The following is a 54,348-nucleotide window of genomic DNA, read 5'->3' as shown; positions in this document are numbered from 1 at the left end:
GAACATGAGCGTGACGAGCCGGTACAAGGACGCCTGGGAAGGTTTCTGGCGGGAGGCTCCGCACGAGCCGGGCGCGGTCTTCTGGGACGCGGAGCCCGCCCTCACCGTGGGGCTCCACCTCTCCCTCTTGGAGCCGTACATGACAGAGCCCGCGCTGCCCGTGGTCGACCTCGGCTGCGGAAACGGCACCCAGACCCTCTTCCTCGCCGACCGCTTTCCCCGGGTGGCGGGCGTCGACCTGGCGGCGGCCGCGATCGAGCACGCCGAGCACCACGATCCGGCCGGCCGGATCCGGTTCCAGCAGCTCGACGCGTCGGACGAGCCGGCCGTCCGGCGGCTGCACGCCGAACTCGGCGACGCGCAGGTCTATATGCGCGGCGTACTGCACCAGTGCGAGCCGGCCGACCGGCAACCGGTGGCCGAGGCCGTCGCCCGGCTGGTGGGGGAGCGGGGAAGGGCGTTCGTGGTGGAGCCGTCGGAGGCGGCGCGGGAGGTGCTGATGGGGCTGGTGCAGGGACCGGACGGGCCGCCGCCCAAGATGCGGCCGGTGTTCGCGCACGGCATCGCGCCGCTCGGGATGCGGGACGCCGAGGCGGCCGGGCACTTCCGGGCGGCGGGTCTCGCGGTGCTGGCGAGCGGCGAGCTGCCGCTGATGACGACGGAGTACGGGAGGGACGGGACACGCATCGAACTGCCGTCGAAGTGGCTGGTCGTCGGCCGTTCGGAGTGACGCCGCAGGTTCACGGGCCGGTCCTGGCGCGCTGAGCCGGGTGGCGCCGGTGCCGGGGTCCTACGCTGAGCCCGGCCCCGGTGCGGGGCGCCGGTGGACCAGAAGGAGCAACGATGCCGGAGCAGGGCCGGGAGCCGGCCGACGGGCAGCGCGAGCACTGGCAGCGCACGTACGCCGACCGTCCGCTGATGTACGGCGAGGCCCCTTCCGCCGCCGCTGTCCATGCCGCCGCGGTGTTCTGCGTGGCGGGCGCGAAGGACGTACTGGAACTCGGGGCGGGGCACGGGCGCGACGCCCTGTACTTCGCCGGCTGCGGCTTCACCGTCCGGGCCACGGACTTCAGCCAAGCCGGACTCGGCCAACTCGCGGAGCAGGCCGAGAGGTGGGGCTTCGGCTCTTCGGTGAGCGTCATGGTCCACGATGTACGCAACCCGCTGCCGCTGCCGGACCGCTCGGTGGACGCCGTCTTCGCCCACATGCTGATGTGCATGGCGCTGTCGACAGCGGAGGTCCGTGAGCTGGTGGGCGAGGTACGGCGGGTACTGCGGCCCGGCGGCACCTTCGTCTACACCGTCCGCCACACCGGCGACGCCCACTACGGGGCGGGCACCGTCCACGGCGACGACATCTTCGAGCAGGGCGGCTTCGCGGTGCACTTCTTCGACCGGGGGCTGGTCGACGCGCTGGCCGAGGGGTGGGAGCTCCGTGAGGTGCACGCCTTCGAGGAGGGCGACCTGCCGCGCCGCCTGTGGCGGATCACCCAGACGCTGCCGGGTGCGGGAGGGCGGCGAGCGGTGAGCGGTGGACGATAAGCTGCCCGGAGTTTCAGCCGATGGGGGGCGGACGCACGTGTTGGACGGAATACTGCCGGGCTCGGTCGTGACCGTGGAGGTCTCCGGGAACGACGTGCCCTGGGACGCCGTGCTGTTCCCCGAGGAGCAGGCATTCGTCGAGAAAGCGGTGGAGAAGCGGCGCCGGGAGTTCACCGTCGTACGGAGCTGCGCCCGGCGGGCGATGGAGAAGCTCGGCGTCCCGCCGCAGGCCGTCCTGCCGGGTGAGCGCGGAGCTCCGCTCTGGCCCGCCGGAGTGATCGGCAGCATGACGCACTGTGACGGTTACTGTGCCGCGGCGCTGGCGCGCGCCGGAGAACTCGAGGTGCTCGGCATCGACGCGGAGCCGCATCTGCCGCTGCCGGCGGGTGTCGAGGAAACGGTCGCGCTGCCGGTCGAGCGGGAGCGGCTGCGGCGGCTGGCCTCGGACGACCCCACCGTGTGCTGGGACCGGCTGCTGTTCAGCGCCAAGGAGTCCGTCTACAAGGCATGGTTTCCGGCGGCCAGGAAGTGGCTGGACTTCAGCGAGGCGGAGATCGAATTCTTCCCCGGCGACGGGGCCACGGGCGATTTCCGGGCCGTACTGCTCGTTCCGGGCCCTGTGCTCGCGGGCCGCCGGATCCGCTCGTTCGAGGGCCGCTGGGCCGTGCGCCAGGGCCTGGTGATCACCGCCGTGAGCGCGGCGCACGGCTGACGGGACCTGGCGCAACAGGGGAACGGGATGTGGTTGTGGCCCGGGCGTTCGTGGGCGCGTAACGTGACGCGGCATGAGCATGGACGTCAGGGCACGCGATGAGGGGACAGCGGATTCATGAAGATCCTCATCAGCGCCGACATGGAGGGCGCCACCGGTGTCACCTGGCCGGCCGATGTGCTGCCGGGCACCCCGCAGTGGGAGCGCTGCCGGTCCCTGTTCACCTCGGACGTGAACGCGGCCGTCCTCGGCTTCTTCGACGGGGGCGCCGACGAGGTGCTGATCAACGAGGCGCACTGGTCCATGCGCAACCTGTTCCTGGAGCAGCTCGACGAGCGTGCGGAAATGCTCACGGGCCGGCACAAATCGCTCAGCATGGTCGAAGGCGTGCAGCACGGGGACGTGGACGGCATCGCGTTCGTCGGCTACCACACGGGCGCCGGCACCGAGGGCGTCCTCGCGCACACCTACCTCGCCAACTCCATCACGGGGGTGTGGGTCAACGGCGAGCGCGCCAGCGAGGGCCTGCTCAACTCCCACGTCGTCGCGGAGTACGGGGTTCCGGTGGTGCTCGTCACCGGCGACGACCTGACCTGCGAGGACGCCAAGGGGTACGCGCCCGAGGCCCGCAAGGTCGCGGTCAAGGACTACGTGTCCCGGTACGCGGCGGTCTGCCGCACCCCGGCCCGTACCGCCGCGGACATCAGGGCCGCCGCCAAGGAGGCGACCGCTCTGGCCGTACGCCACGAGCCGGTGCGCGGCGGATCGTTCACCGTGGAGCTGGAATTCGACGCGGAGCACCTTTCAGGGGTCGCCACCGTGGTACCGGGGGTGGAGGCGACCGGAGAGCGGCGTGTCGCGTACACCAGCGGAACGATGTATGAGGGCATTCGTACTTTCAAGGCCGTCACGACGATCGTCTCGGCCGCGGTGGAGGAGCAGTATGGCTGACAGACAGCCGGTCAACGGGGGAACGGCCATCGGGGGAACGATCGACGCGCTCGCGCTCGACGAGGTCGTGACCTTCACGTCCGATCTCATCCGGATCGACACCACCAACCGCGGCGGCGGCGACTGCCGCGAGCGCCCGGCCGCCGAGTACGTCGCCGAGCGGCTCGCCGACGCGGGCCTGGAGCCCGTGCTGCTCGAACGCACCCCCGGACGGACCAACGTCGTCGCCAGGATCGCCGGCACCGACCCGTCCGCCGACGCGCTCCTCGTCCACGGTCACCTCGACGTCGTACCCGCCGAGCCCGCCGACTGGAGCGTGCACCCCTTCTCCGGGGAGGTCCGCGACGGAGTGGTCTGGGGCCGTGGCGCGGTCGACATGAAGAACATGGACGCGATGATCCTCGCGGTCGTACGGGCCTGGGCGCGCACCGGCACCAGGCCCCGCCGCGACATCGTGCTCGCCTTCACCGCCGACGAGGAGGCCAGCGCGGTCGACGGATCGGGCTTCCTCGCCGCAGACCATCCGGAGCTCTTCGAGGGCTGTACGGAAGGAATCAGCGAATCCGGCGCCTACACCTTCCACGCGGGCCCGGGCCTGGAGATCTACCCGATCGCCGCCGGCGAACGCGGCACCGGCTGGCTCAAGCTCACCGGCATCGGCACGGCGGGCCACGGCTCCAAGGTCAACCGGGACAACGCGGTGAGCAGGCTGGCCGCCGCCATCGCCCGGATCGGCGCGTACGAATGGCCGGTGCGGCTCACCCCGACCGTCCGGGCCAGCCTCACCGAGCTCGCCGCCCTGCACCACCTCGACGCACCGGACTTCGACGCGCCCGACTTCGACGTGGACGCCCTCCTCAACAAGCTGGGCCCCGCCGCCGCACTGGTCGAGGCGACCGTACGCGGCAGCGCCAACCCGACCATGCTGGACGCCGGTTACAAGGTCAACGTCATTCCGGGGCGGGCCACCGCCTATGTCGACGGGCGGTTCCTGCCCGGCGGCGAGGAGGAGTTCCGGCAGACCCTGGACCTGCTCACCGGCGACCAGGTGGACTGGGAGTTCCACCACAGGGAGACCGCGCTCGAGGCGCCGACCGACTCCCCGACGTACGCGAAACTGCGGGCGGCGGTGGAGCACTTCGCCCCCGGCGGGCATGTCGTGCCGTACTGCATGTCGGGCGGCACGGACGCCAAGCAGTTCTCCCGGCTCGGCATCACCGGCTACGGCTTCTCCCCGCTCAAGCTGCCCGTCGACTTCGACTACCAGGCGCTCTTCCACGGCGTGGACGAACGTGTACCGGTCGAGGCCCTCCACTTCGGCGTGCGGGTGCTCGATCATTACCTGAAGACCGCCTAGCAGTGACCAGCAGGCCTAGCAGGGGAGTTGGAAGGCATGGTGCCCACAGGGACGTACGGAAGCTGGCCGTCACCGATCGACGCCGAGCTCGCCGCCTCGCACGACGGGCACCCGGAGTACGTCGGCGTGATCGGCGACGAGGTGTGGTGGACGGCGCCGCGCCCGGCCGAGGGCGGCCGGCGCGCGCTGATGCGCAGGCGGGCCGACGGCGGCGAGGAATCGGTGCTGCCGGCTCCCTGGAACGTACGCAGCAGGGTCATCGAGTACGGCGGCCAGCCCTGGGCCGGGGCGCAGCGGGAGACCGGCGGGCCGCTCGTCGTCTTCGTTCACTTTGCCGACCAACGGCTCTACGCGTACGAACCCGACGTGCCCGGCGCCGAACCCCGGCCGCTCACCCCCGTGTCGGCGGTCGGCGGCGGGCTGCGCTGGGTCGACCCGCAGCTGCGCATGGACCGGGGCGCGGCCGGCGAAGTGTGGTGCGTACTGGAGGAGTTCACGGGCGCGGACCCCACCGACGTACGGCGCGTCATCGTGGCCGTACCGCTCGACGGCTCGGCCGCCGGCGACCGCGCTGCCGTACGCGAACTCTCCGACGGCGCCCACCGCTTCGTCACCGGGCCGCGGGTCTCCCCCGACGGGCGCCGGGCGGCCTGGATCGCCTGGGACCATCCCCGGATGCCCTGGGACGGCACGGAAGTGATCCTCGCGGACATCGACTCCGAGGACGGCACCTTCCGGGCGCCCTCGCGCCTGGCCGGCGGGGCCGACGAGGCGGTCGCCCAGGTCGACTGGACGGCCGACGGGCAGCTGCTCTTCGCCGGCGACCGCAGCGGATGGTGGAACCTCTACCGCGCGGACCCGCGCGGGGAGACTGTGGCGGCGTCGCTGTGTTCCCGCGCCGAGGAGTTCGGCGGGCCGCTCTGGAAGATCGGCCTGCGCTGGTTCCACCCACTGGACAACGGCCTGGTCGCCGTCATTCACGGCAGCGGCACCACCGCGCTGGGCATCCTCGACCCGGAGATGGGCGAGGTCGTCGACTCCGCGGGCCCCTGGACCGAATGGGCGCCCACCCTCGCCGTGTACGGCAGCAGGGTCGTCGGCGTCGCCGCCAGCCCGCGCAGCGCGTACGAGGTGATGGAGCTCGACACGGGCACCGGGCACACCCGGGTCATCGGCTCCGCGCACGACGACCCGGTGGACCCCGCCTTCTATCCCGAGCCGCAGATCCGCGTCTTCACCGGGCCCGACGGCCGCGACACCCACGCCCACATCTACCCGCCGCACAACCCCGGCCACATCGCGCCCGCCGACGAACTGCCGCCGTACGTGATCTGGGCGCACGGCGGACCGACCGGGCGCGCCCCGCTCGTACTCGACCTGGAGATCGCCTACTTCACCTCGCGCGGCATCGGGGTCGCCGAGGTCAACTACGGCGGATCGGCGGGGTACGGGCGCGAGTACCGCGACCGGTTGCGCGAGCAGTGGGGCGTCGTGGACGTCGAGGACTGCGCCGCGGTCGCCGTCGCCCTGGCCGAGGAGGGCACCGCCGATCCGCGCAGGCTCGCGATCCGCGGCGGCAGCGCGGGCGGCTGGACCGCGGCCGCCTCGCTCGCCGCCACCGACGTGTACGCCTGCGGCACCGTCATGTACCCGATCCTCGACCTGGCGGCCTGGGCGACGGGCGAGACCCACGACTTCGAGTCGCGGTACCTGGAGAGCCTCGTCGGGCCGCTCGCGGCGTACGCCGACCGCTACCGCGACCGTTCGCCCGCCCACCAGGCCGAGCGGATCACCGCGCCCTTCCTGCTGCTCCAGGGACTCGACGACGTGATCTGCCCGCCCGTTCAGTGCGAGCGGTTCCTGGAACGCATGGCGGGGCGCGGCATCCCGCACGCGTACATCGCCTTCGAGGGGGAGGGGCACGGCTTCCGGAGGGCCGAGACGGTGGCCCGCGCGCTGGAGGCCGAACTGTCGCTGTACGCGCAGGCATTCGGCATCGACCGCGACGACGTGCCCCGTCTGGAGCTCGCCAAATGACATCTGCGCCCCTCCTCGAGCCGCTGACTCGCCCCGCGCGACTGCGGCCGGGGGCACGGGTCGCCGTCGTGGCTCCCAGCGGACCCGTACCCGAGGAGCGGCTCGAAGCGGGACTCGACATCCTGCGGGGCTGGGACCTCGATCCGGTGGTGGGCGCCCATGTGCGGGACACCCACCCGGAGTTCGGCTACCTCGCGGGCCCGGACGAGACGCGGGCCCGGGACCTGGAGGAAGCCTGGTGCGACCTGTCGGTCGACGCGGTGATCTGCGCGCGGGGCGGCTACGGCGTCCAGCGCATGGTGGACCTGCTCGACTGGGCGGCGATGCGCGCGGCCGGGCCCAAGGTCTTCGTCGGGTACAGCGACATCACCGCACTGCACGAGGCGTTCGCCGTACGGCTCGGCCTGTCCACCCTGCACGGTCCGATGGTCGCCACCACGTCCTTCCTCAAGGACGCCCGCACCCAGGACTCGCTGCGCGCCACCCTCTTCGCGCCCGAGTCGGTCATGACCCTGGGCCTGGAGACGGCGCGCGTCATGGTCCCGGGCCGGGCGCGCGGTGTCACGCTCGGCGGCTGCGTCAGCCTGCTCGCCGCCGGCGTGGGCACGCCGGACGCGCGGGCCGGCGCCCGCGGTGGGCTGCTGCTCATCGAGGACATCGGCGAGGAGGCGTACCGGCTGGACCGGATCCTGACCCAGCTGCTGCGGTCCGGCTGGCTGGACGGCGTGGCGGGCGTCGCCCTCGGCTCGTGGGAGGACTGCGGCCCGTACGAGCAGGAGGTGCGGACGCTGCTGTACGACCGGCTGGGCACCCTGGGGGTGCCGGTCGTCGAGGAGCTGGGCTTCGGGCACTGTGCGACCGCCCTGACTCTGCCGCTCGGCGTGCCGGCCGTGCTCGACACGGACACCCGCACCCTCACCCTCGACGAACCCGCGCTGCGCTGAGGCGACGGGGGCTCAAGCGGCGTCGGGGTGGTCCCCCGTCGCCCCGTCGATGAGCTCGCGCAGGATGTCCATGTGGCCCGCGTGCCGCACGGTGTCCTCCAGCATGTGGATGAGCACCCAGCGCATCGACACGGTGTTGCCCGACCACGAGGTACCCAGGGTGTCGAGGTCGAGGTCGGCTATGGCCAGGTCGGCGGCGGCTCGCGCACGGCCGTAGAACTCCACGATGTCCGTGGTGGACTCGTTGTCGGCCACGGTCATGTCTTCTTCCTTGAACGGATCGAACCAGAGCGGTTCGCTCTCGCGCCCGAACGTCGTACAGAACCACCCGTACTCGACGCTCGCCAGATGCTTCACCAGACCGAGCAGACTCGTCCCCGATGGGGTCATGGGCCGGCGCAGCTGCTCATCATCGAGACCATCGAGCTTCCACAGCACGGCATCGCGGTGCCGGTCCAGGCTGACCTGGAGACTTTCCTTCTCGCCGCCCGTGAACGGCACCCGCTTCATCGTCATGCCCGGAACCTAACAGCCGGGTCTGACAACGCACTTCCGCGCTCCGCCGTCCGGCCCAGCCGTCGTCATCTTTACTGACTCGCCATCAATCTCCCGTGTATGAATGGTTGACAGCGGTATGACACGTGTCACAGCATGTCGAGCGCCGATACTTACTGGTCGGTAAGGTGTCCTCAGTGTGGAGGTCCGCATGTTCCGTCGCTGTCGCCGTCGCCGCCCCGTGTTCGTGTCCCGCAGACCGGTCGTCTTCGCCGCCGGCGCCGCACTCGCCGCGCCCCTTGCCCTCGCCGTTCCCGGGCAGGCGGGCGCGGCCGGCGGATCCGGCGAATTCACAGTTACGCCACTGAAGTTCACGGTGCAGGCGGGCGACCGGAAGTGCACCGTTGACGCCGACCTCTACCGCCCCGCCGGGGTGGACAAGGGCCGCCCCGCGCCCGCCGTCCTCACCACCAACGGCTTCGGCGGCAGCAAGGCCGACGGCTCCACCGACGCCATCGCCAAGGCCTTCACCACCCGCGGCTACGTCGCCCTCGCCTACTCCGGCCTCGGCTTCGGCAAGTCCGGCTGCCCCATCTCGCTCAACGACCCGGAGATCGACGGCAGGGCAGCGTCGGGCCTGGTCGACTTCCTGGGCGGCACCCGCGCGGCCGACGACGGCACCCGGGCCGACTACGTCGTCAAGGACGGCGCGGGCGATCCGCGCCTGGGGATGATCGGCGGCTCGTACGGCGGCACGATTCAAATGGCCACGGCCGCGAACGACCGCCGCCTCGACGCGCTCGTGCCCCTGATCACCTGGAACGACCTCGCCTACTCCCTCGACCCCAACAACGCGACGAACGACGGGTCCGTTCCCGGCGCGTACAAGTACCAGTGGACATCGGGCTTCTTCCTCATGGGGGAGGCGCAGGGCCTGCTCAACCCCAGTCTCGACCCGTCCCGGATCGGCGGCGGAGGTTGCCTGCACTTCGTCGCCAAGGCCTGCGAGACCACCCGGCTTCTGACCTCCGGCCGCTACCCGGCCGACCGCACCGCCGCGATGATGGCCTACGCGCGCAGCGTCTCCCCGGCCTCGTACCTCCACCGGGTCAAGGCGCCGACGCTGATCGTCCAGGGCCAGGCCGACAGCCTCTTCAACCTCAATGAGGCGGAGGCGACGTACAAGACCCTCAAGGCGCAGGGCACCGAAACCCGGATGATCTGGCAGTCCTGGGGCCACAGCGGTGGTCTTACCGACCCCGCCGCCGGTGAACTCAACCTCGGGCAGGGCAATCTGGAGACGAGTTACGTCGGCAAGCGCATCCTGGCCTGGTTCGACCGCTACCTGCACGGCAACAAGGGCACCGACACCGGTCCCGCCTTCGCGTACTACCGCGACTGGCAGAGCGGTTACGGCACGGCCGCCGCGCCGCCCGCATTGTCGCGGAAGGTCTACCTCTCCGGCGACGGCAAGCTCGTCGACAACCGGTCGAAGGTCGTGCGCGGCGCCCGTGAGTACCGCAACCACCTGCACCCCACCAGCCACTCCGAAAACTCCCTCTCCGGCCTGACCGGCCTGCCCGACCGCAAGCCCAGCGACACGCCCGGCACCTACCTGGGCTGGTCCACGACGCCGCTCAAGGCCGCCGTGGACGTGGTCGGCGCGCCAAAGGCGACGCTCAAGGTCGTCTCGCCGAAGGCCGAGCGCGTGCAGAACTCCGGTGACGCCGCCGACAAGCTCGTCCTCTTCGCCAAGTTGTACGACGTCGCTCCCGACGGCACGAAGACGCTCGTGCAGCGTCTGGTCGCGCCGGTCAGGGTGCCGGATGTGACCCGCCCCTTCACGGTCTCGCTCCCCGGCATCGTGCACCGGTACGAGGCGGGGCACCGGCTGGAGTTCGTGGTCGCGGCGAGCGACGACGCGTACTACGGCAACCGCGGCATCAAGCCGGTGACGGTCACCAGCGCCCCCGAGGACACCGGGGTCCTGGAGCTCCCGGTGATCAGGGGGACGCTCGGCTGACGCCGCGCGGCGGCTGCTTCACGGGGCGGCGCTCGGAAGTAGCCTGGCCGCATGTCAGAGAGCGTCGTCCACCTTGCCGAGGGGCCGCGGGTCGCCCTGCGGCTCTTCAGCCATGCCGACGCCGACGAGTTCACCGCGCGGGCGCGCGAGAGCAGGAGCCTGCACCACCCGTGGCTCTTCCCGCCGGAGCAGCCGTCTGCGTACGCCGCCTATGCCGGTCCGCTCATCGAGGACCCGACGAGGGTCGGCTACCTGGTGTGCGAGCGCTCCGACGGCAGCATCGCGGGCTTCATCAACATCAACAACATCGTCGGGGGCGGCTTCCTGTGCGGTGCGCTGGGGTACGGCGTGTTCGCGCACGCGGCGGGGCGCGGTCTGATGAGCGAGGGCCTCGGGCTGGTGCTGGACCAGGCGTTCGGCCCGCTGGGGCTGCACAGGCTTGAGGCCAACATCCAGCCCGCGAACGAGGCGTCCATCGCGCTCGTCCGCAGGGCGGGGTTCCGGCTGGAGGGGTTCTCGCCGGACTTCATCCACATCAATGGCGCGTGGCGCGACCACGAGCGCTGGGCGATCACGGCGGAGATGCGCGGCTGATCTCTGCGACCTCCTCGCCGTACCCCGCGGGGCTGTTCCCCGACTCGTCCCTTCCGGCGTTTGAGGAGCGGGGTCGGGGCGGAGCCCCAGGACCCCCTGGTCAGGTGGCGGCCGGCGTGATCCGATGGGGATCGGGCGTCGGCGGACGGCGGCCCGTGTGAGGGAGTGAGGCTGCCTTGGCCACCACCGTGCGACGTGCCGTACTGACCCTGCCCGCCGCCCCATTGGGGCCGGAGAACCCGCTTCCCGGACTCCGACCGCTCGACGAGCAGCATGCCGTCGACGAGCGGTCGCGCGCCGGGCTGCCGCGCGACATGGCCCGTCAGGTCGGATACGAACCGCTGCGCACCCTCCTGCCCGTACGCGTCCTGGACGGCTACGGACGCGAGCGCACGCCGACGGACCTCGACGCGATCGTCATCGAGAACGACCGCCTGCGAGCCACCGTGCTGCCCGGCCTCGGCGGGCGCGTGCATTCGCTGTTCCACAAGCCGACCGGACGCGAACTCCTTTACCGCAACCCGGTTTTCCAGCCCGCCGACTTCGCGCTCAACGGCGCCTGGTTCTCCGGGGGGCTGGAGTGGAACATCGGCGCCACCGGACATACGACGCTGTCCTGCGCCCCGCTGCACGCCGCGATCGTCCCCGCCCCCGACGGCGGCGACATGGTCAGGCTCTGGGAGTGGGAACGGCTGCGCGACCTGCCCTTCCAGGTCGACCTGTGGCTGCCGGCCGACTCCGACTTCCTGTACGTCGGCGTACGGATACGCAACCCGCACGAGCGGACCGTCCCTGCCTACTGGTGGTCCAACATCGCGGTCCCGGAGGACGAGGGGACCCGTGTCCTCGCCCCGGCGGACGAAGCCTGGCACTTCGGGTACGAGCGCAGCCTGCGGCGCGTCCCCGTCCCGGATTCGGGCGGCGACGGGGTCGACCGTACGTACCCGCTGCGCGGCGACTACCCGGCGGACTACTTCTACGAGGTGCCACAAGACGCCCGCAAGTGGATCGCGGCGCTCGACGCCGACGGCCGGGGACTCGTCCAGACCTCCACCGACCAACTGCGCGGGCGCAAGCTGTTCCTGTGGGGCGCGGGGCGTGGCGGGCGGCGCTGGCAGCAGTGGCTGACCGAGCCTGGCACCCCGGGGTACGCCGAGATCCAGGCCGGCCTCGCCCGTACGCAGCTGGAGCACGTACCGCTGGAGGCGGGAGCCGAGTTCAGCTGGCTGGAGGCGTACGGTCCGCTGGCCGCCGACCCCGGTGCGGTGCACGGCGAGGACTGGGCCGCTGCCCGCGCGGAGGCCGGCGCCCGGCTGGAGGACGCGCTGCCACGGGCGCGGGTGGACGCGGCGTACGAGGCGTGGAGGCCGTACGCCGACCACGAGCCGGGGGAGTCGCTCGCGACCGGCTCGGGGTGGGGCGCGCTGGAGGTGCTGCGCGCCGGATTCAAGCTTCCCGGCACGCCCTTCGGCGAGGCGACGCTCGGGGAACAGCAGGAGCCATGGGTGGAGTTGCTGCGCAGCGGTACGTTTCCGGACGCCTCTGGCGAGGCGGCGCCGCCCGGGCCGTCCCTGGTCGCGACGCACTGGCGCGACATGCTGGAGACGGCGCCGGCGGAGCCCCTCACCGAGTACCACCTGGGCGTCGCCCAGTGGCACGCGGGCGATCTGGCGCAGGCGGTGCGCAGTTGGGAGCGCGGCCTTCAAGTCAGCCGGTCGCGATGGCCGTTGCTGCGCTGCCTCGCTGTCGCCGACCGGGACGCGGGCAACGTGGGGCGCGCCGCCGATCACTACGCCGAGGCGTTCGAAGACATCTGTAGGGAGCGGCACGAGCGTGACGGCGAGGCGTGGGCGGCGGCGACGGCCGCTCTGGGGCGCGAGGCGATCGCCGCGCTGCTGGCGGCGGGGCGGGCGGATGCGGCGCGCACGGTCTGGGACGCGCTGCCTCCCGTCCTGCGGGGGAGCGGCCGCTTCCGGCTCGTCGAGGCGCAGCTTCTCGTCGCCGAGGGCGACAAGGAGGGCGCCCGCGCCCTCTTCGACGCCGGGTTCGAGGTGCCGGACCTGCGGGAGGGCGCGGAAGTGCTGGGCGAGGTGTGGGCGGCGGTGAGCGACGAGCCGTTGCCTGACGCGTACGACTACCGGATGCGGCCGGCGGGGGAGTAGTTCAGTTCGCCGCGCGGCGGTCGACGTACTCGAAGACCGAGCCGTCGGGGTGCGCGGCGATCAGGTTGCGGCCGACGGGGGTCGGGACGGGGCCCGCGATGATGCGGGCGCCGGCGCCGGTCAGGGCTGCGCCGGCCTCGTCGACGTCCTTGACGGCGATGGTCGCCGACACCTTGCGCAGCACTTCCAGTTCGGACTCGGGGCCGCTCATCAGGAGGAAGCAGCCGACCGCTGCGACGGAGACGCCGCCGCGCTCGAAGCGCAGGGCGCGGCTTCCGGTGAGGCGTTCGTAGAAGGCCACCGTGGCCTCCAGGTCTTCGACGCAGATGCGCAGCGTGGTTCCCAGGATCTCCATGGGATCAGGGTAGTTGGTGCTCTGTCTGCCCGGCGGGGGTACGCCGACGATGCCCTGCGGGGCTTTTCCCCACCCCGCCCCTTCCCGAACTGGGGGCAAGCCCCCAGCCCCCCAGACAACACAGACGCCCTTCGGGCGTGTCCTCAAACGCCGGACGGGCTGGATTCGGCCGCACCATCCAGCCCCTCCGGCGTTTGAGGAGCGGGGTCTGGGGCAGCGCCCCAGTTCACCCCTCGTCCTCACGCGCGGCACAGCACCTCGCCGTGCGGCACCATGAACCACGCGTCCTCCCGGCTGCCCCACTCCCGCCACGCCCCGGCGATCGCCGACAGGTCGTCCGGTGTCGCGTGGCCGCCGGCCACTGCCAGTTCGGCGTATACGGATGCCGTCGTACGGTCCGCCCAGAGGCCGCTCCACCACGCCCGCTCGTCCGGCGTCGCGAAACACCATGCCGCCGCAGACGCCCGCACATCCGTGAAGCCGGCCCGCTGTGCCCAGGACAGGAGCCTGCGGCCCGCGTCCGGTTCCCCGCCGTTCGCGCGGGCGACCCGGCCGTACAGCTGCTGCCACTCGTCCATGAGCGGCACCTCGGGGAACCACGTCATGGCGGCGTAGTCGCTGTCGCGTGCGGCGACGATGCCACCGGGGCGGCACACGCGCCGCATCTCCCGCAGCGCCCGCACCGGATCACCGACGTGCTGGAGCACCTGATGGGCGTGGACCACGTCGAAGGAGTCGTCGGGGAAGTCGAGCGCGTGGACGTCGGCCACCGCGAAGTCCACGTTCGCCAGGCCTCGTTCCGCCGCCACCTCGCGCGCCCGCACAACGACGTCCTCCGCCGCGTCCACCGCCGTCACCCTGCCCGGGGTGACGAGTGCGGCCAGGTCCGCCGTGATGGTGCCGGGGCCGCAGCCCACGTCCAGAACGTCCAGCCCCGGCCGCAGTTCGTCCAGCAGGTACGCCGCGGAGTTGGCGGCGGTACGCCAACTGTGCGAGCGCAGTACCGACTCGTGGTGCCCATGGGTGTAGACGGCGTTCTCCTGCGGCATGGCCGGACTCCTTCTCCCTCGAAGCGTGAAGCGGTACGCCGTACGGTACGCCGCCATGCCGGAATGTGAGACGTAAATCTTGTCATGTGAGATGAGGGGGGAGAGTACTGGTCTGCGGGGCGGGTACTCGCCGCCCATGGATACGAACCTGTCGCAACAGGTCGCCCAGGTCGTCCGCGACACCCTCAAGGACGAGCTGCGCGAACAGACCAGGAAGCAGCGCCGCACGGCGCGCCTGTACACCGGGGCCGGAGCGGCCGCGCTCTACGCAGGTGCGGCGGCCGCCGCGTTCCTCGTGCTGGTACTGGACCTCGCCCTGCCCGCGTGGGCGGCCGCGCTGGTCGCCGGGATCCTGCTCTTCGGGCTGGCCGTGGTGCTCAAGCAGCAGGCCGCCCGCCCCGGCAGCGGCGATACGCGCGCCGCCGAGCTCGGCGCCCCCGCCGTGCCGCCGGTCACCCCGCCGGGTGGTATCCCCTTCGGCACCCCACCGGTGCCACCGGCACCTCCCGCCGCCCCGGCCGTACCCCGGAGGGAATCCGAGGCGCCCGACCGGCGAGGCTGACGCTCCGCAGGGCGTCGCCGGGAACCCGTGCCGCTCGGTGTTTGGCCCCCGGGCTCAGGGGCACCGGGAAAGTCCACCGCAACCGCCCCGCCTACGAGGTGAACGCAGTGACCCGTAACCGTCCCCGCATCGTCATCGTCGGAGCGGGTTTCGCGGGCCATCAGGCCGCGAAGACCCTCTCCCGGCAGCTCCGGGACAACGCCGAGATCGTTCTTCTCAACCCCACCGACTACTTCCTCTACCTTCCCCTCCTGCCACAGGTCGCCGCCGGCATCCTCGAACCACGCCGCGTGACGGTCTCGCTGCCGGGGACGCTCCCGCGCGTACGGCTGGTCCTCGGCGAGGCGGACCACATCGACCTGGCGGCGCGGCGCGTGCACTACACCGGGCCCGAGGACGACACGGGCGAGCTGGAGTACGACCGGCTGGTGCTGGCCGTCGGCAGCGTCAACAAACTGTTGCCGGTGCCCGGCGTCGCCGAGCACGCCCACGGCTTCCGCGGTCTGCCCGAGGCCCTCTACCTGCGGGACCACGTGACCCGCCAGATCGAACTGGCCGCCGCCATCGGCGACCCCGACGAGTGCGCCGCGCGCTGCACCTTCGTCGTCGTCGGCGCCGGCTACACCGGGACCGAGGTCGCCGCCCAGGGCCAGATGTTCACCGACGCCCTCGTCCGCAAACAGCGCTCCTGGCGGCACGCCGGGCACAAGCCGCGCTGGCTGCTGCTCGACATCGCGCCGCGCGTCCTGCCCGAACTCGACCGGCGGCTGTCGCAGACCGCGGACAAGGTGCTGCGCGGGCGCGGAGTCGACGTACGGACGCAGACGTCCGTGAAGGAGGCCACCCACGAAGGGGTGCGGCTGGACGACGGGGAGTTCGTCGATACCAGGACGCTGGTGTGGTGTGTCGGTGTGCGGCCCGATCCGCTGGTCTCCGAGGTCGGTCTGCCCGTCGAGCGCGGGCGTCTGCTCGTGGAGCCCACCCTCAACGTGCCCGGTCATCCGGAGGTCTTCGCCTGCGGTGACGCCGCCGCCGTGCCCGACCTGACCCGGCCGGGGGAGTACACGCCGATGACGGCGCAGCACGCCGCCCGGCAGGGGAAGGTCGCGGGCCGCAATGTCGCCGCGTCCCTCGGGCAGGGGGAGCGGCAGACGTACAAGCACAACGACCTGGGGTTCGCCGTGGACCTCGGCGGGGTCAAGGCCGCCGCCAATCCGCTCGGCGTTCCCCTGTCCGGCCCGGTCGCGGGCGCCGTCACCCGTGGCTACCATCTCGCCGCCATGCCGGGGAACCGGGTGCGGGTCGCCGCCGACTGGATGCTCGACGCCGTACTGCCGCGCCAGGCCGTGCAGCTGGGCCTCGTACGGTCCTGGTCGGTCCCGCTCGACACGTCGGCGCCGCAGCTGGCCAGGGTTCCCGGCGGCCGACCGGACCGACCTGACGGAGCCGACCGACCCGACGGAGCCGACCGACCCGGCAGGGAGTGACCCCCAAGGAGTGACATGGACAGCGAACAGCTCATCGAGCTCGGGCAGCAGCTGAGGGTGGACGCGGTACGGGCCGCCGACGCCGCCCAGTCCGGCCATCCGACCTCCTCGATGTCGGCGGCGGACCTCGCGGCCGTACTCCTCGCCCGGCATCTGCACTACGACTTCGGCCGGCCCGACCACCCCGGCAACGACCGCCTGATCCTCTCGAAGGGCCACGCGTCACCGCTGCTGTACGCCCTGTACCGGGCGGCCGGCGCCATCGACGACGAGGAACTCCTGACCTACCGGCGGCGTGGCAGCCGTCTCGAAGGGCACCCGACGCCCAGGCTCCCCTGGGTCGACGTGGCGACGGGCTCGCTCGGGCAGGGCCTGCCGGTCGGTGTCGGAGTGGCGCTGGCGGGCAAGCGGCTGGACCAGGTCCCGTACCGCGTATGGGTACTCAGCGGTGACAGCGAGATGGCGGAGGGATCGGTGTGGGAGGCCGTCGAGCACGCGGCCGACCAGCACCTCGACAACCTCACCCTCGTCATCGACGTCAACCGGCTCGGGCAGCGCGGCCCCACCCGCCACGGCTGGGACCTCGGGGCGTACACCCGCAGGCTGCACGCCTTCGGCTGGCACACCATCGAGGTCGACGGCCACGACGTCGATGCCGTCGATGCCGCGTTCAACGAGGCGCGTTCCACCACAGGGCGGCCCACCGCCGTCGTCGCGCGCACGCGCAAGGGGCGTGGTGTCGCCGCCGTGGAGGACAAGGAAGGAATGCACGGCAAGCCGCTGAAGGACGCCGACAGCGCGATCGAGGAGCTCGGCGGGCCCCGGTTCGTCCACGTGGAGGTGCAGAAGCCGCACAGCGCGCGGAGCGCGAACGGCGCCCGCGGCGGGCAACTGAAGCTGCCGGGTTACGAGAAGGGCGACGAGGTCGCCACGCGCAACGCGTACGGCGAGGCGCTCGCCGCGCTCGGAACCGCGCGCGGCGACGTCGTGGCCCTCGACGGCGAGGTGAGCGACTCGACCCGGTCGCAGTTCTTCGCGAAGGAACACCCGGACCGGTTCTTCGAGTGCTACATCGCCGAACAGCAGCTCGTCGCGGCGGCGGTCGGGATGCAGACACGGGGCTACGTCCCGTACGCCTCGACCTTCGCGGCGTTCCTGACCCGCGCGCACGACTTCGTACGGATGGCCGCGGTCAGCCGGGCCGGTATCAACCTGGTGGGCTCCCACGCCGGAGTCGCCATCGGCGAGGACGGCCCCTCCCAGATGGGGCTCGAAGACCTCGCGCTCTTCCGCGCCGTACACGGCAGCACCGTCCTGTACCCGTGCGACGCCAACCAGACGGCCAAGCTCGTCGCCGCGATGGCGGAGGGCGACGCGCGGAGCCGGGGCGTGCGCTATCTGCGCACCAGCCGGGGCGCCACCCCCGTCATCTACGGACCCGACGAGGAGTTCCCGATCGGCGGCAGCAAGCTGCTGCGCTCCGGCGACGACGACAAACTGACCCTGCTCGCCGCGGGCGTGACGGTCCACGAGGCGCTGCGCGCCGCGGACCTGCTGGCGCGGGACGGCCTGCCGGTCCGGGTCGTCGACCTGTACTCGGTCAAGCCCGTAGACGAGCGCGCCGTCCAGACGGCGGCGGAACGCACCGGCTGCCTGGTGACCGTGGAGGACCACCATCCGCAGGGCGGCCTGGGCGACGCGGTCGCCGAGGTGTTCGCCGACGGACGGCCGGCGCCGCGCCTGGTCCGCCTGGCCGTGGGGAACATGCCCGGCTCGGCCACGGAGCAGGAGCAGCTGAGTGCCTCGGGGATCGACGCCGACTCGATCGCGGCCGCGGTAGCGCTCCTGGCGGAGAAGGTGATCGTACGGTGAGCGCGGTGAGAGCGCAGTGAGCGCGCGGTGAGAGCGCGGCGGGGCGTGGGTGGCGGGGTGCCCTGAACACCCCGCCACCCTCCCCGCGCCGTGCGGGCACGCGGGGCCGCCGGTGACGGGCGGCCCCGTGCTCGCGCCTGCGTGCTGGTGGGGGCGGTCGCGTGCGTACGGCGCCGGAGCAAGCCAGGAGAGAGTGACGATGAGCGACACCACGACCGTGACCATGAAGGCCGGCAACCGCACGGTGACCGTCCACCGGCCCGGGAAGGTCCTCTTCCCCGACTGCGGCCTCACCAAGGCCGATGTCGCCGACTACTACCGGCGGATGGCGGCGTTCACGGTGCCCCAGCTGCGCGGCCGGCCCCTGATGCTGGAGCGCCGGCCGGACGGCACCGAAGGCCCGCGCTTCATGCAGAAGGACACCCCCGCGCACTACCCCGAGTGGGTACGCCGGGTACGGGTCCCCAAGGAGGGTGGCACCGTCACGCACACCGTGTGCGACAACAGCGCCACCCTCGTCTTCCTGGCCGACCAGGCGTGCCTCACGCTGCACCGCTGGCTCTCGCGCGCCGACCGCGCCGACCGGCTTCGGCCCGACCGGCTGATCTTCGACCTGGACCCGCCCGGGGACGACTTCCCCGCCGTACGGGAAGCGGCGCACCGGCTCGGTGAGCTCCTCGACCAATTGCGGCTGCCGTCCACGCTGATGACCACGGGTTCCAAGGGTGTTCATGTGATCGTGCCCCTCGACCGGAACACCACGTTCGACGACTCCCGCGCCTTCGCCAGGGAAGTCGCGGAGGTCCTTGCCGCGCGCCACCCGGACGATCTGACCACGGCCGCTCGCAAACAGGCCCGCGGCGACCGGCTCTACCTGGACGTCGGGCGCAACGCCTACGCCCAGACGGCCGTCGCCCCCTGGTCGGCCCGCGCCAGGGAGGGCGCACCGGTGGCCGCGCCGGTCTCCTGGGAGCAGCTCGACGACAAGCAGCTCACCGCGCGCACCTGGTCGTTGACGGACATCGACGGCGTACTGGAACAGGCCCGCGCGAACCCCTGGTCGGGCGTGTCCTCCAGGGGTCGCGCGCTGGGCCCCGCGCGCGGGCGTCTGCGCGCTCTGCGCTGACCGGACGCCACGCACCGGAGCGGCCAGGCGTTTGGAACCGGCGTTGTGGGTTACCCGATGTCGGAGGCTGCCATGGCAAATACATCCGATACGTCCGACAACGCACCCAAGAACAAGCGGAGTTCGCACAACTCGCAAGCGAAGGCGGAAAGCCTGCCGGGCCCGATGGATGTGCTGCGCGGCGCGCGGTCGCAACTCGCGGAGCTCACCGGCATGGAGGCCGAGTCGGTCTCCTCCTTCGAACGCATGGAGGACGACGGCGGCTGGATGTTGCGGATCGAGGTCCTCGAACTGGCCCGGGTCCCCGACACGATGAGCCTGCTCGCGTCGTACGAAGTCACCCTCGACGACTACGGCGCGCTCAGTGGCTACCGGCGCGTCCGCCGCTACGAGCGCGGCAGGGCGGACCGTTCATAGCCGCCCGAATCGACCCGTATCCATCACGACAAACTACACCAACCCACCCTTAAGGAGGGCCGGTCGGCATGACCGTAGTCCCGGCACAGCAAGGCGGAGGTGGCGGCGGTACCAGCGGCCTCTACGACGTCCTCGAACTCGTCCTCGACCGGGGACTCGTCATCGACGCGTTCGTACGTGTCTCCCTGGTCGGCATCGAAATCCTCAAGATCGACATCCGCGTCGTGGTCGCGAGCGTCGACACGTACCTGCGCTTCGCCGAAGCCTGTAACCGCCTCGACCTCGAAACCGGCGCCAACAAGAGCCCCGGACTCCCCGAGATCGTCGGTGACATCACCGAGTCCGGCGCCCGCGGCAAGTCCAAGGGCGCGCTGTCCGGAGCCGCCGAGACCATCTCGGGCGCGTTCAAGCAGGCCCGCGGCGGCGGTGACGAAGAGCCGGAGCCGAAGTCGAGTTCCCGGCGCGGCACCACCGCTTCCCGCCGGAAGGAGGAGCAGGTGTGAGTACGTACGTCTACGGCATCGCACGCGCCAACCACCCCCAACTCCCCGAGCCGACGAACGGAGTCGGCGACCCGCCGATGCCCGTACGCACCCTCAGGACCGGCGAACTGACCGCCCTCGTGAGCGACGCCCCCGAGGACCTCAGGCCCAAGCGCCGCGATCTGCTGGCCCACCAGACCGTGCTCGCGGACGCCGGCGCCGAGGGCGCCGTGCTGCCGATGCGCTTCGGCAGCCTGTCGGCCGACGACGAGTCCGTACGCACGGTGCTCGCCGAACGCGAGAAGCACTACCTGGAGCGGCTCGACGCACTCGACAACCAGGTCGAGTACAACGTGAAGGCCACGCACGACGAGGAGGCCGTCCTGCACCAGGTGCTGGCGGACGACGCCGAACTGCGCGCGCTCAACGAAGCCAACAGGGCGGCGGGCGGCGGAACGTACGAACAGAAGCTTCGGCTCGGCGAACGCGTGGTGGCCGCCGTGCAGGACCGCGAACGGCGCGACGGCGAACTGGTGCGCCAGGCGCTGGAAGCGGCGGCGGGAGCCGTCAGCCCCGGACCGGAGAGCAGCGGCTGGCTGGCGAATGTCTCCTTCCTCGTCGACCGCGACCGCACCGCGGAGTTCGTGGAGGCGGTCGACGCGTTGCGCAAGGAGCACCCCCATCTCGTGCTCCAGGTGAACGGCCCACTGCCGCCGTACAGCTTCGTGGAGTGACCGGAAAGGGAGCGAGTAGCCATGGGACTCCTGGGTGAGCTGCTGCTCCTGCCCGTGGCCCCTGTCCGCGGCACCGGCTGGGTGCTGCGGCAGGTGGTCGCGGAGGCGGAGCGGCAGTACTACGACCCGTCGGCCATCCAGCGCGAACTGTCCCTCCTGGAGCGCCGGCTCGAAGCGGGAGAGATCGACGAGGCCGAATTTGACCGCCGGGAGGACGAACTCCTCGACCGGCTGGAGAAGAGGAACCCGACGACATGAACAGAAGCCCGAGCCGCCGATGACGACGCCGAACAGGCTTCCCGACCCGTACGCCTCCAATGGAAGCGCGAATCTCGCGGACATTCTTGAGCGCGTACTGGACAAGGGAATCGTCATCGCCGGAGATATCAAGATAAATCTCCTCGACATCGAACTCCTCACCATCAAGCTCCGCCTCATCGTCGCTTCCGTCGACAAGGCGAAAGAAATGGGCATCGACTGGTGGGAGGACGACCCCTCTCTTTCCTCCGGCGCCCGTCGCCGTGAACTGGCCGAGGAGAACGAGCGGTTGCAGCGGCGCATCGCCGATCTGGAGGCCGCGCCGGAGCCCGCTCTCGAAGAGCGCGAGGACGAGGCATGAACGAACTGCGCTACGTATACGCGGTCACCCGGCCCTTCGACGGCGTCCCCCCGGAAGGCGTGCGCGGCCTCGACGGTGAGCCACCCCGGCTGCTGCACCACCGCGACCTCGTCGCCGTGGTCAGCCCGGTGCCGGCCGAGGACTTCGCCGAGGCGCCGCTCAAGCGGCACCTGGAGAGCCTCGACTGGCTCTCCGCCACCGCCCGCACGCACGAGGCCGTCGTCGGCGCCCTGACGGCCGTCACCTCGCCCGTGCCGCTGCGCCTGGCCACCGTGTGCGTCGACGACAGCGGCGTACGCCGACTGCTCGACGCGGGGCACGACCGCTTCGTACAGACGCTGGAGAGGCTGGAAGGACGGGTCGAGTGGGGCGTCAAGGTGTACGCCGATCCCGAGCCGGAACCGCAGCCGGCCGAGGTGCCGCAGGTGCAAGCCCCCGCGACCGGCCGTGACTACCTGCGCCGGCGCCTCAGCCGCCGCCAGGCGCGCGAGAGCGTATGGGAACGCGCCGAGACCATGTCACGCACGCTGCACGCGGAACTCTCCCTGTGCGCCGAGGCCGCTGTCCTGCACCGCCCGCAGGACTCCCGGCTCTCCGAGACGCCGGGACAGAACATCCTCAACGCGGCGTACCTGGTGTCGCGCGAGCGCGGCGAGGCCTTCGTGGCGGAGGTCGGCCGGCTCACGCCGAAGGACCCGGGCGTACGGGTGGAACTCACCGGCCCCTGGGCCCCGTACTCCTTCGCGGGGCATGCGGGGCAGGAAGAGACAGCCGGACCATGACGACGCCGCAGCCACCCGACACCGCGTCACCCCTGGCCCAGCGCCAACTCGCCCTCGTGGACCTGCTGGACCGGCTGCTGGCCGGCGGAGTCGTGATCACCGGTGACCTGACCCTGCGTATCGCCGACGTCGATCTCGTGCGGGTCGACCTCAACGCCCTCATCAGCTCCGTCAACGCCGACGTGCCGTCCCCGTTCGAGGAGGAGGAGTCCGCATGACCACCGAAGCCACCGGAACCACCGAAGTCACGGAAACCACCGAAGGCCGCCGCCGGGTGGAGCTCGACGCCGACACCGTCGAGCGCGATCTCGTCAAGCTCGTCCTGACGGTCGTGGAGCTGCTGCGCCAGCTGATGGAACGCCAGGCGCTGCGCCGCGTGGAGACCGGGGACCTCAGCGAGGAGCAGGAGGAGCGGATCGGCATGACGCTGATGCTCCTGGAGGACCGGATGGACGTGCTGCGCACCCGCTTCGGCCTCGAACCCGAGGACCTCAATATCGACCTCGGGCCATTGGGGCCATTGCTGCCCAGAGGCGAATAGGAAACAGGCAGACAAAGAAACGGGGCGGCGGCCCGAAGACCGCCGCCCCGCTTCTGTTGCCTCTCCTACCACCGATACCAACGGGACCTTCCGCCCGTGGCCGATGTGCTTCGCATCAAGAATCCCAGAAGCCAGATGACCAGGACCGCGATGGCGATCCACCAGAGAATCTTCACGGCGAATCCGGCACCGAAGAGAATCAGTGCGAGAAGTAGAACCAGCAGGATGGGAACCATTGTGTGCACCTCCTGATCCGCGAGTTCCCGGATTTCGCCCTCATACACTGAATACGCTGAATACCCTGAGAGTTGATGTGACCGGAAAGCCCGACCGTAAGACCCGGATTACCGTCCTGGTGGCACTCGCCGCCAATCTCGTCATCGCCGCCGCCAAGACAGTCGGCGGACTGGCATCGGGATCGCCCGCCCTGCTCTCAGAGGCCGCGCACTCCGTCGCGGACAGCCTCAACGAGGTCTTCCTGCTCGCGTCCCTGCACCGCAGTCGCCGCCCGGCGGACCGGAAGCACCCCTTCGGGTACGGCAAGGAACGCTACTTCTGGGCCCTGCTCGCCGCCGTGGGCATCTTCATCATGGGCGGCTGCTTCTCCTTCTTCCAGGGCTTCGAAGCAGCCCGTGGCGCCACTGGCAAGGAGTCGCACACCGGTTACGTCGCCGGGCTCGCCGTCCTCGGTGTCGCCCTCCTCGCCGAGGGGACCTCCCTGGCCCGCGCCCTCTACCAGGCGCGGCGCCAGCCGGGCACAGGCCTTGGCCGCGATCCGGCCCTGCGCACGGTCGTCGCGGAGGACGGCACCGCCGTCGTCGGCGTGCTGCTCGCCGCGGCCGGCATGGTGCTCCACATGGTGACCGGGGACGTCGTTTACGAAGCGGTCGCGTCCTTCTCCATCGGCCTGCTGCTCGTGTACGTCGCCTACCGGCTCGGCCGGGACGCCAGGACGCAGCTCATCGGTGAGGCCGCCGATCCCGAACTGCGCGCGCGCATCCGCGCGCTCATCGAGGCTCAGCCGGAGATCGACAACGTCGACGAGCTGCTGACGATGCAGCTCGGACTCGATTCCCTCCTGGTGGCCGCCCGCGTCGACCTGATGCCCGGCCTGGACAGCGAGGAGGTGGAGCTCGTCTGCGTACGCATCAAACGCTCCGTGAAAATGACCTGGCCGCGAGCCGACCACGTCTTTCTCGACGTCACCGAGGCCCCTTCCGAGGCCCCTGCAGAGGTCTCAGAGGCCTCTACAGAGGCAGCGGACGGTACACGGTGAGCGCCTCACCGACCTTGTCGATGGCCAACTCCCGTGGCGCCTCGGCCACTTCACCGTCGTACGCGAGCAGCGTGCCCGGCGCGAGATCCGAGATCCACACCTTGCGCAGCCGCTGGGCCGCGTGTACCGGGGAGCGGCTCAGCGGGCCCGCCAGCGCCGCCGCCAGCAGCCGCAGGCCCGGCAGCCGCCCGCCGTGCACCACGCGTACGTCGAGCAGCCCGTCGGCCAGGTCGAGGCGCCGGGCGGGGGCCGCGCCGAAGCGCTGGTACATGCCGTTGCCCGCGAACAGCATCCACACCGCGCGCCGACGCCCCTTGTGCTCCCCGATGTTGGCTTCCAGCGGTCGCTCGCCGCGCAGTACTTCGGCCGCCGCCAGTACGCCGGCGGGCCAGCCGCCGATGCGCGGGGCCCAGCGTTCCCTGACCCGTACCAGCTCGGGATAGACGCCCAGGCTGAAGGTGTTGAGGAAATGCCCCGGCTCGCCGCCAGGTCCCGGGCCGGGCGTGAACCGGCCCAGGTCCACCTTGACCGCGTCGCCGGACGCCAGGGCCCGGCAGGTGTCGTGGACTTCCTCGATGCCCAGGTCGTACGCGAAATGATTCAGCGTGCCGCCGGGGAACACGGCGAGCGGCACCCCGTGACGGACGGCGACGACCGCGGCCTGGTTGACCGTGCCGTCCCCGCCGCAGATACCGAGCGCCCGCCCCTGCTGCGCCGCCTTTTCCAACTCGGCCGACAGCTCGTCGGGCTCGCACTCGACGACGTGGGCGCGTGGCAGGGCGTCCCGTACGAGCGCCGCCGTGGCCACAGCCGAACCCGACTGTTTGTTGACCACGACGATCAGGTCCTTGCCGCCGGGCAGCGTGGGGGCTTCGGTGTACGGCCGGCCGGGGGCGGGGATCTGGTCCCGCGTCGGTACGATCCCGCGCACCGCGAACGCCGCTCCTATCCCCAGCGCCGCCCCGACCAGCACATCACTCGGATAGTGCGCGCCCGTGTAGATGCGGGAGAAGGCCACCGACGCCGCGACCGGGGCCACGACCGCACCCCACCCCCTGGACTCCAGCGCGACACCCGTCGCGAACGCCGCGGCGGACGCGGAGTGCCCGGAGGGGAAGGAGGTGGTGATCGGCTGGCGCTTGAGCTGCCGCATCAGCGGCACCGCGTCCAGGACGGGCCTGCCCCGGCGCACCGAACGCTTACCGATGGTGTTGACGGCGGCCGACGCCAGCGCGAGCGAGGCGACGCCGCGCACGGCGGCCCGGCGGGCGCGGTTGCTGCCGCCGAGGGCCGCGATCCCGGCGGCCGTAGCGAACCACAGCACACCGTGGTTCGCCCCGTGGCTCAGGCGCGGCAGGACGCGGTCCGCGCCCGGCCAGTGGTGGGTCGCCACGCCGTGGAAGAGCGCCCGGTCACGGGCGCTCAGCCAGGCGGCGATCCGCCCCGGCGCCCGGGGCGGGACATGCGCGTGTACTGAAGGCATGGCACGCGACTACCCGCCGGGACCTCTTCCGAATCCGGCGGCACGGCTCGGCTCGGGGCCGGAGGCCGCTGACACTTTGCGGCTCCGCCGTGTGAGGGGCTCCGCCCCAGACCCCGCTCCTCAAACGCCGGAGGGGCTGAGCGTTGCCGCTGCGCGGCAAATCCAGCCCGTCCGGCGTTTGAGGACACGTTCGGGAAGGGGCGCGCAGCCCTACGTCCCGTCCGGCCGCGACCACCGCAGCAGCGCCCCCAGCCCGCCCGCGGGGCCGGCGAGGTCCGGTGCGCTGTCGCCCGCCGGAGGGACCATGACCGCCTCGGCGCCGGTCATGGCGGCCGAGCGCAGCAGCGCGTCGTCGGCGCGAGCGGTGTGCGGCTCGCGCTCACTCAGGTAGCGCGCGTCCGTACGGCGTACGGCCAGCTGGTCGGGCTCGTCGCCCACCCACACCTCGCGGGCGGCGTCGGGCCCGTCGGGGTCCACCAGCAGTTCCGAGATCCGGTGCTCGCGCGCGGCGTCCACAAGTGCGGGCACCCCTTCGGCCGCGACGACGATGCCGCCGTCCACGGACGGGTTGCGGGCGGCCCGGAAGCGTTCCAGCTCGGCGGTGGCGTGCCTGCGCGCGTGCTCCTGCCTGGCCCGTTCCACGTCCTCGTCCAGCAGCCGGGAGTCCGCCCCGGCCGACCGGCCGCCGTGGCCCGTTTCGATGGTCAGGGGCTGGAGCCGCTGCGGAAGCGCGTCGTGCACGGCGCGCCGCTCACGCTCGTCGCCCGCCAGGACCACCAGCCCCGCACGGGTCTCCTCCTGACAGGCGCTCAGTGCCTCGGCGGTGTCGCGGGCGTTCTGCTCCCAGGTGTTCTCGACCTTCAGCTGGAAATGGCGTTCGGACCAGTCGTCGCTCGCGGTGCGGTGCAGCGGCCACTCCTCGCCGTGGATCTGCCCGGCGGGACGGCTGCCCAGGGTGGTGCGCAGCTCGAAGTCGGCGCCTTTGCGGTCGATGTACGCGACCAGGCAGACCGGTTCCTCGCCCGCGAGACCGAGCAGTGGGCCGACCCGCGGCAGCACGGACCAGCTGGTCACGGGGGCCGGCGGGCGGATCGCCAGGGGCGGGTCCAGCACCACTTCGCCGCCGTGCGCGAAGACGGCGCGGCCCGCGGGCGCCGCGCTGTGGGTGTACGAGGCCAGGGCGTCGTACACGGCGTACCCCGTCGCCTCGTCGGCGCCCTGTTCCAGCAGGTCGCGGCAGGCCTGGCGGGCGTGGAGCTCGCGCCGTTCGGGAGTGGACTCGTCGATGGTGGAGGTATCGGCGTAGACAGAGGCCCACGGGCCGGCACGTTCGTACAGTGGGGTGAGGAATGAGAGGTCCATTGCTCCCTCCGGGATGTCTGGTAGGACGTGCACGGCGGGTACCCGAAGGTGAACCATGAACACCATGGACTCGAACCTGAACCCGCTCCTCACGCGCCACAGTGAAGCGCTCGCCCTCTTCGGCGGCCACGTACACGCCGTACGCGAGAACCAGTGGCAGGCACCGACCCCCTGCACCGACTGGTCGGTGCGCGATCTCGTCAACCATCTGACCGTGGAACAGCTGTGGGTACCGCCCCTGGTGACCGAGCAGCGCACCATCGATGAGGTCGACATCGAAGGCGACGTGCTGGGCGACGACCCGGTGGCCGTCTGGGACCGCGCGGCCGCCGACGCGCGCGAGGCTCTCGCGGCGCCCGGGGCGCTGGAGCGGACCGTGGAGCTGTCGTACGGGCAGACCACCTGCGCGGCGTACTGCGCGCAGATGGTGTCCGACCTCGTGGTGCACGCGTGGGACCTGGCGCGGGCGATCGGGGCCGACGAGCGGCTGCCCGAGGACCTCGTGAACTTCACGGTGCGCGAAGTGGGACCGTACTCCGCCGACCTGGAGAAGAGCGGTCTGTTCGCCGCTCCGGTGGAACCGCCCCCCGGAGCCGACGTACAGACCAAGCTGCTCGCTCTGCTGGGGCGCCGCGTCTGAAAGCTTGGTCAGGGCTTCGAAGCGCGCGCGAACTCCTCCGTGAACGTCGCGCAGAACGCCTTGAGGTCGTCCGGCTTGCGGCTGGTGATCAGCGTGGCGGGGGAGGCCTCACAGACCTTCACCTGCTCGTCGACCCAGGTGCCGCCCGCGTTGCGGATGTCCGTACGCAGACTGGGCCACGAGGTCAGGGTCCTGCCGCGCACGACATCCGCCTCGACGAGCGTCCACGGGCCGTGGCAGATGGACGCGACCGGCTTGCCCGCGTCGAAGAAGGCGCGCACGAACGCCACGGCCTTCTCGTCCATGCGCAGGAAGTCCGGGTTGGCGACGCCTCCGGGGAGTACCAGGCCGCCGTACTCCTCGACCGAGGCGTCGCCGACCACCTGGTCGACGGGGAAGGTGTCCGCCTTGTCGAGGTGGTTGAAGGCCTGGATCCTGCCCGGCTTCGTGGAGACCAGCCGGGGGGTGTCACCCGTGTCGGTCACCGCCTGCCAGGGCTCGGTGAGTTCGACCTGCTCGACGCCCTGGGGCGCTACGAGAAACGCGATCCGCATCGTGCTCCTTCCCTGAACTGTGTGTTGCGTGTGCTGCGTGTGCTTCAGGAGCCGGTTCCCGGGCCCGGGCTGGGTGCGGCCCGGCTGATGTCGGCGAGCGCCGACTGCGGGTCCTGGAACTCCGCGAGGTCGCCGATACTCACCACACCGAGCGGCCGGCCGTCCTCGACGACGGGGAGCCGCCGGATCGCGTGCTGACGCATCAGGGTGACCGCCGTCGACACCTCGTCGTCCGGGCCGATGCACACCGGCGCCGGTGTGCACACGGACTGGGCGTTGACGGTGAGGGGGTCGACGCCGTCCGCGACCGCGCGCAGCGCGATGTCCCGGTCGGTGAGCACACCGATCAGCTGGTTGTCCTGCGCCACGAGCACATCACCGATGTCCTGCGCGCGCATCAGTTGCGCCGCTTCCACGAGCGAGGCATCGGGCCGTACGGCTGCGACGCCTGCCGTCATGACTTCCCTCACGAACTGGGCCATGGCTGTCTGCCTCATCTCTCTTCACTCGCGCTGTTGGCTACCGGCGCGGGTACCCGTGGCGCGGGTGGCAAACATCCGCCGACGTGGGGTGTTTGAGCCGCGGGGGACGGGGGACTCGGTGCGCGGCTGAGCGGCCATGGGAAAAGGGATGGGTCTCCGGGCGCGGCCCGCACCGCTTCGAACGGCGGCGGTGCGGGCCGCGCCCGGAGTGTTTGTTCCGGTTTCCGGCGGCTTCGGGCAGCTCCGGCAGCTTCGGGGGTTTGCGTACCGCTGTGCTGGTGACCCGGCACGAAGGCCGTCCCAAGGAAGGACAGAGCCAATGGTGGGCTTAACCGTCCTGATCCCGGTACTCATTCCGGTTCTCATGCTGGGTGTGATCATCGCGCTCGGCCGCTACGAAGAATTCATATTGCCGACGGAACTGCCGACGGAGGCGAAGGGCAATCGCCCTCGCCACCGCCGGACAGGCTGAGGACTCAGTCGTCCGCGCCGCGCCGGGGGCTGCCCGGCAGGAACTCCTGGAGCTTCGACTTCAGGCCCTGCTTCATCACCGCAGCCCCCTCCGCGTCGCCCTTCAGCAGCGCCGAGGCCGTCGCCTCGATCTGGTCCCACGTCGCGTGCGGCGGGATCGGCGGCACCGACGGGTCGGTGACGAAGTCCAGTACGACCGGCCGGTCCGCCTCCAGCGCGGTACGCCACGCGCTCTCCACCTGCTCAGGCTTCTCCACCCGGATCCCGACGAGGCCGATCGACTCGGCGAACGCCGCGTACGGCACATCGGGGATCGACTGCGACGGCAGGAAGGACGGGGCGCCGCCCATCGCCCGCAGCTCCCAGGTCACCTGGTTCAGATCCCGGTTGTTCCAGACGGCCACGATCAGCCGTGGGTCCTCCCACAGGTGCCGGTACTTCGCGACCGAGATCAGCTCCGCCATACCGTTCATCTGCATCGCCCCGTCGCCGACGAGCGCGATCGCGGGCCGGTTCGGATGCGCGAACTTCGCCCCGATCGCGTACGGCACCCCGCACCCCATCGTCGCCAGCGTCCCCGACAGCGACGCCCGCATGTCGCCGCGCAGCCGCACATGGCGCGCGAACCAGTTGGTGGCCGAGCCCGAGTCGGCCGTCACCATCGCGTGCTCCGGCAGCAGCCGCGACAGCTCTGCCGCCACCTGCTCCGGATTGACCGGATCGGCGGACAGCGCGGCCCGCCGCTCCATGACCTCCGTCCACCGCTCGACGCTCGCGCAGATCTCGTCGAACCAGTCCCGCGACTCCTGGCGCCGCAGCAGAGGGACGAGTTCGCGCAGCGTCGCCCGCGCGTCGCCGACCAGGTTCACCTCGTACGGGTAGCGCATCCCGATCATGTGCGGATCGATGTCGATCTGCACGGCCCGCGCCTTGCCGAACTCCGGCAGGAACTGGGAGTACGGGAAACTGGAGCCGATCGTCAGCAGCGTGTCGCAGTCCCGCATCATCTCGTACGACGGACGCGTGCCAAGCAGCCCGATCGAGCCCGTGACGTACGGCAGCTCGTCGGACAGCACGTCCTTGCCGAGCAGCGCCTTCGCGACGCCCGCGCCCAGCAGTTCCGCCACCTCCGCGACCTCGGCCCGCGCCCCCGCAGCGCCCTGACCGGCCAGGATCGCCACCTTGTCGCCGGCGTTGAGCACATCCGCCGCCCGCCGCAGCGCGTCCGGCGACGGCATCGCGGTCCAGCTGCTGCGGTCCAGGCTGGAGGGGACCATCTTGAAGGCGTGCGGCGGCGGCGTGTACTCCAGCTCCTGCACGTCCGCCGGCACGATGACCGCTGTGGGACAGCGCCGGGCGTACGCCGTACGAATCGCCCGGTCCAGTACGTTCGGCAGCTGCTCCGGCACGGTCACCGTCTCCACGAAGTCGGAGGCGACGTCCTTGAACAGTGCGTGCAGGTCGACCTCCTGCTGGTACGAGCCGCCCATCGCGCTGCGCGCGGTCTGGCCGACGATGGCCAGCACCGGTACATGGTCGAGCTTGGCGTCGTACAGGCCGTTGAGGAGGTGGATCGCCCCGGGACCGGACGTCGCGGCGCACACCCCGAGCCGGTTCCCGAACTTCGCGTATCCGACCGCCTGGAACGCGGACATCTCCTCGTGCCGGGACTGGATGAAACGCGGCTGGTCCTCGGCGCGTCCCCAGGCCGCCAGCAAGCCGTTGATGCCGTCACCCGGATAGCCGAACACGCACTCGACTCCCCACTCGCGCAGGCGCGACAGGATCCGGTCGGCGACGTCGGTGCTCATATGAAGGCCTCCAGGGGTGCGTGCGGTGCGTGCGGTGAAGCCGGTTAAAGGCAGCACTGTGCCGAGTACCAGGCACGCGCTGATAGAAACCGGCCACCCGAGAACCTGACCCGTTTGGCGTGCGGGAGGCGGGGCACGAGCTCCATGTGCTTCGGACCGGAGGCACGTCCGTGGGAGCGGTGGTTTGCGCTCCGGGCGTGTCATGTCCCGGTGCCCCGGCAAGCCCTCCCCACGGTGACATCCGTCCGCCGTCTGCACCGTTCAGGGAGTTGCAACGAAGATGCGTACCACCACCGTTCGCAGGACGCACCCGCACAACGACGCCCCCGACACCACCGAGGCCTTCCGCCGCCTGTGTGCCATGCCCGAGGGGGAGGAGAGGGAGGCCGTCCGCCAGGAGATCGTGAACGCGTGGCTGCCGATGGCCGACCGGCTCGCGGGCCGGTTCCGTAACCGCGGCGAGGCCATCGAAGACCTGCGCCAGGTGGCCGCGCTCGGCCTCGTCAAGGCCGTCGACCGGTACGACCCGGACCACGGCTCGGCCTTCGAGAGCTACGCCGTGCCGACCATCACCGGCGAGATCAAGCGGCACTTCCGCGACCACATGTGGACCCTCCACGTGCCGCGCCGCGTCCAGGACCTCCGCAACCGCGTCCGCGCCGCCAGTCAGGAGCTGTCCGCGACCGTGTCGGGCCGTGCCCCCACCGTCGCGGAGATCGCGGAGAAGGCCGGCATGACCGAGGAGGAAGCCCTCAGCGGGCTGGAGGCACTCGACTCCTTCACCGCGCTGTCCCTGGACGCCCAGCTGCCGGGTTCTGGCGACGGCTACTCACTCAGCGACGCCCTCGGCGAACCCGACGGCGCGCTCGACGTCGTCGTGGACCGCGAGGCCGTCAAGCCGGCCCTCGACCGGCTTCCCGACCGCGAGAAGAAGATCCTCTACATGCGCTTCTTCCGCGACATGACGCAGAGCAGCATCGCCGAGGACCTCGGACTCTCCCAGATGCACGTCTCCCGGCTGATCAGCCGCTGCTGTACCCGCCTGCGCGACGAGGCTCTGCGGGACGCCGCATAGCGAGCCCGGCATGGCGTGACATCAGGTCCATGACCTGGCCCTCCGCCATGGAGAACGCCCGCCGGGGCCCCGTACGGAACAGGGTGAGCACCCCCTGTACGGGCCCGGGGGCTCCGGCCCCGGCTCCGGCCCTGGCCCCGTCGATGCTCGGCGCCGTCAGCGGTACGCACAGCAGCGAGGTGACGTCCGCCCGTACGAGCACCGGATCGCCCGCCGGGTCGCGGCCGAAGCCGGCCGTGTCCTCCGGCCGCACCTGGAGGCTTGCGGACCCGCCGCGGGCGGCCTCCATCACCAGCGGGCAGTCGGCCGGGTCCTGCCCGGCCAACACCTGCGCGAGCGCCTCGTCGCCCGGGGCGGCGTCGGGCCCGAGCACCAGCGTGCGCTTGAGCGGCTTCCCGGCGACGGCGTCGGCGACCACCCAGTCGGCGAACCGCCCGTGCAGGACCCGCGCCGCGGCCCCCAGAGCCGCCTCCTGGTCCCCGGGCGCGACGGACAGCAGCTCCGTCGTCATCGCGTCGACGAGGTCAAGAAGCTCCGCGTGCCGGGTCGACTCGGAGAGATCCGGCACCGCCCGCCAGCCCGCCGCGACGGTCCCCGGAAGTGGATAGGCGCCGGTGGAGACCCCGGACTGGAAGACGACGAGCACCGCCGGATGCGGCTCGTCCGGCGGGCGCAGCGGGGTCAGGGTGGCCAGCAGCCGTTCCTCCGGTCGTTGCTGGAGGTGGACGGTCAGGCTCCGGTCGCCCTCGCCGCGCGCCACGGCCGCGGCCTGCGAGCGGAACGCGGCCCGGTCCCCGGGGCTCAGCAGCGCCGCCAGCGGGCGCCCCGTCGCATATCCGGCGCGTACGCCGGTGAGACCCGTCGCGGCGAAGTTCATCCGCCGTACGACGGTGTCCCTGTCCACCAGGGCCACCGGCAGCGGCAGCCGCTGGAACAGGGCCTTGAGCAGCTGCCGCTCCTGTCGCTCCTGCCGGTCGGGGGAGGAGGCGTGGGGGGCGGCTGCCTTCAGTTGCTCGTACTTCGGCCACAAAGTGTCGGCCACGTGCCGGAGTTCGAAGAGCGCCGCATCCAGGACGGCGAGGTGCTCGTCGGGCGGCAGGGCGCGGGCTGTCCTCAATTCGCCGACCCGTCTGACGAAATCCGCCAGTTCTGCGCCGAAGTCGTCCGTCTGCGTCATACGAGAAAGCTAACCGGTCCAGCGGTTTTGCGGACCGGGTGGTGGGAAGCCGCACAAGGAAGGGAGGACGCCACCATGCTCTCCGAGCAGGAAGTGCAAGGACCGGAACCCGATTCAGCCGTGCGCCGGCTGTCCGAACTGGCGGAACAGTCCGCGCGCTGCGCCCCCGCCAGCTGCGGCGCCGTGGCGACGATCACCGACGGCGGCGCGGAACGGCGCACCACGGCGACCCATCCCGACCTGGACGCGTTGGCCTCGGTCCAGCTCGCCGTGGGCGACGGGCCGATCCCGACCGCGCTCGACCGTGGCGAACCCGTGGACGCGCAAGACCTGCTGAATGAGGAACGGTGGCCCCAGTACCGGGCCCTGGCGCTTGATTCCGGCGTACGGGCCAGCGTGACCATCCCCTTCTGCCGCACCGGCATCGAAGTCACCGTCAGTCTCTACAGTTTCCGCCCCGGCTCCCTGGAGCGCGCGGCGTACGGCCCGGTGGGCGTCCTCGGCGAGCAGATGACCGCCGGCCTGGTCCGCGACCGGCGCTACCGCGAGGCCCTCACCGAGGTCGACCAACTGGAGACGGCGCTGCGCTCGCGCGCCGCCATCGACCAGGCAAGCGGCATCGTGATGCACGTGCTGCGCTGCGACAGCGAGGAGGCGTTCGCGGTGCTGCGGCAGATCTCGCAGCGGTCGAACCGCAAGCTGGCGGAGGTCGCGGAAGCGGTCGTCGAGGGCAAGGGGCGTGGCCTGGAAAGCACTCTGGCCCGGCTCGCGGGACGCCTCTAGGATCACCCGTCCCTGTCTTCTCGTTTTCTCCCGACGGACGTGTGAGGAGTTCCGCGATGAGCACTGCGACGACCCCTGGGCCCGACCGCTCCAGACTCGGCCAAGTGGGCCGCCGCGATCTGCTGAAACTGTTCGCCGCGGCCCCGGTCGCGGCGCAGTGGGCCGCCGCCGGGCCCGCTGCGGCCGCCGTGTCGCCCGGCATCGTGAAACCGCTGCCGCCGGAGCTGTTCACGATCCGCGGCACCAACGCCGAGACGAACGTCAGCGCTTTCGCCGGGACTGGCCGGCTCACCCCCGCCGACCGCTTCTTCGTACGCAACCACACCTCCACACCGCGGCTGGGTGAGTCGGACTGGAAACTGACGGTGTGGGGGAGCGGGCTCGGCGGCAGCCGCCGGGTCGATTTCACGTACGGGCAACTGCGCTCCCTGCCCTCGGTCACCCGCACCGCTTTCCTCGAATGCGCGGGCAACGGCCGCAACTACTTCGACACCCAGCAGGGACAGCCCGTCATCGGCACCCCCTGGACACTCGGCGCGATCGGCGTCGCCCGCTGGCGCGGTGTGCGGCTCGCGGACGTCCTACGGCTCGCCGGCATCACCGACCGCGCGGTCGACGTGATGCCGCGCGGCCTGGACGACGCCTTCGTCGCCGGCGGCGTCAGCCTCGGCAGGCCGCGCAGACCGCTCCCGGTCGCCAAGGCCATGAACGACGTGATCCTGGCCTACGAGATGAACGGCGAACCTCTCCCGTACGACCACGGCTTCCCGGTACGGGTGGTCGCTCCCTCCTGGGTCGGGATCGCGTCGATCAAGTGGCTCGGCGACATCGAGGTGAGCGATACGCCGCTGTCCTCGCCGTGGACCACGCAGTTCTACCGGCTGTTCGGCGAGGCGTATCCGCCGGAGGGCAGCGTCCCGCTCACCCGGCAGACGATCAAAAGTACGTTCGAGTTAGCGGCGGGGGCGGTCTTCGAGGCGGCCCGGGTCCACCACCTGACCGGCCGCTCCTGGTCGGCGGCCGGGGCGGTGCGGAGGGTGGAGGTCAGTACGGACGGCGGGGCGCACTGGCGCCCCGCGAGGCTCCGCGACACCCCGCACCGGGACAGCTGGGTGCGCTGGTCGGCCGACTGGCGCCCGCGTCATGCGGGCCCGGCGGAGCTCCTGGCGCGTGCGACGGACACCGCGGGCAACACGCAGCCACGGGTCTCGGTGCACAACGCCCAGGGCTACCTGTTCGACGCGGCCGTCCGCCACCGGGTCACCGTGCGGTGAGCTGTGCGCTGCGTGGGTGTCCTCAAACGCCGGACGGGCTGGATTGCCCCGCTCACCCTGGTTTGCCGGGCGCGGGCGGAAGCCTGTGTGCCCCGCATGCCCCCGGGGCTCGGCCCCGCCCCCGGACGCCCTTCGGGCGTGTCCTCAATCGCCGGACGGGCTGAGATTTCCGGCTTGCGCCGGATTTTCCTGTGCGGCTCGAAGACCGTGGCCGTCCGGCGGCAGCGGAGCCGTGGCTGCCCCGGCCGTTCGGTTGCCCGGCGCGGAAGCGACGCTCGCGGGGCAAAATCAAGCCCGTCCGGCGTTTGAGGACACTGGGCGGAGCCCCAGGTCGCGGTGGCGGGGAAACAGCCCGTCCGGCGATTGAGGACCGGGGGCTGGGGCGGAGCCCCGGGTGGACGGCGTCCCGGGAGCGGGGGTTGTGAACCACCCGTATAACCGTATACAGGGCGGCGAGCCGATCGGCGTGGAGGTGACCGCATGCAGCGGACGGGCGAGGAAGGGCGCGGCCAGGTCCGGTACGGGCCGCCCGCCCCCAGCCCCGGACTGCCCGTACTGCCGGAATTGTCCGCCGTCCTGGCCGCCGCGGCCGGCCGCACCCACGCCGAACCCCCCGGCGGCGGGCACGCCCTGCGCGGGGCCGCCGCCGCGTACTGGTGGCGGCGCGGGCTGCACGTCGAGCCGCGGTGCGTTGCCGCCGCCTCCGGCGCCCAGCCACTCCTGTTCGCCCTGATGGCGGCCGTCGGCGGCGACGTCATGCTGCCCCGGCCCTGCCCCGCCTGGTGGGTGCCGCAGGCCACGATGCTCGGCCGCGCCGCCTACCACGTGCCCACCCCGGCCGAGTGCGGCGGCGTACCCGATCCGTTCGCGCTGCTCGAAACCGTACGACGGGTCCGCGACGAGGGCGGCGACCCGCGCCTCCTCCTGCTCTGCGTCCCCGACGACCCGACCGCCACCGTCCCCCCGCCCGAACTCGTGCACGAGGTCTGCGAGGCGGCCGTCTCCGAGGGCCTCCACATCATCAGCGACGAGACCTGGAGCGACACCTTGCACCGGCCACAGGAGACGGTGTTCGTCAGCCCCGCCGAGATGTTCCCCGGCCAGGTGACCGTCCTGGTCGACCTGGCCGGGGCGTACACACCGGCGAGCTGGCCCGTCGCCGTAGCCCGTTGCCCCCTCACCACACAGGGCGCCGCACTGCACGACAGGACCCTCGACCTGCTGACCGCCATCGGCGCCGTCGTGCCGGGACCCGTCGCCGAGGCGGCGACGTACGCCCTCGGCGAGCCGGAGCCGGTTGCCGTCAGGCTCCGGACCGCCGCCGCACTGCACGCGCGCGTCGCCGCCGCCGCGCACCGCACGCTCCTCGCCTCCGGCGCGCTCGCCCGCCCGCCGCAGGCCGGCCGGCACCTGTACGCCGACCTCGGACCGCTGCGGGCCGGCCTCGCCGCCCGCGAGGTCACCGACTCCCTGGAGCTGGAGGGGTACTTGAGCGCACGGCTCGGCGCGCCCGTCCCCGGCGGCCACCGCTTCGGCGACGAAATGGCCACGCTGCGCGTGCGGATCGCGACTGCTCCCCTGCTCGGGGCAACCCCGGAGCAGCGTCTGGAGTCCCTCACGTCAGCACAACCCCTGGAATTGCCGCACGTGGCCCGAGCGTTGAGCACGTTCGTAACGGCCTTCGACGAACTCCGCCGACCCGACGCCTGATCACATCGGCTTACGCCTTACGCCACCGAACGGAGCCCTCTCGATGACGGAGACGCAGCAGCAGACCGAGGAGCAGGCCGAGCCGCAGACCGAGCCGCAGGCCGGGCTGCGGGCAGAACGCTCCATCGCCGCTCCCGGCACGCTCGCTCCGCCCCGCCCCCTCGGCGAAATCCGCACCTGGCCCCGGTCGTTCGCCGACCGCCTCACCACCCCGCTCCCCGGCGTCAAGGCCTTCGCCAGGCTCGCCCGCGAAGGCGCCCTGCGCCCGGGACCCGAGGGCCTGCGTGACATCGCACTCGTGCCCTACGAACCCGCCCCACTGCCCGCCGCGGACATCTCCACCCTCGCCGTCACCTGGGCGGGCCACGCCAGTTGGGTCGTACGCATAGGTGGGCTCACCGTCCTCACCGACCCCGTCTGGTCACAGAAGATCCTCGGTACGCCCGCCCGCGTCACGCCCGTCGGCGTCCGCTGGGAGGACCTGCCGCAGATCGACGCCGTCGTCATCAGCCACAACCACTACGATCACCTCGACGCCCCCACCCTCAAGCGCCTCCCGCACGACACGCCGCTCTTCGTTCCGGCCGGCCTGGCCCGCTGGTGCCGGCGCCGCGGCTTCACCCGGGTCACCGAGCTCGACTGGTGGGAGGGCGCCGAACTGGGCGGTGTCCGCTTCGACTTCGTCCCCGCCCACCACTGGAGCAAGCGCTCCCTGACCGACACCTGCCGCTCCCTGTGGGGCGGTTGGGTGATCAGTGACCAACAGGGCTACGGGCAGCGGCTGTACTTCGCCGGCGACACCGGCTACGGCCACTGGTTCAAGGAGATCGGCGCCCGCTACCCGGGTATCGACCTGGCGTTGCTCCCCATCGGCGCGTACGACCCCCGCTGGTGGCTCAGCGACGTACACGCGGATCCGGAGGAGGCCGTGCAGGCGTGCGAGGATCTCGGCGCGACGCGGATGGCCCCGATGCACTGGGGGACGTTCGTGCTCTCGGCCGAGCCGGTCCTGGAGCCGCTGACCCGGGTACGAACGGCCTGGCAGAAGGCGGGGCGAGTGCGCGAGCGGCTGTGGGACCTGCCGATCGGCGGCTCGCGCGTACTGAGCGGGTAGCTACGCGCCCCGCAGCCTCCGCCACACCGCCGGCGCCCCGCTGATCAGCAGCGTCAGCGCCACCGCCGCCACGACGCCCTGCCACGGCTCGGGGAAGAGGGAGCCGCCGAGGATGCCGATCAGCTGGTACGCCGCCGCCCAGGCGAGGCACGCCGGTACGTCGCCCCTCGCGAAGCGGTGCATCGGCATCTTCGACAGCAGGCACGCGACCATCACCGGAATCCGGCCGGCCGGCACGAGCCGGGAGAGCACCAGCACCCGCGACCCGTGCTCGTGGAGTCCGCGCCGCGCCTGCTCAAGACGCTCGGGCGTCGCCCGGCCCCGCAGCGCCTCCAGCCGGCGCGATCCGTTCTTCGAGCGGATCCCGCGCAGGCCGAGCCAGTACAGACCCATGTCGCCGAGAAACGCGGCGGACGACGCCAGCGCGAAGACGACCAGCAGCGCGAGCGGGTCGCTGTGGTGGAAGGCCACCACAGCTGCCGTACTCACCAGCGCCCCCGTCGGCACCACCGGCACCAGGGATCCCAGCACCACCAGCAGGAACAGCGCCGGATAGCCGACCGCCTGTTGGGCCGACTCCGGGGGCACCTGGCGCACCACGTCCTGCGCCGTCGGTATCAGTGACGTCTGGATCAGTGACGTCTGGATCAGTGACGTCTGGATCAGCGAGGCATGGCTCACCGGCACGCCTCCGGCCGGACACTCTCGCCGTGCCCGAGCCGGTGCACCGCCACGCCCGGTGCGATCCGCGCCGCCTGCCGTACGAACTCGTCGCCGGGCGAGTGGAACTCGTGCGGCCTGACCCCGTCCATCCCGATCGGCCAGTACGTCCCGTAGTGCACCGGCACGGCCGCGCGCGGCGCGATCCGCGCGAGCGCCTGCGCCGCCCGGCGCGCGTCCAGATGCCCGTGCCCCAGAAAGGGCCCCCAGCCGCCGACCGGCAGCAGAGCCACGTCGACCGGCCCGACGGCGTCCGCCATGTCGTCGAAGAGCCCGGTGTCCCCGGCGAAGTACGTACGGGCCTCACCGGTGACGACGTATCCGAGCGCGGGGGCGTGGTGCGGCCCGAACGGCAGCCGCCGCCCGTCGTGCAGCGCCGGAACCGCCCGTACGACCAGATCCTTCACCCGTACCTCGTCGCCGGGCTCCACCTCGGTGACGCGCAGCCCCTGCCCGGAGAGCCTGCGCAGGCCGGGCACGGCCCGCGGGGCGCCGCGCGGCACGATCAGTGCGGTGCCCGGCGCGAGGCGGCCCAGCGACGGCAGGTGCAGATGGTCGTTGTGCAGGTGCGAGACGAGCACGGCGTCGGCCTCGGCGGCCTCGGGCGGCGGCAGCGCACCGCGCCTGCGGCGCAGATGGGCCAGGCGCCGCGTGAAGAGCGGGTCGGTCAGTACCCGGGTCCCGGAGTCCGCGACGGTGCAGGTGGCGTGACCCCACCAGGTGATCTCCACCGTCACGAACGGCCTCCTCGCCAGTCATCGCCGGGGGCGCCCCCTGTACGAGCGTAGGCCGTAGCGCGCCTCATCGCGCGCCTCCTCCCCGTGACACGATCGGAGTAGGGTCGGCGGCGGCAGCCAGCACGGGGGGTCAGGTCATGGACGAGGTACGAGACGACGTACGGGACGACGTACGGGACGACGTACGAGTGGCGGCCATCGCCAGCCTGACTCCGCTCGAAGAGCTCGACAGCGATCCGTTCCTGGTGGACACCCGGCGCCAGCAGGCGATGTGCGCACGCTGGGCCGCCGACAAGGGTTACGTCGTCACACGGCAGCTGATCTTCTACGCGATGGCCCCGGACCACCGCGCACTGTGGGCGGACGTCGAGGCGGGCACGGTGGACGTCTTCGTCGCGCCCAACGAGCGCGTGCTGGAGCGGGCCCTGACGTCCGTGCCGGAATTCTCCGCGGAATGCGAGCGCCGGGGCGTACGCCTGGAGACGGCGGGCCTCGACGAGCCCACGTACACGGCGGCCATGAAGGCCGGCGTGCACCGGAGACTGTCGATGCCGACGGCCGGTTACGACGGCTGCTGACAGCTTCTGACCGGGCACTTTGCCCCGCTGTGCCACGCTGGAATGGAAGCGGGCCCCAGGTTCGGCCCGGGACGTGAGGTGGGGACGGCGTGGTCCGACGGCGATGGCGCAGCGCGGGCAGCGCCCTGCTGCGCGTGGTCACGGTATGGATGGTGTCGACGCTCACGATGCTGGCGCTCGCCGGCATCCTGCCGGACTTCCAGCTCAAGGCCGACGACGGCGACAGCATCACCCGTGTCGCGCTCACCGCGGTCTGGGGCGCGGGCGCGTTCGGTCTGCTGGGCGCGCTGGTGTGGCCCTTGGCCGTACGGGCGCTGCTGCTCGTACCCGTACTCGTACTCGGCCTGCTCGTCTTCTTCCTCAACGGCTCGCTCCTGCTCATCGCGCTCAGCCTCATCCCCGACGGGCGCGGCGAGGCCGAGCCCGAGACCGCGGTGGTCGTCGCCGCCGTCATGTCCGCCGTCGCCTCGGCGACCTCCGGAGCCCTCGCGGTACGTGATGACACCGCGTACCGGCGCAGGCTCTACCGACTCGCCCACCGCCGCCACCGACGGGGCGGCGACGACGGGCGCAACGGACTGCCCGGCACGCTCTTCCTGCAGCTCGACGGTGTCGGCCACGAAGTGCTGCTCCAGGCGGTCGCCGACGGACTGATGCCGACCGTCGCGGCGTGGCTCGACGGCGACGAACCCACGCACCGGCTGACCCCGTGGCGTACCGACTGGTCCAGCCAGACCGGCGCCAGCCAGCTCGGCATACTCCACGGCTCCAACCACGACGTCCCCGCCTTCCGCTGGTACGAGAAGGAGACCCGGGAGGTCGTCGTCTCCAGCCGCCCGGCGAGCGCGGCCCTCATGCAGCGCCGCGCGATCGCCCGTACGGGAGACGGCGGACTGCTCACCTTCGACGGCGCGAGCCGCGGCAATCTCTTCAGCGGCGGTGCCGACCAGCTCGCCCTCGTCCTGTCGATCACCGCCCGGCGCGGCCGGTCCAACCGGTCCCGGGCCGGTTACTTCGCGTACTTCTCCGACCCGGCCAACGCCGTACGTACCGCCGTCTCCTTCGTCGCGGAAGTCGCCCGGGAGATCGGCCAGTCCGCGCGCGCACGGCTGCGCGGCGACAGCCCGCGGGTGAAGCGGGGCGGGCTCTACCCCTTCATCCGGGCCTTCGCGACCGTCGTGCAGCGGGACGTGGTGGTCGCGTCGGTGCTCGGCGACATGCTCGCCGGACGCACCGCCATCTATGCCGACCTGGTCGCGTACGACGAAGTGGCGCACCACTCGGGGCCGCACAGCGCGGACGCGCTGAAGGTCCTGGAGCGGCTCGACCGGTCGCTGGAGCTGATCGCCAAGGTCGCCGAGCACGCGCCGCGCGCGTACCGGATCGTGCTCCTGTCCGACCACGGGCAGAGCCCGGGGGAGACCTTCAAGGCCGCGTACGGGCTCACCCTCTCCAACCTGGTGAGGGCGGGGTGCGGGCTGCCCGTCCCGCGCCGCGCGGCGGGTACCACCAGCGCCTCGGAGGCACGCGACGCCGTACGTACCGCGCTGCACCGGCCGGTGCCCGACGACGAGGAGGAGCCCGAGCACCCGGAGCCCGTCACCGACCCGGTCGTGCTGGCATCGGGCAATCTGGGGCTGATCTCGTTCCCCGACGTGGCGGGGCGGGCGACGCGCGAGCAGATCGACCGTCACCATCCGGCGCTGCTGACGACGCTCGCCAATCACCCCGGCATCGGCTTCCTGCTCGTACGCAGCGAGGAGCACGGCGCGGTGGTGCTGGGGGCGGACGGCGCCGAACTGCGGCTGGACGGCGATGGCGATGGCGATGGCGACGGTACGGGTGACAAGGCGCTGCTCGCGGCGTTCGGGAAGGGCGCCGCCGACGCCGTGCGCAGGACCTCCGGTTTCCCCCATGTCGCCGACATCATGGTCAACTCCTGGCACGATCCGCAGACCGGCCGCGTGCACGCCTTCGAGGAGCAGATCGGCTCGCACGGTGGCCTCGGCGGTGAACAGGCCCGCCCGTTCCTCCTCTCCCCGTACGTTCTCTCCGCGCCCGTCCCGGACGGGGAGGAGCTGGCCGGCGCCGAGCAGGTGCACCGGGTGCTGCGGCGGTGGCTGCGCGAGTGCCAGGGGCCGCAGGTGCCGGTGGTGGCGGCGGCGGATTCCCGGCCAGAAATGGAAGCGGAAGGACCTTTTCCGGTTGGTGATGGCGCCGTACGGGATAAATCCGCCTGATTTGGTGGCATCACCAAGTCGCCCGCGACGCGGAGTGCAGTGCGAATTCATGGTCCACTCTGTTGGCGGCACGCACCGGCTCGAGACCCAGGAGGAAACCACCCATGACGGCCACGGCCGAGCGCCCCGAGCGGGCCTTCCCCACCCCGAACGGTCTGACCGGCGTCGGCGTCATCGTCGTCGGCCCCGGCGACCGCATCCTGCTCGGGCTCGGGCACGACGGGCGCTGGGAGCTGCCCGGCGGCAAGGTCGACCCCGGTGAGAGCTTCGAGGAGGCCGCCGTGCGCGAGCTGGCGGAGGAGACCTCCCTGCGCGCCGACGCCGCCGGGGTGCGCATCGTCGCCGTACTGATGGACGGCGCCCGCGGCGTCACCCGCGTCACGGCCGCGGCGGTGCTGGAGAGCGCCACGGGCACGCCGCGCGTCACCGAACCGCACAAGATCGTGCGATGGGAGTGGTTCGGGACGGACGACGGCGTACCCAAGGACCTCTTCGCGCCGTCGGCGGCGGCACTGCGCGCCTGGCGCCCGGACCTGGACATCCCACCGGCCCCTGCGCACTGCTACCCGACGGCCCGCTGAGCCCGACGAGCCACGCGCCCGCGGGGTCAGTCCTTCGCGGGCCCGCCCGCGCCGGGCTCCGAGCCGGGTGCCTCGGCGGCGGACGGGTCCAGGATGCGGTTCAGGAAGTTCCGGGTCCGCTCGTGTCGCGGATCGCCCACGACCTGCGCCGCCGGACCCTCCTCGACGATCACCCCGCCGTCCATGAACACGACGCGGTCGGCGACCTCCCGGGCGAAGCTCATCTCATGGGTGACGACCATCATCGTCATGCCCTCCGAGGCGAGCACCCGCATGACCGCGAGTACGTCGCCGACGAGCTCCGGGTCCAGCGCGGAGGTGGGCTCGTCGAAGAGCATCACCTCGGGCCCCATGGACAGCGCCCGGGCGATGGCCACCCGCTGCTGCTGCCCGCCGGACAGCTGCGCCGGGTAGGCGTCGGCCTTGTCGGACAGCCCGACCCGATCCAGGTTCTCCCGGGCGACCTTGGCGGCCTCGGCCTTGCCCCGGCCCAGCACCCGCCGCTGGGGCAGGACAAGGTTTTCGGTCACCGTCACGTGCGGGAAGAGGTTGAACTGCTGGAAGACCATGCCGATCCGGCGGCGTACCGCATCGATGTCGACCTCGATGTCGGTGACCTCGGTGCCGCCGACGAAGACCTGGCCCGAGCTCGGCTCCTCCAGCAGATTCACGCACCGCAGCAGCGTCGACTTGCCCGACCCGGAGGGGCCGATGACGCACACCACGTCCCCCCGGGCGACGTCCAGGTCGATGCCGCGCAGGACGTGGTTGTCCCCGAACGACTTGTGCAGAGAGCGGATCTCGATCTCGGGCTGTGGCATCTGGCTCGTCCTCACTTGGCCTTGTCGGCACGGGCCTCGAGGCGGCGCACCACGAAGCTCAGCGGCACCGTCACGATCAGGTAGCAGAGCCCCGCGACCAGAATCGGGGTGGAGTTGGCGGTCTGGCTGGCCAGGTCCCTGCCGAACTTGGTCAGTTCCCGCTCATTGAGGGTGATGCCGAGGAACAGCACCAGCGAGGAGTCCTTGAACAGCAGGACGAGTTCGTTGGTCAGCGGCGGGATGACGATGCGGAACGCCTGCGGGATGATCACCGACACCATCGCCCGGGCATGCGAGAAGCCCAGCGAACGCGCGGCTTCCATCTGGCCCTTGGGCACGGCCTGGATGCCCGCCCTGATGGTCTCGGCCATGTAGGCGGCGGCGACCAGACCGAGACCCAGGGCGACCTTGCCGTACGTACCACCGGGAATTTCGGTCCCCGGGAACGCCAGCGGCACCGCGACGCCCACGAAGATGAGGATCAGCAGGGCGGGCAGGCCGCGGAAGAACTCGATGTAGACGCTCGCGAGCCACCGGTAGGGGGCCACGGACGACAGCCGCATCAGCGCGACGACCAGACCCAGTACGAGCCCGAACGCGAAGCCGGAGAGCGTGTACACCACCGTGTTGCGCAGGGCGGTGGTGATGATCTCCGGGAAGAGCTGCGCTACGAGGTCCTTCTGGGCGAACTGGTTCTGCAGCCGGTCCCAGTCGGCCAGCAGACCGACCAGGACCAGCGCCGCCACGAAAATGGCGTACTGGATGCCCTGCGAGATACGGCGCCGCTGCCGCCTGGAGAGGCGAGAAGTCACGACTGGGCGGCCTTGGGCAGCGGTCCGATCCACTGCTCGTAGAGCTTCTTGTACGTGCCGTCGGCCTTGGCGTCGGTGATGGCCTTGTCGATGGCGGCCTTCAGCTTGGTGTTGCCCTTCTTCACCGAGAACCCGTACTTCTCACCGGTCTCGATGTTCTGGCCGAGGACGAACTGGTCGGCGTTGGCCTTGTCCTTGAGCCACCCCTGAACAACGGGGTAGTCGATGACGACGGCGTCGACCTGACCGGTGCGCAGCCCGTTCAGTACGGCGTCGGAGCTCTCGAACGCCACCGGGTCGAAGCCCTTGCTGGTCGCGTAACTCTCGCCGGTCGTCTCCGCCTGCGCGCCGAGCTTCTTCTTCTCGGACTTGACCTCGTCCAGCGTGGTCACGCCGCTCTTCTTCGTCGCGAGCAGCGCCTGCGTGGCGTCGAAGTACGGGACGGAGAAGTCGACGTTCTTCTCGCGGTCCGCGGTGATGGTCATGCCGGCGGCGGCGAGGTCGCACTCGCCGGAGTTGAGAAACGCACCGGTTTTGAAGTTCTCGAACGGTGTGTCGAGGATCTTCTGTTCGACCTTGAGGTTCTTGGCCACCAGATCGATGAGCGCCACGTCGAAGCCGACGACCTTGCCGCCCTGCTCGGACTGGAAGGGCGGGTACGGCAGGTGGGTGCAGGTGGTCAGCTTGCCCTTCTCGACCACGGGTACGCCGCCGGCTGCCTCGGCGGGTCCTTCGTCGTCCGAAGAGCATCCGACGGCGAGGAACAGCCCGGCTGCCGCGGCACCGGCGGTGGCGAGGGTACGGATGGGGCGGGCGCGGTGGCCCTTGGTCGTCCTGGACACGGTTGACCTCCATGGGGCGGGGGCGGACGTCGGCGGGGGAACCGAGCCGTCAGCGGTGATCGTAAGCCAGCGACCCCTCCTTGGTGGCGATCTCCCGCGAGCTTCATGGTGCCTTTACAACACGCATCGCCCGCCCCCACGGACTCGGGGCGGGCGATGCGCGTGCGTGGTGGCGCCGACTACATGTTGTTCTCGGCGTCGATCAGCTGCTTGATCCTCCGGTCGATCGCCGCGGCCTGCGCACGGGCACGGTTCGCCGCCTCCCGCTCGCCCAGCCGGTCCAGCTGCTTGGCCTTCTGCTTCAGGTCGGCGGACTGCTTCTGCAGCTCGTTGATGTTGACCGTGATGGCGCCGCCGCGAGCGGCCATGGTCTGCTGGCCGGTGGTTGCGGCAGCGTGCGCCGGAAGAGCCGCGAAGAGAACGCCACCGGTCAGTGCGGCGGTCACGGCCATCGTGGAAATGCGTCGAAGCATGAGAGCTTCCCCCTGGTACAGGTCGGTCATTACCTGTCGGTAACTATATACGAAGTGATCTTGTGGCTCGTTTCAGCAGCAGCTCCCGCTCACGCGTGTTGCGCGTCAGGGACGCCGCCCTTTCGAACTCCGCTCGCGCCTCCTCGCCCCGCCCCAGGCGCTCCAGCAGATCCCCGCGCACGCTCGGCAGCAAGTGGTAGTCCTTCAGGCCCGGTTCGTCCGCCAGGGCATCCACCAGTCTCAGCCCGGCCGCCGGTCCTCCGCCATCGAGACCGCGACCGCCCGGTTCAGCTCCACCACCGGCGACGGGGTCAGTGCCATCAGCCGCCCGTACAGTGCGGCGATCGTCGCCCAGTCCGTGTCCTCGTAGCGGATCGCCTGCGCGTGGCACCCGGCGATCGCGGCCTGGACGGCGTACGGGCCGTGGCCGGCCCGGTGCAGGGCCTCGATGCCGCGCAGGATGAGCATGCGGTTCCACTTGGCGCGGTTCTGGTCGGCGAGCAGCACCGGCTCGCCGTCGGGACCGGTACGGGCCGCGATACGGGAGGCCTGGAACTCCAGGAGTGCGGCCAGGCCGTGGACTTCGGGCTCCTCGGGCATCAGTCCCGCCAGTACGCGAGCCAGCCGAAGCGCGTCCTCGCACAGGGCCGGGCGTACCAGGTCGTCGCCGGCGGTGGCGGAGTAACCCTCGTTGAAGACGAGGTAGATGACCTCCAGAACCGACGAGAGGCGGGCAGCCCGGTCGGCGCCGTACGGAACCTCGAAAGGGACCTGGGCCCGCGCGAGGGCCCGTTTCGCGCGGACGATCCGCTGCGCGACCGCCGGTTCGGATGCCAGGAACGCGCGGGCGATCTCCTGGGTCGTCAGCCCGCCCAGCAGCCGCAGCGTGAGCGCGACCCGGGCCTCTGTCGACAGCACGGGATGGCAGGCGGTGAAGATCAGCCGCAGCAGATCGTCGTCGATGTCCTGCGGGCCGGCGGGCTCGGGCGGCGGCGGCTCGTCCTCCAGCGTCCGGCCGACCTCCGCCAGCTTGCGCGCGTACGTCTCCTTGCGGCGTACGAGATCGATCGCCCGGTGCTTGGCGGTGGCCATGAGCCAGGCGCCCGGCCTGTCCGGGACACCCGACTCCGGCCACTGCTCCAGCGCGGCGACCAGGGCGTCCTGCGCGAGCTCCTCGGCGATGCCCACGTCCCGCACGACGCGGGCGACAGCTGCGATGATCCGCGCGGACTCGATCCTGAACACCGCTTCGACCGTCTGGGGCACGTCACTTGCTGCTGCTGTCACGGCCACCCATCAGAACAGCCGCACGGGCGCGCGGCAAGCGCGCCGGGATCAGCCCTCGCTGATCTCGCGGACCTCGGCGGTGATGGTCCAGTAGTCCTCGTGGGTCTGCAGGAACCGCTTGGTCCACTCCAGCGCCTCGGCCTTGTCCTTGGCCTGGACGATGGAGTAACCGCCGATGACTTCCTTGCTCTCGGTGAAGGGCCCGTCGGTGTAGCTCAGCTTGCCGCCCGACCAGGTCACCCTGGTCCCCTCGGACGACGGAGTGAGCCCGGCCGTGTCCAGCATGACCCCGGCCTTGGTGATCTCCCCCAACAGCGCGTTCATGCGCTCCATGAGCTCGGGGCTGGGGCCCTCGGCGGGGGCGTTCTTCTCGTCGATGCGGATCAACGTCAGGAAACGCGGCATGGTGACTCCTCGGTCGGGAGGGCGGGGGCTTTCCCTGCCTCTCACCCTTGCGTCGAACGGGAGACACCAGGATCGACAGCTCGCCCGGAATTCTTCGGAGAAATTTTTTCCGGAGCGGACGCCGGGAGTGACGCGGCCGTCTTACGCCCCCGCTCCCGCCCCCGGCAGCCAGTAGTTGTGCACCTTCGAGGTCTTCGGCATTTCGCCCTGCGGGATGCCGACCTCCTGCGCGACCGGCATGATGACCCCGGTGAACCGCTGCAGGGCCTGCTCCGACTCCCACAGATCGAAGATCTGCAGCCCGGAGTCCGTCGGGACGGCGACGTGCGCCAGACACCCCTCGAAGGGGTTGCCGGGAATTGACTGAAGCTTGGCGTTCAGCTTGTCGTACTGCTCGGTCGTCACGCCCGCCAGTTCAGCCTTCATGAAAATCGCCATCGGGGTCTCCTCCGTATGAACAGGTCCGGTTCCACCCCCCGGCCGCTCCACTGACGGCCTGTGCCCGAACCAGCACACCACGCCCACCCCCCGACGGCATTCCGCCCAGTGCCATCCGGGGCAGGGCGGCACCCTCCATCACCTCCGGATTACCCCGGATTACCTCCGGGGTAATCGACGCTCACCCACGGGCGCGGCATCGTTGCGGTTACCGGAGCCCGGGCGGCGCACTCCGCCCGGGCCCCGGGACCCCTTCCCGTACGTACGACTCCGACGGAGGCTGATCAGCCATGTCCGCGACCATGCTCGCCAACCTTTCCAGGACCACTGACCCGCAGACGATGCTGCGCCGCTTCCTCGCGCTCGACGCCGTGGTCACCACCACCAACGGGCTCGTGTACGTCGCCGCCTCCGGCCCCGTCGGCCGGCTGCTCGGGGTCGGGTCCGGGCTGCTCCTCGAACTCGGGGTGTTTCTCGTGCTGTTCGGTGCCGGAGTCGGGTATCTGGCCTCCCGGCGACAGCCCGCCGCGTTCCCCGTCAAGGCCGTCATCGAGGCGAACCTGGCATGGGCCGTGGCAAGTCTCGCCGCGCTCGTGCTGTGGTTCTCACCGACGACGGCCGGGACGTTCTGGATCCCGGTGCAGGCCGCGACCGTCGCCGGCTTCGCCGGGCTGCAGCACCTCGCGCTGCGCGCCCGGGGATGAGCGGGGCCGAGGACTCAGGGGGCCAGTGTCTGGAGGTACTTGACCGTCGCCGGGTCGGCCGGAAGGAACGTTTCGATGGCCAGCTCGGCGACCGTCACATCCATCGGGGTGTTGAAGGTCGAGATCGACGATATGAACGACAGCACCTGGCCGTCGTGCTCGACCTGGAGCGGCAGCGCGAAGTAGGGGTACGGCGGATCCGCCGGGCGCCGCGCGTCTGCCGCGTCCGGCTCCGGTACGGGATAGGCCGCCACCTCGTCGTACACCGCACGCAGCGCCTGCGACCTGGCCAGCGCGATCTGGCGCTCCATCTGCTCCATGAGGTGCCCGCGCCACTCCCGCAGATTGCGGATGCGCGGGGCAAGCCCCTCCGGGTGGAGGGTGATCCGCATCGCGTTCAGCGGAGGCGTGAGGAGATGTTCGGGCAGTCCGTCGAGCAGCATCGTCATCCCGCGGTTCGCCGCGACCACGGTGTACGAACCGTCGACGACGACGGCGGGGTACGGCTCGTAGCCCACCAGCAGCCGCTCGATGCCCTCGCGCAGGGCGGCGAGCGAGGGGTCGTCGAGCGGAGTCTCGGTGTACTGAGGAGCGTAACCCGCCGCCAGCAGAAGGGCGTTGCGCTCCCGCACGGGTACGTCGAGGTGCTCGGCCAGGCGCAGCACCATCTCCTGGCTCGGCCGCGACCTGCCGGTCTCAATGAAACTGATGTGCCGGGCGGACGAATCAGCGCGCAAGGCCAGCTCCAGCTGGCTCAGCCGGCGCTGCTCACGCCAGCCACGCAGCAGCGCACCCACACCCTTGTCGACTGCGACAGTTGTCATGGGACAAGACGGTAACCGACCGCCGGTTACGCCAAACCGCCGATGCACCGCCGATTCACCGCCGGAAGGTGGCAGGCTGATCAGCAACACCGCATCTTGGAGGGAGCTTCGCCATGGCCACTGAGCCGCTGTCGCAGAAGGAGATCGAGGACCGTCTCCGCGAACTCCCCGGCTGGTCGCTGGACGACAACCGGATCGCCCGTACGTACCGCCTCGGCTCGCACTTCGCGGCCGCCGCGCTGGTCGTCCACGTGGCCGGGATCCAGGACGAGCTGGACCACCATTCCGACCTGACGCTCGGTTACAACAGTGTGGCGCTGACCGTGAACACGCACAGTGCGGGAGGGGCCGTCACCGACCTCGACTTCGAGCTCGCGCGCCGGGTCGAGGACATCGCGCCCGGACACGGAGCCAGCTGAGCCGACTGAGCCGACTGAGCCACGCATGCTGGACTACGACGCGGCGGCGTCCCCCGGGCCGAGGCCGCCGCGCGAGCGGTGCTCGGCCTCGTCCCCGGGCGCGCCCGTACCCTCCTCGACCTCGGCTGCGGCACCGGCATCGTCACCGCCCGGCCGGCGCGGCCGGGCCTGCGGGTGCTGGGCGCGGACGCGTCGTACGGCATGGCGAGGAAGGCCGCGGAGCGGGTCGGGGCGGGCGGGGCGGTCGGGGCGGTCGTGCTCGCCGACGTACGCCGACTGCCGCTCCGCGACGCGTCCGTCGACGCGGTCAGCGCGGTCTGGCTGCTGCATCTGGTGCGGGACGCGACGGAGGTCGTGGCCGAGGCGGCGCGGGTGCTGCGGCCCGGCGGGGTGTTCATCACGACCGTCGACAAGGACGACGCGCACGACGTGGGCTCCGACATCGACGTCGTCCTCGCCCCGCACCGTACGCTCGAGGCCTTCGACCGTACGGACCGGATAGAGGCGTACGCCGCCGAGCACGGCCTGGTGCCGGTGGCCGACGCGTACTTCACCGGTCACGGCCAGGGCCGCTCGCCCCTGCGCACCGCCGCCGCCCTGCTCAAGGGCCGGTACGCCTCCCGCACAGCCGCCGACGGCGCGGCGGCCGAGGCCATCGCGGCCGCGCTCGCCGCGCTGCCGGACCCCGACGCGCCGCGCCCCGAACCGCGCTACCGGCTGCTCGCCCTGCACAAGATCACTCAGGTCACGCCCGGCGGGTGAAATCCATGACCCAGTTGGTCAGCCACGTCTTCTCGCCGTCGACGGAGAAAGCCTGCTCCCAGCGGGCCGTGGTGGCGCTGATGCCCGACCAGACGAATCGGACCCGTACGTCCTTGCCGCCGTAGGTGTCGTCGCCCACGAAGACGCCGCGCCCGTCCGCGCCGAACCGGCCGGTGACGGGCGGTTCCAGGCGGCCGGTGCGGCTGTTGACCCAGTTCAGCGTCCACTCCTCGCGCTCCTGGTCGTAGAGGCGGAGGGTGAGTCCGGAGAAGCCCCGGCTGGGAAAGGTGATCTCGTCCACCTGCGCGGCGCCGCCGAAGAGTGGCTGCACACGCGTGCTGCCTTCGCATTCCGACCAGCCGCTGTCCGGGTCCAGGAAGTCCGTGAGGATGCGGTTGCGGACGTTCCAGTCGCCGTTGAAGAAGTCGAAGTCGTTCACGAGCGGTCTCCTGTGGTGAGGGGCGGCGGCCCGTCCGGAGTTTCTCCGTAAAGGGCATGGCAGGAAGGTAGGACCGCTCCACTGACATCCACTGTCAGTGGAGTGCGCGAGACTTCGGGCATGCGTGCGAGCCGACTCGTCCAGATCCTGCTGCTGCTCCAGACCCGGGGCCGGATGACCGCTGCCCGGCTCGCCGAAGAGCTGGAGGTCTCGGTTCGTACGGTCTACCGCGACGTCGAGGCGCTGCACGCGGCGGGAGTTCCCCTGTACGGCGACGCCGGACACGCCGGTGGATACCAGCTCCTCGCGGGCTACCGCACCCGGCTCACCGGCCTCACCGCCGGCGAGGCCGAGGCACTGTTCCTCTCTGGCATCCCCGGGCCCGCCGCCGAACTCGGCCTGGGGTCCGTGCTTGCCGCCGCCCAGCTGAAACTGCGGGCGGCGCTCCCCGCCGAGCTGCGCGGACACGTGGACCGGATGCAGGCCCGCTTCCACCTCGACGCGCCCGGGTGGTACGCGGAGGACGACCCCGTGCCGTATCTGGGGCAGGTGGCGGACGCCGTGTGGAACGGCACGGTGCTCGCCGTGCGCTACCGCAGGTGGAAGGAGCCGACCGACGTCGACCGCCGCCTCGAACCGTACGGTCTGGTCCTGAAGGCGGGCCGCTGGTACGTCGTCGCGGGCGGCCCGGGACCACGGACGTACCGGATCGACCAGATCCTGCAACTCCAGCCGCTGGACGAGGGGTTCGAGCACGAACGGCCCGAAGGCTTCGACCTGGCCGCGTACTGGCGGCAGTACCAGGCGGACTTCCGGGCCAGGCTGCACCGCGCCGAAGCGGTCGTACGGATCTCACCGCGCGGGGCCGGCCGGCTCACCGGAGCCGCCGCCGCAGCCGTGGCCGCCACCGGAAGACCGGAACCGGCCGGGGACTGGATACGGGCCGTACTGCCCATCGAGACCACCGACCACGCGCACGCGCAGTTGCTCGGACTCGGCGCGGAGGTCGAGGTCCTGGAACCGGCCGAGCTGCGCGAGCGCCTGCGGGAGACGGCACGCGAGCTCGGCGCGCTCTATGCGACCGGCGCCCCCTGACCGTTCCACGCGCTGGCCGCCGCCGCTTCCCGGGCGAAGTCGGTGAAGTCCTTGGGCGCGCGGCCCAGAACACGCTCGACGCCGTCCGTCACCGACGCGTTGTGGCCGTCGAGCAGCGTCGTGAACAGCCCGGCGAGCCAGTCGGACTCCGGCGCCGGCATGCCGTACTGCTGAAGCAGCCCGGCGTACTGCGGACCGGACACCGGGACGTACCGCACCTCGCGGCCCGTCGCCTTCGAGATCTCGGCCGCCACCTCGGTGAAGGTCAGCAGGCGGGGGCCGGTCAGCTCGTGCACCCGGCCCGCGTGCCCGTCCTCGGTGAGTACCGCGACGACGACGTCCGCCAAATCGTCCGCATGCACCCACGGCTCGGGCGTCTCGCCCGCCGGGAAGGCCACCTCGCCAGCGATCACCCCTTCCGCCATGGCGCCCTCGCTGAAGTTCTGCGCGAAGAAACTGCCGCGTACGACGGTCAGTTCGGCGTCGCCCGACGCGCGCAGCGCCTCCTCGGCGGCGACCGCTTCGGGCTCGCCCCGACCCGACAGCAGCACCAGCCGCCGCACCCCGTTCTCGTGCGCTGTCCGGCCGAACGTCCGCACCGCTGTCACCGCGCCGGGCGCGGCCAGGTCCGGGTAGTACGCCACGTACGCGGCGTCCGCGCCCCGCAGGGCCGGACCCCATGTCGACTCGTCCTCCCAGTCGAACGTCACCTCGCCCTTGCGCGACCCGGACCTGACGGTCACGCCCAGGGCGTCGAGCCGCTCGACCACCCGGCGGCCGGTCTTGCCCGTGCCGCTCGTCACCAACACCGTTTCGTGCTTCTTCTGTTCTGTCATGTCTGTCATGCCTCAAGGTTCGCGGCGTACGCCTGGACGGGCCATGCTCCAAAGGCTCAACTCCATACGCCTGCGTCTACGCTGGAGCACATGGACGTACTCGCGGGTCTGCTCGACGGGCCGCGCGCCCGGGGCGCCTTCATCCTCCGGGCCGTGCTGAACCCGCCTTGGGCGGTGCGGATCGAGGACCGGGCGCCGCTCTCGCTGATGTGCATGAGCCGTGGCAACGCGTGGGTGATACCCGACGGCGGTGACCCGGTGCTGCTGCGCCCCGGTGACGTCGCCATCGCGCGCGGCCCCGACCCGTACACCTGCGCCGACGACCCGACGAGCCCGCCGCGAGCGGTTGTCGGACCTGGTGGGGTGTGCGGCACGCTTCAGGGGGAGCCGCTGTCCGAGACGATGCATCTCGGTGTACGGACATGGGGCGACAGCCCGGACGGCGCCTCGGCGATGCTCATCGGCACGTACCAGCTGGCGGGCGAGGTCAGTGGGCGTCTGCTCGACGCGCTGCCGCCGCTCGTCCACCTGCCCGCCGAGCTGTGGAACTGCCCGCTGATGCCGGTCCTGGAAGACGAGATCAGCAGGGACGAACCGGGGCAGAGCGTGATGCTGGACCGGCTGCTCGACCTGCTGCTGATCGCGACGCTGCGGTCGTGGTTCTCGCGCCCCGAGGCGGCGGCTCCCGCCTGGTACCAGGCGATGGGCGATCCGGTCGTCGGCCGGGCCCTGCGGCTGATGCAGAACGATCCCGCCCACCCGTGGACGGTCGCCGAGCTCGCCGCGAAGGCCGGCGTCTCACGGGCGGGCCTCGCCCGGCGCTTCACCGAGCTGGTGGGCGAGCCGCCGATGGCGTACCTCACGGGGTGGCGGCTCGCGCTGGCCGCGGACCTGCTGAGGGAGACGGAAGCGACGGTGGGGGCGGTGGCGCGTCAGGTCGGCTACAGCGGGTCCTTCGCGCTGAGCGCGGCATTCAAACGGGTCCGGGGAATCAGCCCGCAGGAGTACCGGAGGGGCGGGGCCGGTTTGCCGAAGCAGCAACAAGGTTTGCCGCTGGAACGGTCGGGCCTGAAGGTGGAGGCATGACCGACAGCCACAGGCACACCCAGAGCCATCACCACACCCACACCCACCATCACGGCGGCCACCACGCCACCGACTTCGACTGGGACGCGCTCGGGACGCACCTGGAGCACGAGGCCGAGACGAACCGGCCCGTGTACGAGCAGGCCGCGGCCTGGATCGCCGAGCGTGTCCCGGCGCCGCAGGGCGTACGCCGC

Annotated in this window: 58 protein-coding genes and 2 pseudogenes (1 of these 60 cut by a window edge); 38 read left to right on the top strand and 22 right to left on the bottom strand. The window is 71.5% G+C overall.

Going from position 1 to position 54,348, the window contains the following annotated elements; all coding sequences use genetic code 11:
• Positions 1–4 precede the first annotated feature (4 nt).
• The 7 genes from ABZX79_RS20995 to ABZX79_RS20965 all read left to right on the top strand — a co-directional run bounded on the left by ABZX79_RS20995 (position 5) and on the right by ABZX79_RS20965 (position 7,543).
• Entirely contained in the window at positions 5–730 is a 726-nt protein-coding gene (locus ABZX79_RS20995; RefSeq protein ID WP_355259592.1) for a class I SAM-dependent methyltransferase, read from the top strand.
• A gap of 113 nt (positions 731–843) precedes the next feature.
• Positions 844–1,542 (top strand): class I SAM-dependent methyltransferase, encoded by a 699-nt coding sequence (locus ABZX79_RS20990; RefSeq protein ID WP_355259589.1) that lies wholly within the window; start codon positions 844–846, stop codon positions 1,540–1,542.
• Positions 1,543–1,579: 37 nt separating this feature from the next.
• The gene (locus ABZX79_RS20985; protein ID WP_355259586.1) at positions 1,580–2,254 is read left to right on the top strand and encodes a 4'-phosphopantetheinyl transferase superfamily protein; all 675 of its coding nucleotides are present in this window, start codon (positions 1,580–1,582) and stop codon (positions 2,252–2,254) included.
• A 117-nt stretch (positions 2,255–2,371) separates the two neighbouring features.
• Positions 2,372–3,205, top strand: a complete 834-nt coding sequence (locus ABZX79_RS20980; protein WP_355259583.1) for a M55 family metallopeptidase — start codon at positions 2,372–2,374, stop codon at positions 3,203–3,205.
• Positions 3,198–4,562 (top strand): M20/M25/M40 family metallo-hydrolase, encoded by a 1,365-nt coding sequence (locus tag ABZX79_RS20975; protein WP_355259580.1) that lies wholly within the window; start codon positions 3,198–3,200, stop codon positions 4,560–4,562. The genes ABZX79_RS20980 and ABZX79_RS20975 overlap by 8 nt, the downstream gene beginning before the upstream one ends.
• Positions 4,563–4,598: 36 nt before the next feature.
• Positions 4,599–6,599: an LpqB family beta-propeller domain-containing protein gene (locus ABZX79_RS20970; RefSeq protein WP_355259577.1), complete on the top strand. Its 2,001-nt coding sequence runs from the start codon at positions 4,599–4,601 to the stop codon at positions 6,597–6,599.
• Positions 6,596–7,543, top strand: a complete 948-nt coding sequence (locus tag ABZX79_RS20965) for an LD-carboxypeptidase (protein ID WP_355259574.1) — start codon at positions 6,596–6,598, stop codon at positions 7,541–7,543. The genes ABZX79_RS20970 and ABZX79_RS20965 overlap by 4 nt, the downstream gene beginning before the upstream one ends.
• A 12-nt stretch (positions 7,544–7,555) precedes the next feature.
• On the opposite strand, the gene ABZX79_RS20960 is transcribed toward ABZX79_RS20965, so the two are convergent.
• A complete protein-coding gene (locus tag ABZX79_RS20960; RefSeq protein ID WP_355259571.1) occupies positions 7,556–8,059 on the bottom strand; it encodes a DinB family protein in 504 nt (167 codons plus the stop codon).
• Between the two features lie 190 nt (positions 8,060–8,249).
• Here ABZX79_RS20960 and ABZX79_RS20955 point away from each other — a divergent pair, with 190 nt between their 5' ends.
• The 3 genes from ABZX79_RS20955 (at position 8,250) to ABZX79_RS20945 (ending at position 12,817) form a co-directional block, all read left to right on the top strand.
• Positions 8,250–10,061, top strand: a complete 1,812-nt coding sequence (locus ABZX79_RS20955; protein WP_355259568.1) for a CocE/NonD family hydrolase — start codon at positions 8,250–8,252, stop codon at positions 10,059–10,061.
• A 51-nt stretch (positions 10,062–10,112) separates the two neighbouring features.
• Positions 10,113–10,655, top strand: a complete 543-nt coding sequence (locus ABZX79_RS20950; RefSeq protein ID WP_355259565.1) for a GNAT family protein — start codon at positions 10,113–10,115, stop codon at positions 10,653–10,655.
• Between the two features lie 176 nt (positions 10,656–10,831).
• Positions 10,832–12,817, top strand: coding sequence for a DUF5107 domain-containing protein (locus tag ABZX79_RS20945; RefSeq protein WP_355259562.1), 1,986 nt, complete (start codon positions 10,832–10,834; stop codon positions 12,815–12,817).
• Position 12,818: 1 nt separating this feature from the next.
• Here ABZX79_RS20945 and ABZX79_RS20940 read toward each other — a convergent pair whose 3' ends face one another.
• Both ABZX79_RS20940 and ABZX79_RS20935 read right to left on the bottom strand, forming a co-directional pair.
• Positions 12,819–13,172 (bottom strand): VOC family protein, encoded by a 354-nt coding sequence (locus tag ABZX79_RS20940; RefSeq protein WP_355259559.1) that lies wholly within the window; start codon positions 13,170–13,172, stop codon positions 12,819–12,821.
• Between the two features lie 239 nt (positions 13,173–13,411).
• A complete protein-coding gene (locus ABZX79_RS20935; protein WP_355259556.1) occupies positions 13,412–14,221 on the bottom strand; it encodes a class I SAM-dependent methyltransferase in 810 nt (269 codons plus the stop codon).
• Between the two features lie 136 nt (positions 14,222–14,357).
• Here ABZX79_RS20935 and ABZX79_RS20930 point away from each other — a divergent pair, with 136 nt between their 5' ends.
• From ABZX79_RS20930 to ABZX79_RS20875, 12 genes are all read left to right on the top strand, one after another.
• A complete protein-coding gene (locus ABZX79_RS20930; RefSeq protein ID WP_355259553.1) occupies positions 14,358–14,783 on the top strand; it encodes a phage holin family protein in 426 nt (141 codons plus the stop codon).
• A gap of 107 nt (positions 14,784–14,890) precedes the next feature.
• Positions 14,891–16,270, top strand: a complete 1,380-nt coding sequence (locus ABZX79_RS20925) for an NAD(P)/FAD-dependent oxidoreductase (RefSeq protein ID WP_355259550.1) — start codon at positions 14,891–14,893, stop codon at positions 16,268–16,270.
• Positions 16,271–16,285: 15 nt separating this feature from the next.
• Positions 16,286–18,142 carry a transketolase gene (locus ABZX79_RS20920; protein ID WP_355259547.1) on the top strand — a complete coding sequence of 619 codons (1,857 nt, stop codon included), beginning with the start codon at positions 16,286–16,288 and terminating at the stop codon, positions 18,140–18,142.
• A 199-nt stretch (positions 18,143–18,341) separates the two neighbouring features.
• Positions 18,342–19,268, top strand: a complete 927-nt coding sequence (gene ligD, locus ABZX79_RS20915; RefSeq protein WP_355259544.1) for a non-homologous end-joining DNA ligase — start codon at positions 18,342–18,344, stop codon at positions 19,266–19,268.
• Positions 19,269–19,340: 72 nt separating this feature from the next.
• Positions 19,341–19,685 carry a gas vesicle protein gene (locus ABZX79_RS20910; protein WP_355259541.1) on the top strand — a complete coding sequence of 115 codons (345 nt, stop codon included), beginning with the start codon at positions 19,341–19,343 and terminating at the stop codon, positions 19,683–19,685.
• Between the two features lie 68 nt (positions 19,686–19,753).
• Positions 19,754–20,188, top strand: a complete 435-nt coding sequence (locus tag ABZX79_RS20905) for a gas vesicle structural protein GvpA (RefSeq protein WP_355259539.1) — start codon at positions 19,754–19,756, stop codon at positions 20,186–20,188.
• Entirely contained in the window at positions 20,185–20,901 is a 717-nt protein-coding gene (locus ABZX79_RS20900) for a GvpL/GvpF family gas vesicle protein (RefSeq protein ID WP_355259537.1), read from the top strand. The genes ABZX79_RS20905 and ABZX79_RS20900 overlap by 4 nt, the downstream gene beginning before the upstream one ends.
• Before the next feature lie 21 nt (positions 20,902–20,922).
• Positions 20,923–21,159 carry a gas vesicle protein GvpG gene (locus ABZX79_RS20895; protein WP_214973464.1) on the top strand — a complete coding sequence of 79 codons (237 nt, stop codon included), beginning with the start codon at positions 20,923–20,925 and terminating at the stop codon, positions 21,157–21,159.
• Positions 21,160–21,178: 19 nt separating this feature from the next.
• Entirely contained in the window at positions 21,179–21,520 is a 342-nt protein-coding gene (locus tag ABZX79_RS20890) for a gas vesicle protein (protein ID WP_355259534.1), read from the top strand.
• Positions 21,517–22,302 carry a GvpL/GvpF family gas vesicle protein gene (locus ABZX79_RS20885; RefSeq protein ID WP_355259531.1) on the top strand — a complete coding sequence of 262 codons (786 nt, stop codon included), beginning with the start codon at positions 21,517–21,519 and terminating at the stop codon, positions 22,300–22,302. The genes ABZX79_RS20890 and ABZX79_RS20885 overlap by 4 nt, the downstream gene beginning before the upstream one ends.
• Positions 22,299–22,520, top strand: a complete 222-nt coding sequence (locus ABZX79_RS20880; RefSeq protein WP_355259528.1) for a gas vesicle protein — start codon at positions 22,299–22,301, stop codon at positions 22,518–22,520. The genes ABZX79_RS20885 and ABZX79_RS20880 overlap by 4 nt, the downstream gene beginning before the upstream one ends.
• The gene (locus tag ABZX79_RS20875; RefSeq protein WP_355259525.1) at positions 22,517–22,843 is read left to right on the top strand and encodes a gas vesicle protein K; all 327 of its coding nucleotides are present in this window, start codon (positions 22,517–22,519) and stop codon (positions 22,841–22,843) included. Before ABZX79_RS20880 ends, ABZX79_RS20875 begins: the two co-directional genes overlap by 4 nt.
• 65 nt (positions 22,844–22,908) lie before the next feature.
• Here the strand turns inward: ABZX79_RS20875 and ABZX79_RS20870 are convergent, their stop codons facing one another.
• A complete protein-coding gene (locus tag ABZX79_RS20870; RefSeq protein WP_214973479.1) occupies positions 22,909–23,079 on the bottom strand; it encodes a hydrophobic protein in 171 nt (56 codons plus the stop codon).
• 77 nt (positions 23,080–23,156) lie between these two features.
• On the opposite strand from ABZX79_RS20870, the gene ABZX79_RS20865 reads away from it, so the two are divergent.
• Complete coding sequence (locus tag ABZX79_RS20865) at positions 23,157–24,119, top strand: cation diffusion facilitator family transporter (protein WP_355259522.1); 963 nt, start codon at positions 23,157–23,159, stop codon at positions 24,117–24,119.
• On the opposite strand, the gene ABZX79_RS20860 is transcribed toward ABZX79_RS20865, so the two are convergent.
• Complete coding sequence (locus ABZX79_RS20860; RefSeq protein ID WP_355259519.1) at positions 24,091–25,602, bottom strand: phosphatase PAP2 family protein; 1,512 nt, start codon at positions 25,600–25,602, stop codon at positions 24,091–24,093. The two genes, ABZX79_RS20865 and ABZX79_RS20860, sit on opposite strands and share 29 nt — an antisense overlap.
• 210 nt (positions 25,603–25,812) lie before the next feature.
• On the bottom strand, positions 25,813–26,964 hold the full coding sequence (locus ABZX79_RS20855; RefSeq protein WP_355259516.1) for a Vms1/Ankzf1 family peptidyl-tRNA hydrolase: 1,152 nt from the start codon (positions 26,962–26,964) through the stop codon (positions 25,813–25,815).
• A gap of 64 nt (positions 26,965–27,028) precedes the next feature.
• On the opposite strand from ABZX79_RS20855, the gene ABZX79_RS20850 reads away from it, so the two are divergent.
• Positions 27,029–27,604: a TIGR03086 family metal-binding protein gene (locus ABZX79_RS20850; RefSeq protein ID WP_355259635.1), complete on the top strand. Its 576-nt coding sequence runs from the start codon at positions 27,029–27,031 to the stop codon at positions 27,602–27,604.
• Between the two features lie 8 nt (positions 27,605–27,612).
• Here the strand turns inward: ABZX79_RS20850 and ABZX79_RS20845 are convergent, their stop codons facing one another.
• The 3 genes from ABZX79_RS20845 to ABZX79_RS20835 all read right to left on the bottom strand — a co-directional run bounded on the left by ABZX79_RS20845 (position 27,613) and on the right by ABZX79_RS20835 (position 30,922).
• Positions 27,613–28,158 (bottom strand): type 1 glutamine amidotransferase domain-containing protein, encoded by a 546-nt coding sequence (locus tag ABZX79_RS20845; RefSeq protein ID WP_355259513.1) that lies wholly within the window; start codon positions 28,156–28,158, stop codon positions 27,613–27,615.
• 44 nt (positions 28,159–28,202) lie between these two features.
• The gene (locus ABZX79_RS20840; RefSeq protein ID WP_355259510.1) at positions 28,203–28,640 is read right to left on the bottom strand and encodes a CBS domain-containing protein; all 438 of its coding nucleotides are present in this window, start codon (positions 28,638–28,640) and stop codon (positions 28,203–28,205) included.
• Between the two features lie 476 nt (positions 28,641–29,116).
• On the bottom strand, positions 29,117–30,922 hold the full coding sequence (locus ABZX79_RS20835) for a thiamine pyrophosphate-requiring protein (protein WP_355259507.1): 1,806 nt from the start codon (positions 30,920–30,922) through the stop codon (positions 29,117–29,119).
• Between the two features lie 280 nt (positions 30,923–31,202).
• Here ABZX79_RS20835 and ABZX79_RS20830 point away from each other — a divergent pair, with 280 nt between their 5' ends.
• Entirely contained in the window at positions 31,203–31,997 is a 795-nt protein-coding gene (locus ABZX79_RS20830; protein ID WP_355259503.1) for an RNA polymerase sigma factor SigF, read from the top strand.
• Here the strand turns inward: ABZX79_RS20830 and ABZX79_RS20825 are convergent.
• On the bottom strand, positions 31,945–33,174 hold the full coding sequence (locus ABZX79_RS20825; protein WP_355259500.1) for a PAS domain-containing protein: 1,230 nt from the start codon (positions 33,172–33,174) through the stop codon (positions 31,945–31,947). The genes ABZX79_RS20830 and ABZX79_RS20825 overlap by 53 nt on opposite strands.
• A gap of 75 nt (positions 33,175–33,249) precedes the next feature.
• On the opposite strand from ABZX79_RS20825, the gene ABZX79_RS20820 reads away from it, so the two are divergent.
• The 4 genes from ABZX79_RS20820 (at position 33,250) to ABZX79_RS20805 (ending at position 38,055) form a co-directional block, all read left to right on the top strand.
• On the top strand, positions 33,250–33,957 hold the full coding sequence (locus ABZX79_RS20820) for an ANTAR domain-containing protein (RefSeq protein WP_355259497.1): 708 nt from the start codon (positions 33,250–33,252) through the stop codon (positions 33,955–33,957).
• 56 nt (positions 33,958–34,013) lie between these two features.
• Positions 34,014–35,231, top strand: a complete 1,218-nt coding sequence (locus tag ABZX79_RS20815) for a sulfite oxidase (RefSeq protein WP_355259494.1) — start codon at positions 34,014–34,016, stop codon at positions 35,229–35,231.
• A 480-nt stretch (positions 35,232–35,711) separates the two neighbouring features.
• A complete protein-coding gene (locus ABZX79_RS20810; protein WP_355259491.1) occupies positions 35,712–36,941 on the top strand; it encodes an aminotransferase class I/II-fold pyridoxal phosphate-dependent enzyme in 1,230 nt (409 codons plus the stop codon).
• A gap of 43 nt (positions 36,942–36,984) precedes the next feature.
• Positions 36,985–38,055, top strand: coding sequence for an MBL fold metallo-hydrolase (locus ABZX79_RS20805; protein WP_355259488.1), 1,071 nt, complete (start codon positions 36,985–36,987; stop codon positions 38,053–38,055).
• Here ABZX79_RS20805 and ABZX79_RS20800 read toward each other — a convergent pair whose 3' ends face one another.
• Together ABZX79_RS20800 and ABZX79_RS20795 are read right to left on the bottom strand one after the other, a co-directional pair.
• Positions 38,056–38,676, bottom strand: a complete 621-nt coding sequence (locus ABZX79_RS20800) for a VTT domain-containing protein (RefSeq protein WP_355259632.1) — start codon at positions 38,674–38,676, stop codon at positions 38,056–38,058.
• 56 nt (positions 38,677–38,732) lie between these two features.
• On the bottom strand, positions 38,733–39,512 hold the full coding sequence (locus ABZX79_RS20795) for an MBL fold metallo-hydrolase (protein WP_355259485.1): 780 nt from the start codon (positions 39,510–39,512) through the stop codon (positions 38,733–38,735).
• Positions 39,513–39,649: 137 nt separating this feature from the next.
• Between ABZX79_RS20795 and ABZX79_RS20790 the strand changes: the two genes are divergently transcribed.
• From ABZX79_RS20790 to ABZX79_RS20780, 3 genes are all read left to right on the top strand, one after another.
• Entirely contained in the window at positions 39,650–40,090 is a 441-nt protein-coding gene (locus tag ABZX79_RS20790) for a hypothetical protein (protein WP_355259482.1), read from the top strand.
• Positions 40,091–40,179: 89 nt separating this feature from the next.
• The gene (locus ABZX79_RS20785; protein WP_355259479.1) at positions 40,180–42,330 is read left to right on the top strand and encodes a phage holin family protein; all 2,151 of its coding nucleotides are present in this window, start codon (positions 40,180–40,182) and stop codon (positions 42,328–42,330) included.
• Positions 42,331–42,434: 104 nt separating this feature from the next.
• Complete coding sequence (locus ABZX79_RS20780; protein ID WP_355259476.1) at positions 42,435–42,911, top strand: NUDIX hydrolase; 477 nt, start codon at positions 42,435–42,437, stop codon at positions 42,909–42,911.
• Between the two features lie 26 nt (positions 42,912–42,937).
• Here ABZX79_RS20780 and ABZX79_RS20775 read toward each other — a convergent pair whose 3' ends face one another.
• The 7 genes and pseudogenes from ABZX79_RS20775 to ABZX79_RS20745 all read right to left on the bottom strand — a co-directional run bounded on the left by ABZX79_RS20775 (position 42,938) and on the right by ABZX79_RS20745 (position 47,989).
• Positions 42,938–43,732, bottom strand: coding sequence for an amino acid ABC transporter ATP-binding protein (locus tag ABZX79_RS20775; protein WP_355259473.1), 795 nt, complete (start codon positions 43,730–43,732; stop codon positions 42,938–42,940).
• Between the two features lie 11 nt (positions 43,733–43,743).
• Positions 43,744–44,577: an amino acid ABC transporter permease gene (locus ABZX79_RS20770; protein WP_355259470.1), complete on the bottom strand. Its 834-nt coding sequence runs from the start codon at positions 44,575–44,577 to the stop codon at positions 43,744–43,746.
• Positions 44,541–45,350, bottom strand: coding sequence for an ABC transporter substrate-binding protein (locus ABZX79_RS20765; protein ID WP_355259629.1), 810 nt, complete (start codon positions 45,348–45,350; stop codon positions 44,541–44,543). Before ABZX79_RS20765 ends, ABZX79_RS20770 begins: the two co-directional genes overlap by 37 nt.
• Before the next feature lie 215 nt (positions 45,351–45,565).
• The gene (locus tag ABZX79_RS20760) at positions 45,566–45,859 is read right to left on the bottom strand and encodes a hypothetical protein (protein WP_355259467.1); all 294 of its coding nucleotides are present in this window, start codon (positions 45,857–45,859) and stop codon (positions 45,566–45,568) included.
• 43 nt (positions 45,860–45,902) lie between these two features.
• Positions 45,903–47,146 (bottom strand): annotated as a pseudogene (locus tag ABZX79_RS20755) (RNA polymerase sigma factor).
• A gap of 48 nt (positions 47,147–47,194) precedes the next feature.
• Entirely contained in the window at positions 47,195–47,551 is a 357-nt protein-coding gene (locus tag ABZX79_RS20750) for a YciI family protein (protein WP_355259464.1), read from the bottom strand.
• Positions 47,552–47,692: 141 nt separating this feature from the next.
• Positions 47,693–47,989, bottom strand: a complete 297-nt coding sequence (locus ABZX79_RS20745; RefSeq protein WP_355259461.1) for a hypothetical protein — start codon at positions 47,987–47,989, stop codon at positions 47,693–47,695.
• A gap of 290 nt (positions 47,990–48,279) precedes the next feature.
• On the opposite strand from ABZX79_RS20745, the gene ABZX79_RS20740 reads away from it, so the two are divergent.
• Positions 48,280–48,693, top strand: a complete 414-nt coding sequence (locus ABZX79_RS20740) for a hypothetical protein (RefSeq protein ID WP_355259458.1) — start codon at positions 48,280–48,282, stop codon at positions 48,691–48,693.
• Between the two features lie 14 nt (positions 48,694–48,707).
• Here the strand turns inward: ABZX79_RS20740 and ABZX79_RS20735 are convergent, their stop codons facing one another.
• A complete protein-coding gene (locus ABZX79_RS20735; protein ID WP_355259455.1) occupies positions 48,708–49,517 on the bottom strand; it encodes a helix-turn-helix transcriptional regulator in 810 nt (269 codons plus the stop codon).
• Between the two features lie 113 nt (positions 49,518–49,630).
• Between ABZX79_RS20735 and ABZX79_RS20730 the strand changes: the two genes are divergently transcribed.
• Both ABZX79_RS20730 and ABZX79_RS20725 read left to right on the top strand, forming a co-directional pair.
• Positions 49,631–49,936: a 4a-hydroxytetrahydrobiopterin dehydratase gene (locus ABZX79_RS20730; RefSeq protein ID WP_355259452.1), complete on the top strand. Its 306-nt coding sequence runs from the start codon at positions 49,631–49,633 to the stop codon at positions 49,934–49,936.
• Between the two features lie 39 nt (positions 49,937–49,975).
• Positions 49,976–50,698: pseudogene (locus tag ABZX79_RS20725) on the top strand (class I SAM-dependent methyltransferase); the annotation flags it as partial.
• Here ABZX79_RS20725 and ABZX79_RS20720 read toward each other — a convergent pair.
• Positions 50,682–51,137: a hypothetical protein gene (locus ABZX79_RS20720; RefSeq protein WP_355259449.1), complete on the bottom strand. Its 456-nt coding sequence runs from the start codon at positions 51,135–51,137 to the stop codon at positions 50,682–50,684. The pseudogene ABZX79_RS20725 and the gene ABZX79_RS20720 overlap by 17 nt on opposite strands.
• Before the next feature lie 120 nt (positions 51,138–51,257).
• On the opposite strand from ABZX79_RS20720, the gene ABZX79_RS20715 reads away from it, so the two are divergent.
• Complete coding sequence (locus ABZX79_RS20715; protein ID WP_355259446.1) at positions 51,258–52,232, top strand: YafY family protein; 975 nt, start codon at positions 51,258–51,260, stop codon at positions 52,230–52,232.
• Here ABZX79_RS20715 and ABZX79_RS20710 read toward each other — a convergent pair.
• Positions 52,211–53,077, bottom strand: coding sequence for an NmrA family transcriptional regulator (locus tag ABZX79_RS20710; protein ID WP_355259443.1), 867 nt, complete (start codon positions 53,075–53,077; stop codon positions 52,211–52,213). The two genes, ABZX79_RS20715 and ABZX79_RS20710, sit on opposite strands and share 22 nt — an antisense overlap.
• 81 nt (positions 53,078–53,158) lie before the next feature.
• On the opposite strand from ABZX79_RS20710, the gene ABZX79_RS20705 reads away from it, so the two are divergent.
• Together ABZX79_RS20705 and ABZX79_RS20700 are read left to right on the top strand one after the other, a co-directional pair.
• Positions 53,159–54,154 carry an AraC family transcriptional regulator gene (locus ABZX79_RS20705; protein ID WP_355259440.1) on the top strand — a complete coding sequence of 332 codons (996 nt, stop codon included), beginning with the start codon at positions 53,159–53,161 and terminating at the stop codon, positions 54,152–54,154.
• Positions 54,151–54,348: the 5' end (the start) of a class I SAM-dependent methyltransferase gene (locus ABZX79_RS20700; protein WP_355259437.1), read on the top strand. 726 nt of this gene lie beyond the right edge of the window; only the first 198 of its 924 coding nucleotides appear in the window; the start codon lies at positions 54,151–54,153; its stop codon lies beyond the right edge, outside the window. The genes ABZX79_RS20705 and ABZX79_RS20700 overlap by 4 nt, the downstream gene beginning before the upstream one ends.

This window comes from Streptomyces sp. NPDC002994, assembly GCF_040611155.1.
Classification (GTDB): domain Bacteria; phylum Actinomycetota; class Actinomycetes; order Streptomycetales; family Streptomycetaceae; genus Streptomyces.
The sequence above is the reverse complement of the archived record's forward strand: the minus strand, read 5'-3'. Positions and strand labels throughout refer to the sequence as shown.

What these genes read in the sequence shown, in the direction of transcription:
- ABZX79_RS20805 (WP_355259488.1), top strand. Translation starts at nt 36,985, where the DNA reads ATGACGGAGACGCAGCAGCAGACCGAGGAGCAGGCCGAGCCGCAGACC.
- ABZX79_RS20735 (WP_355259455.1), bottom strand. Translation starts at nt 49,517, where the DNA reads ATGACAACTGTCGCAGTCGACAAGGGTGTGGGTGCGCTGCTGCGTGGC.
- ABZX79_RS20825 (WP_355259500.1), bottom strand. Translation starts at nt 33,174, where the DNA reads ATGACGCAGACGGACGACTTCGGCGCAGAACTGGCGGATTTCGTCAGA.
- ABZX79_RS20790 (WP_355259482.1), top strand. Translation starts at nt 39,650, where the DNA reads ATGGACGAGGTACGAGACGACGTACGGGACGACGTACGGGACGACGTA.
- ABZX79_RS20950 (WP_355259565.1), top strand. Translation starts at nt 10,113, where the DNA reads ATGTCAGAGAGCGTCGTCCACCTTGCCGAGGGGCCGCGGGTCGCCCTG.
- ABZX79_RS20775 (WP_355259473.1), bottom strand. Translation starts at nt 43,732, where the DNA reads ATGCCACAGCCCGAGATCGAGATCCGCTCTCTGCACAAGTCGTTCGGG.
- ABZX79_RS20810 (WP_355259491.1), top strand. Translation starts at nt 35,712, where the DNA reads ATGCAGCGGACGGGCGAGGAAGGGCGCGGCCAGGTCCGGTACGGGCCG.
- ABZX79_RS20750 (WP_355259464.1), bottom strand. Translation starts at nt 47,551, where the DNA reads ATGCCGCGTTTCCTGACGTTGATCCGCATCGACGAGAAGAACGCCCCC.
- ABZX79_RS20845 (WP_355259513.1), bottom strand. Translation starts at nt 28,158, where the DNA reads ATGCGGATCGCGTTTCTCGTAGCGCCCCAGGGCGTCGAGCAGGTCGAA.
- ABZX79_RS20955 (WP_355259568.1), top strand. Translation starts at nt 8,250, where the DNA reads ATGTTCCGTCGCTGTCGCCGTCGCCGCCCCGTGTTCGTGTCCCGCAGA.
- ABZX79_RS20995 (WP_355259592.1), top strand. Translation starts at nt 5, where the DNA reads ATGAGCGTGACGAGCCGGTACAAGGACGCCTGGGAAGGTTTCTGGCGG.
- ABZX79_RS20730 (WP_355259452.1), top strand. Translation starts at nt 49,631, where the DNA reads ATGGCCACTGAGCCGCTGTCGCAGAAGGAGATCGAGGACCGTCTCCGC.
- ABZX79_RS20910 (WP_355259541.1), top strand. Translation starts at nt 19,341, where the DNA reads ATGGCAAATACATCCGATACGTCCGACAACGCACCCAAGAACAAGCGG.
- ABZX79_RS20965 (WP_355259574.1), top strand. Translation starts at nt 6,596, where the DNA reads ATGACATCTGCGCCCCTCCTCGAGCCGCTGACTCGCCCCGCGCGACTG.
- ABZX79_RS20960 (WP_355259571.1), bottom strand. Translation starts at nt 8,059, where the DNA reads ATGACGATGAAGCGGGTGCCGTTCACGGGCGGCGAGAAGGAAAGTCTC.
- ABZX79_RS20840 (WP_355259510.1), bottom strand. Translation starts at nt 28,640, where the DNA reads ATGGCCCAGTTCGTGAGGGAAGTCATGACGGCAGGCGTCGCAGCCGTA.
- ABZX79_RS20740 (WP_355259458.1), top strand. Translation starts at nt 48,280, where the DNA reads ATGTCCGCGACCATGCTCGCCAACCTTTCCAGGACCACTGACCCGCAG.
- ABZX79_RS20940 (WP_355259559.1), bottom strand. Translation starts at nt 13,172, where the DNA reads ATGGAGATCCTGGGAACCACGCTGCGCATCTGCGTCGAAGACCTGGAG.
- ABZX79_RS20705 (WP_355259440.1), top strand. Translation starts at nt 53,159, where the DNA reads ATGGACGTACTCGCGGGTCTGCTCGACGGGCCGCGCGCCCGGGGCGCC.
- ABZX79_RS20905 (WP_355259539.1), top strand. Translation starts at nt 19,754, where the DNA reads ATGACCGTAGTCCCGGCACAGCAAGGCGGAGGTGGCGGCGGTACCAGC.
- ABZX79_RS20830 (WP_355259503.1), top strand. Translation starts at nt 31,203, where the DNA reads ATGCGTACCACCACCGTTCGCAGGACGCACCCGCACAACGACGCCCCC.
- ABZX79_RS20835 (WP_355259507.1), bottom strand. Translation starts at nt 30,922, where the DNA reads ATGAGCACCGACGTCGCCGACCGGATCCTGTCGCGCCTGCGCGAGTGG.
- ABZX79_RS20710 (WP_355259443.1), bottom strand. Translation starts at nt 53,077, where the DNA reads ATGACAGACATGACAGAACAGAAGAAGCACGAAACGGTGTTGGTGACG.
- ABZX79_RS20935 (WP_355259556.1), bottom strand. Translation starts at nt 14,221, where the DNA reads ATGCCGCAGGAGAACGCCGTCTACACCCATGGGCACCACGAGTCGGTA.
- ABZX79_RS20850 (WP_355259635.1), top strand. Translation starts at nt 27,029, where the DNA reads ATGGACTCGAACCTGAACCCGCTCCTCACGCGCCACAGTGAAGCGCTC.
- ABZX79_RS20975 (WP_355259580.1), top strand. Translation starts at nt 3,198, where the DNA reads ATGGCTGACAGACAGCCGGTCAACGGGGGAACGGCCATCGGGGGAACG.
- ABZX79_RS20875 (WP_355259525.1), top strand. Translation starts at nt 22,517, where the DNA reads ATGACCACCGAAGCCACCGGAACCACCGAAGTCACGGAAACCACCGAA.
- ABZX79_RS20860 (WP_355259519.1), bottom strand. Translation starts at nt 25,602, where the DNA reads ATGCCTTCAGTACACGCGCATGTCCCGCCCCGGGCGCCGGGGCGGATC.
- ligD (WP_355259544.1), top strand. Translation starts at nt 18,342, where the DNA reads ATGAGCGACACCACGACCGTGACCATGAAGGCCGGCAACCGCACGGTG.
- ABZX79_RS20855 (WP_355259516.1), bottom strand. Translation starts at nt 26,964, where the DNA reads ATGGACCTCTCATTCCTCACCCCACTGTACGAACGTGCCGGCCCGTGG.
- ABZX79_RS20930 (WP_355259553.1), top strand. Translation starts at nt 14,358, where the DNA reads ATGGATACGAACCTGTCGCAACAGGTCGCCCAGGTCGTCCGCGACACC.
- ABZX79_RS20815 (WP_355259494.1), top strand. Translation starts at nt 34,014, where the DNA reads ATGAGCACTGCGACGACCCCTGGGCCCGACCGCTCCAGACTCGGCCAA.
- ABZX79_RS20980 (WP_355259583.1), top strand. Translation starts at nt 2,372, where the DNA reads ATGAAGATCCTCATCAGCGCCGACATGGAGGGCGCCACCGGTGTCACC.
- ABZX79_RS20745 (WP_355259461.1), bottom strand. Translation starts at nt 47,989, where the DNA reads ATGGCGATTTTCATGAAGGCTGAACTGGCGGGCGTGACGACCGAGCAG.
- ABZX79_RS20870 (WP_214973479.1), bottom strand. Translation starts at nt 23,079, where the DNA reads ATGGTTCCCATCCTGCTGGTTCTACTTCTCGCACTGATTCTCTTCGGT.
- ABZX79_RS20885 (WP_355259531.1), top strand. Translation starts at nt 21,517, where the DNA reads ATGAACGAACTGCGCTACGTATACGCGGTCACCCGGCCCTTCGACGGC.
- ABZX79_RS20990 (WP_355259589.1), top strand. Translation starts at nt 844, where the DNA reads ATGCCGGAGCAGGGCCGGGAGCCGGCCGACGGGCAGCGCGAGCACTGG.
- ABZX79_RS20970 (WP_355259577.1), top strand. Translation starts at nt 4,599, where the DNA reads ATGGTGCCCACAGGGACGTACGGAAGCTGGCCGTCACCGATCGACGCC.
- ABZX79_RS20780 (WP_355259476.1), top strand. Translation starts at nt 42,435, where the DNA reads ATGACGGCCACGGCCGAGCGCCCCGAGCGGGCCTTCCCCACCCCGAAC.
- ABZX79_RS20895 (WP_214973464.1), top strand. Translation starts at nt 20,923, where the DNA reads ATGGGACTCCTGGGTGAGCTGCTGCTCCTGCCCGTGGCCCCTGTCCGC.
- ABZX79_RS20760 (WP_355259467.1), bottom strand. Translation starts at nt 45,859, where the DNA reads ATGCTTCGACGCATTTCCACGATGGCCGTGACCGCCGCACTGACCGGT.
- ABZX79_RS20880 (WP_355259528.1), top strand. Translation starts at nt 22,299, where the DNA reads ATGACGACGCCGCAGCCACCCGACACCGCGTCACCCCTGGCCCAGCGC.
- ABZX79_RS20715 (WP_355259446.1), top strand. Translation starts at nt 51,258, where the DNA reads ATGCGTGCGAGCCGACTCGTCCAGATCCTGCTGCTGCTCCAGACCCGG.
- ABZX79_RS20920 (WP_355259547.1), top strand. Translation starts at nt 16,286, where the DNA reads ATGGACAGCGAACAGCTCATCGAGCTCGGGCAGCAGCTGAGGGTGGAC.
- ABZX79_RS20820 (WP_355259497.1), top strand. Translation starts at nt 33,250, where the DNA reads ATGCTCTCCGAGCAGGAAGTGCAAGGACCGGAACCCGATTCAGCCGTG.
- ABZX79_RS20890 (WP_355259534.1), top strand. Translation starts at nt 21,179, where the DNA reads ATGACGACGCCGAACAGGCTTCCCGACCCGTACGCCTCCAATGGAAGC.